The organism is Streptomyces sp. MUM 2J (assembly GCF_022414535.1).
Taxonomy (GTDB): domain Bacteria; phylum Actinomycetota; class Actinomycetes; order Streptomycetales; family Streptomycetaceae; genus Streptomyces.
In genome coordinates, this window is the sequence record NZ_JADWYM010000053.1 from 1 (window position 1) to 41,651 (window position 41,651).

Genomic DNA, 41,651 nt, shown 5'->3' on the forward strand with positions numbered 1-41,651 from the left:
TCGCAGAAACCCTCGGCATCCCACAAGTCGGCACCGACGACAGCTTCTTCGAACTCGGCGGACACTCGCTCCTCGCAGTGAAACTGATCGAACGCATCCGCACCACACTCGGCGAAGAACTCCCCGTACGCACACTGTTCACCTCACCCACACCAGCCTCCCTGGCGGCTCGATCGGCGGTCTCCCCGTCGCAGGACGCCCTGGGCGTCCTGCTGCCGATCCGCACCAGCGGGAGGCGTGCGCCGTTCTTCTTCGTGCATCCCGGTATCGTGGGAGTCGCCTGGGGCTACTCGCCGCTGCTTCGCTTCATGCCGACGGACCAGCCGCTGTACGGACTGCAGGCGCGCGGCCTCGACGGTTCGGCACCACTTCCCGGTTCCGTCCGGGAGATGGCAGCGGACTACGTCGAGCAGATGCGTACGGTCCAGGAGTCTGGCCCCTACCGATTGGCGGGATGGTCTTTCGGAGGCCAGGTGGCTCAGGAGATGGCCGTTCAGTTGCAGGCAGCCGGTGAGGAAGTAGAAGCGCTGGTTCTCCTGGATGCCTACACCCCCGAGGCGCGGAAGGCGGCGGAAGCCGCCTTCGAAGCCGGCCGGGAGGGACCTCAGTACGTGGTTGAGGGTCTGGATTTCCTTTCCGACCTCACTGAGGAGGAGATCGCGCCCCTGCACGACATCGCACAGAACATACAAATGATCAATCCTGCGCACACGCCGGACGTTTTCCACGGTGACGTGTTGTTCCTCGGTGCGGAGCACGGAAACCCGGAGGGGACGGATGTGGCGGGCTCGTGGACGCCTTACACCTCCGGACGGATCGAGGAGGTGAAGATTCCCTGTCGGCACGAGCAGATGTTGCTGCCCGACATGCTCGCCCATGTCTGGGCGGCGATCGCCCGGTGGATCGAACGGGGGACACCCCTGCACGACCCCGCCCTCCCGGCAGTGTCGGCGGGCGACAAGTAGGTCTCGGTGATCGCGGATATTCGCCGAGCTCCTGCGGCAGCCTGTATCCGGCTGCTCTCCACGGACTGGAGAGGTGGATGTGTTGCCCGTGTCCGAACAGAACGGCGGGAGTCACCCTGGAAGCGGTCGGATCGGGCGGCGCGGTACGCCCGCGGGCTGGCACGGGCACTGGACCGATGCTGCTGCCCTGCCCCCTGGTCGCCCCGGTCGGCACCCCGGACCGGGCGACGGAGCGGCCGGTCCGGAACGAATCGAGGTGTGCGCCCGAGAGGTCCGCCGGCCGCTGAACCCGCCACGCCGCAGCACACCCCGTGTCGAGAGAGGGAGCCACGCACATGAGCGAAATCGCCGTCCGGATCGAGAAGGCCGTGAAGCGCTACGGCCCCCTCACCGCGCTCGACGGACTGGATCTGACCGTTAACTCCGGCGTGTTCCTGGGGCTGCTCGGTCCGAACGGAGCGGGCAAGTCCACGACGATGCGGCTGCTCACCGGTCAGACGCGCGCCGATCACGGCACCGTGGAGGTCTTCCGGCACCGGCTGCCCGAAGCCTCCCGCCGGGTGCGAGCGCTGACCGCCGTTGTCCCCCAGCACGACGATCTCGACGCGGAACTGACGGTACGAGAGAATCTCGAGGTCTTCGTCAGGCTGGCGGGGCTTCCCCGCCAGCGCTACCGGCAGGCGGTGGACGCGGCGTTGGCGGCAGTGCACCTCACCGACCGGTCGCGCACCCGCGTGGAACGACTCTCCGGCGGTATGCGCCGACGCCTCTTACTGGCGCGGGGGATCGTGAGCTCCCCCCGGCTGCTCCTGCTGGACGAACCCACCGTTGGTCTCGACCCGCAGATCCGGCAGACTCTCTGGGACGTCATCGGCGAGCTGCGGGCGACCGGCACAACCGTGGTGATGTCCACCCACTACATCGAAGAGGCGGAGCGGCTCGCTGACGAAGTGGCCGTCATGTTCGCGGGCCGTCTGATCGCCCGCGGCACACCTTCGGCACTGCTGCACCGCCACGCCGGCTGCCAGGCCGCCGAGTACCGGGGCGATGTCCGTCGGCAGGCCCAGGTCACCCAGGCAGCGGAACAGGCCGGGCTGCACAGCCGTCGCACTGGACTGTCCGTCTCCGTACTGAGGGCGGAGACGATGCCCTCGGAGGTCCTTGAGGAGCTGGGCCCGCCCGACGTTCTACGTCCCACCACTTTGGAAGACGTCTTCGTGGCCCTGACCGGCGAGTTGTTCAGCTGATACGCCCTCATCACCGCTGCTGAGAGGACCTATTGTGACCAGGGCCATTCCCATACCTTCATCCTCCGCACTTCCCGGGAACGACACCGGGGTGCACGACGGCGAGCAGGACAGCCTGCTGTGGCCGGTCGTGCGCGCGGTGTGGCTTCGCGAGCTGCTGCTTTTCCGACGTTACTGGCCGGCCGTCACCTTCGGCTCGCTGGTGGAACCACTGATCTACATCGCCGGTTTCGGGCTCGGGTTCCGTCAGCTGATCGGCTCCGCGACCGGCCAGCCTTACCTGCAGTTCTTGAGTACCGGCATGATCGCCACCGCAGTCCTGTTCTCCTCGGTGTTCACCGGCATGTTCGAGACATACAACCGGCGCCAAGGCCAGAAGGTGTACGACGCCATACTGAGCAGACCGGTGGACGTGTGGGAACTGGTCAGCGCCGAATCCTCGTGGATCGCTGCCAAGTCAGGTGTATACGGGTCCGCTCCGCTGTTCGTGGCCCTCACGGTGGGCCTGCCCCTGCGACCGCAGCTACTGCTCGTGCCGCCGGTCGCGTTGCTCGCGGGGCTCGGCTTCGCACTGTGTGGGATGTGGGTGTCCTGTATCGTCCCGGCGATCGACTGGCTGCGACTCATCGCCTCCGGTGTCCTCACACCTCTCGTGATGGCGGCAGGAGTGTTCTTTCCGCTCGACGGACTGCCCGGATGGGCGCGAGCTGCGGCCCTGGTCAATCCGATGTACCACTGCACCGAGCTCGTACGGCACTGCTCGTTCGGCACGCTGCACACAAGCGATGCCGGGCATGCCACGTTCCTGCTGGTACTGTGCGCCGTCGCCTGGCGGCTGGCCGTCAGGGCCATGCGTCGCCGGCTTCTGGACTGACGGCCCCGAAGCGCCCAGTACTACCCGGCTCAAGGGAGTGTCTAATATGTGAACGCCACCGTCCCGGGTTCCGCATCATTCGGAGGCCTAGAGAGCCGAAAATGGGGTCTGACCTGCAGGGACATGACTGTGGCCGCCTGGAAGGCGTGTCTCTAGGCGGTGGCGTTCTTGCTGGTCAGCGCGGTGCGGGCTGAAGGTCGAGGATCTGCCGCGGGACGGGGGCGCCGAGCTTGGCGAGCAGATCCTGCTGAGGCTTGGTGGGGGTGGTGACCTGCTGATCTGGGAGACACGTGGCGGACGCCGGGACTTCACGTACTCCCGGTTGATGAGCTGGGTCGCCGTCGAGCGCGCGGTCCGGATCGCCCGCCAGCGGGGCCTGCCCGCCGACCTGCCCCGCTGGATGGCGGTCCGGGACACCATCTACACCCAGATCATGGAGCGCGGCTGGAACCCCGCCCGCCGGGCGTTCGTCCAGCACTACGGCACCGACGTGCTCGATGCCTCCCTCCTGCTCATGCCCCTGTGCAAGTTCGTCGCGCCCACCGACCCGCGCTGGCTCTCCACGCTCGACGCCATCACCGCGGAGCTGGTCTCCGACAGCCTCGTCTACCGCTACAACGCGCAAGCGTCGCCCGACGGGCTCGTCGGCAGGGAGGCGACCTTCTCGATGTGTTCCTTCTGGTGGGTGGAGGCGCTCGCCCGGGGCGGCCGGCTCGACGAGGCGCGGCTGGCCTTCGAGAAGATGCTCACCTACGCGAACCACGTCGGGCTGTACTCGGAGGAGATCGGTCCGACGGGCGAACAACTCGGCAACTTCCCCCAGGCCTTCACGCACCTGGCGCTGATCAGCGCCGCCTACGACCTCGACCGCCGACTCGGGTGAGCGTCCCGGCTCCGGAGGGACGCGTCCCCCAGCCGCTCGGTGAGCCGCGTGCGGCCCACGGACGTACGGTTCCCGAGCCGCACGAACCACTGCCGGAGTGCCGGGCGGCCGAACGCGGCGAAGGCGGTCGTATGCGATGGCTCCGGCATGAACGGATCGGGCCCGCCAGCCGTATCCTTACCCGATCGGGGCGTGCGTTCGGCCGAATCCCTCGGTCTTGATGGGCTTGGTGCACACGGCTGCGCGTACCGCGGCCACGGGGGGACGAGGGGCAACCATGGCGGCGACGAGCAACACGGTGCGCAGCGGCACCGTACTTCCGGTGGACGCGGCGCGCTGGACGATGCGGACGTTCGTCATCGTCAACGTGGTGATCGTGGAGGCGCTGTTCCTCAGCGCCGGTTCGGGCAAGAACGGGGTGCTCACGGTCGCGAAGTTCTTCGGACTGCACGCGGCCCTGCTGATGCTGTTCCAACTGCTGCTGGTGGCCCGGCTGCCGTGGCTGGACCGCCGTATCGGGATGGACCGGCTCACGGTGTGGCACCGCTGGGTCGGCTTCTCCCTGCTGTGGACCGTCCTCGCCCATGCCACGCTGGTGGTGCTCGGCTACGCGACACTCGACGACACGTCCATGGGGAAGACGTTCGTCGCCCTGAGCGGGGTGCCTGCCTCCCTGCTGGGCATGCTTGCCGCGGCCGTCATCCTCGTGGTCGCCGTGATCTCCACCCGTTCCCTGCGGCGGCGGCTGCCGTACGAGGTCTGGCACGGTCTGCACCTGCTGCTCTACGTCGCCCTGGGCCTGGCGTTCGTCCACCAGCTGCAGGAGACCACGACCTTCACGTCCTCCGCGTTCGCCACGGCCTACTGGTGGACCCTGTGGCTGTTCGCCTTCGGCGCCCTGCTGACCGGGCGTGTCGCCCTACCGCTGTGGCGCAACGCCTACCATCAGTTCCGCGTCTCCGCCGTGGTGCCGGAGTCGGACCACGTGGTCTCCGTGTACGTCACCGGTCGCCACCTCGACAGACTTCCCGCCCGTGCGGGCCAGTTCTGCATCTGGCGGTTCCCCGGGCACAACTCCTGGTGGCTGGCCAACCCCTTCTCCCTGTCGGCGGCGCCCGACGGGCGGGGGCTGCGCCTCACGGCGAAGGCCGCCGGCAGCACCAGCGCCGGCCTGGCCAACGTCCCGGTCGGCAACCGCGCCTTCGTCGAGGGGCCGTACGGGGCACTCACCTCGCTGCACCGGACCCGGCCCGGCGTTCTGCTGATCGCCGGCGGCGTGGGGATCACGCCCGTGCGGGCGATGCTGGAGGAGCAGACGACCGGGGATGTCGTCGTGCTGTACCGGGTGCGCAGCGAGGCAGACGCCGTGCTGCTGAACGAGGTGCGCCACCTGGTCGCGCTCCGGGGCGGGCGGCTGCACCTGCTCACCGGCAGGACCGCCGAGGGGGGAGCCCCGCCGTTCGCCCCGGGCAGCCTGCACCGGCTGGTCCCCGACGCCACCGAACGTGACGTGTACGTCTGCGGCCCACCCGCCATGACCGGCGCTGTGCTCTCCGGTCTGCGGGACCTGGGTGTCCCCGCGCGACAGGTGCACACCGAGAGGTTCGACCTGGCCTGACCGGGAAGGGGGGCCCGGCATCCAGTCCCGCGCGTCGAGGCCCGCTGCGGCGAGCAGCGCCCGCTGTGTCCCTACGGACCGGTCACGTACGGCTGAGCCGGAAGCGCTGCCGGCCACGGCGGCGAGGGGACGCGGCGGGGCACGGCGCCGGGGCTTCACGTCCCGACGCGTGGCCTTCCGGAGCCGGGTGCCGTTGTCCGCCTGTCCGCCTGTCCGCCTGTCCGCCTGTCCGCCTGTCCGCCTGTCCGCCTGTCCGACGGATACGCGGTGGTTTCGGTGCGACGCGTACGTCCCGTGCCGCCCGCCGACCTGCGGGTGCGCGCGAGGAGAGATACAAGTGAGGAAGGAGCCGACGCGACGGCCCCGACGTGCCGCCGCTCTGCGGTCTCTGCTGAGTCTGCCCGGGACCCGGGTCCGGGGCGGGATGGGCGATGAATGGACATGGAGAATGCCGGCCCCCTCGGAAGCGGCCCCGATCCGTTTCCGGATCCGGTCACCTCGGTCACGGCAGTCGTCGACGCGCGGGGAACCGTGACGGGGTGGAGTTCCGGCGCACAGCGGCTGCTCGGGTACCCGTGCGAGGACGTCGTAGGGCGTCCCGCGGCACGCCTGCTCGGCGGGAACGCCGACATCGCCGTGGATCTCTCCGCGGTTCTCGGGGGACGAAGCCGGACGGTCCCGCTGCGACACCAGGACGGCCACCACGTGGATGCCGAGTTGCGGGCGTACGCGTCACTCGACCGCGAGGGCGACGCGCAGTGGCTCGTCGTGGCCACGTCGCCGCCGCGGCCGCATCGGGGGCCACCTCCGCAGGAGGACGAGGTGACGACGGAGGAGGCTTTCGCGCAGTGTCACCTGCCCGCGATGATCTACGACGCCGAGTTGCGCGCTCTGCGCGCGAGCGCCGGCGCGGCACGTGAACTGGGCCTCACGGAGGAGCAGATGCGCGGCAGGCGCGTCACCGACATCCTGCCCCCACACATCTGCACCACGGTCGAGGAGGGCATGCGCCGGGTGTTCGAGACGGGTGAGCCGGAGCGGTTCCAGGTTCGGGGCCAGCCGCAGCACGGAACCCGCGAGAGGTACTGGGCCGTATCCGTGTCCCCCCTGAGGAACCCGGCAGGGCAGGTGCGACACGTGCAGCTCATCGCGCTCGACGTCACCGAACAGCACCGTGCCAGGGACCGGCTCGTCCTGCTGAACGACGTCAGCGCTCAGGTGGGCAGCACCCTCGACGTGATGCGCACGGCCCAGGAGATGGCCGACGTGGCGGTGGGGCGGCTCGCCGATTTCATCAGCATCGACCTGCTGGACGGGCTGTTCCGCGGGGTCGAGCCCAGGCCCTCCGCCACGGGCTCCGTCGCGCTGCGCCGCGCAGCGCAGCAGTCCGTCCTCCCCGGCATTCCCGAGGCGCTGATCGAACCGGGGGAGGTGGACTACTACCCGGGAGCGTCGCCCCCTGCCCGCTGCCTGGACACGGGTCGGTCGTCGCTGCACAGGACCCTGGACGAAGCCATCGAGAGCTGGCAGGTCGCCGACCCCGGGCGCGCGGCCAAGGTCCGTGACTTCGGAATGCACTCGATCATGATCATCCCGCTGCGCGCCCGCGGCATCACTCTCGGGGTGGCCGTACTCGTCCGTCACCGCCGCCGGGACTCGTTCGACGAGGACGATCTGCTCCTCGCCGAGGAGATCGCCGCACGCGCTGCCGTGGCCGTGGACAACGCCCGGCGTTTCACGCGCGAGCGGACCACCGCCCTGGCCCTCCAGCGAAGCCTGCTGCCGCAGCGGCTGGCCGCCCAGGAGGCCGTGGAGGTGGCCTACCGCTACCTCCCGGCCCGGTCCCGGGCAGGGCTGGGCGGCGACTGGTTCGACGTGATCCCGCTGTCGGGCGCCCGGGTCGCCCTGGTCGTCGGAGACGTGGTGGGCCACGGCTTGCGCGCCTCCGCAACCATGGGGCGGCTGCGGACCGCGGTACACACGCTGGCGGACGTCGACCTGCCCCCCGAGGAACTCCTCGTACACCTCGACGACCTGATCACCCACCTCAGGGCGGAGGAGGGCCCGGCATCGGATCCCGAGCTCGAGATCGTCACCGACCTCGTCGCCTCATGTCTGTATCTGGTCTACGACCCGGTCTCGCGCCGCTGCGCCGCGGCCGGCGCGGGCCACCCCCCACCCGCCGTGGTCACACCGGACGGCAAGGCCGAGTTCATCGATCTTCCGGTCGGCCCGCCGCTGGGAGTGGGCGGGCTGCCCTTCGAAGCGGTCGAATGGGAGGTTCCCCCGGGCAGCCTCCTCGTGCTGTACACGGACGGCCTTGTCGAGGTTCCCGAACACGACCTCGGCAGGGGCATGGCGCTGCTGCGCCGATGCCTGGAGCGGCCCGCTCCGTCACTGGAGGCCACCTGCGACGATCTGGTCCACAGTCTGCTCCCCGCACAGCCGTCGGACGACGTCGCACTGCTCATCGCCCGCACGCGGGCCCTCGACGCCGCCCAGGTGGCCACCTGGGATCTGCCGTCCGACCCGGCCGCCGTGGCCGACGCCCGTGCCCAGGTCTCCCGTCGCCTCGCGAGCTGGGGACTGCACGAGGTGGCCTTCACCGCCCAGCTGGTGGTGAGTGAACTGGTCACCAACGCGATCCGGTACGGCGCCCCGCCCGTGAACCTGCGCCTGATCCGCGACACCGTGCTCATCTGCGAGGTCTCCGACGGCAGCAGCACCGCCCCGCACATGCGGCGAGCACGGATGCTCGACGAGGGCGGGCGCGGCCTGCTGCTCGTCGCCCAGTTCGCCGAGCGCTGGGGCACACACCACGGGGCCGGAGGAAAGTCGATCTGGGCGGAGATCAGCCTTCAGGACGGGCACCCATGACGGTGCCCGTCAGCCCTGCACGGCCGGGGCCGGCACGCGGGAGCCGATGACGCGCAGGAGCGAGCCGGTGCCGAGCCGGTCCGGCCGTGACCTCAGCCGTCCGGCCACCAGGTGCGGGCGATGTCCTTGCGCACCTCGGGACGTCCCGCGGGGCGCTCGTCGGCCTCCTCGCGGATCCTGCGGCCGGTCGTCTTCTTCAGGGGCTTCTGCACGGTCACACGGAGCATGGCTGCCTCCTTCGGGATCCGCCGGGGTTCCGTGATCTCACGGGGAGGCAGACCCTTTCGGGGAGAGTTCCGCATCGGCCCGGGTCTGTCAGTGGCGCCTGTCACGATTCGATCGTCAGTAGTGGGTGTCACCCTTGGGTGCATGACCGATGCGTGTGACGAGACGACCACGGCGGGTGTCGACTGGGACGCGCAGGCCGCCGCCTTCGACGACGAGCCCGACCACGGGCTGCGCGACGCGCGGGTGCGGGCGGCCTGGACGGAGCGGCTGCGCGGCTGGCTCCCGGAGCGGCCCGGCGACGTCCTCGACCTCGGCTGCGGCACCGGCAGTCTGTCGCTCCTCGCCGTCGGCCTGGGGCACCGGATCACCGGCGTGGACCGCTCCCCGGCCATGCTGGAGCGGGCCCGGGACAAGCTCGCCGGGCACGACGCGGTGTTCCTGCCCGGCGACGCGGCGGCACCTCCGGTGGGGGAGCGGCGCTTCGACGCCGTCCTCGTGCGGCACGTGCTGTGGACCCTGCCGGCGCCGGACCGCGTCCTGCGGCGCTGGCGGGACCTGCTGCGGCCGGGCGGGCGCCTGGTGCTGGTCGAGGGCGTGTGGGGAACACTCAGCCCGGTCGGCATACCGGCGGACCGGTTGACCCGTCTGCTCGCGCCCCTCGCCGGCGATGTGCACCTGGAGCACCTCGCGGGCGATCCACTGCTGTGGGGCGGGCCCGTCGACGACGAGCGGTACGCGGTGGTGGCGACGATCTGACCAGCGCGCGCCGGCTCACTTCAGCAGCGCGGCGAAGGCGCCCCCGCGGGCCAGGGCCTCCAACTCGTCCAGGGCGGCCTCGGCGGCGAGCGCGGCCTCGGGGTCCGACTCCGCCAGGCCGCTCGCGGCGAACTCGTCCTCGTCCAGCCGGCGCACGTCGCCGCCGTCGGCGGAGCGCCACAGGTCCAGGTCGAGGTCCTCGACGACGAGTTCCGCCCCGCGCAGAGCGGCCGGGCGGGTGACGTCGCAGTACCAGCCCTTCAGCCTGCCGTCCGCGGCGCGGACCTCCTTCACCGCGTACCACCGGTCACGCCAGTAGTACTCGGTGAAGACGTCCCCGGTCTCGAAGCGCACGAAGCCGAAGTCGCGCGCCCCCTCACCCGCCCAGGGGGCGCGCACGGTGATGCGGGCGCCGTCGTCCGCGAGCAGCGCCGCCGTGTAGCGGATCTTCGTACGGCCAGCCTTGACCAGCACGACCTCCACCTCACGCGGCGGTTCAGCCGAGTTCGCGGACATGACGCACCTCCATCGCGCCGTCGCCGGGGCGCAGGTCACGCACGACCACTGTCATGGGGCCGCAGGGTACGGGGCGGGGCTGCACGGGTGCCTCCCGTTTTCCGGCGGGTACGGGACAATCGCTGCGTGAGCCTGACGATCGACATCGACGAGAACGCCACCGCCGCGCCCCCCTACGAGCAGGTGCGCGCGCAGATCTCCGAGCAGGCACGGTCGGGCGTGCTGCCGGTGGGGTACCGGCTGCCGACGGTGCGCGGGCTGGCCGGATCACTGGGGCTGGCCGCCAACACCGTCGCCAAGGCCTACCGGGCGCTGGAGGCCGACGGGGTGATCGAGACGCGGGGACGGCACGGCACCTACGTGGCGGCGGCCGGCCAGGCTGCGGAGCGGGAGCTGGCAGCGGCGGCGCAGGCGTACGTGGAGCGGGCCCGGCGGCTCGGGCTCTCGCAGGAGGCCGCGCTGGCGGCCGTCCAGGACGCCCTGCGGGCGGCTCACGGCGCCTAGTGCCGCGACAGGCGGCGTTCCCCCCGTCGCGGCGCCCGGCACGCACTCCCGCCGGACCGGCCGAAAGCCCGAGTACGCCCAGTACGAGGACTTCCGGCCGGCGCCGCCGGGAGCACGCACCGGACGACGCTCCCTGACGGGCGAACGTTGCCTGCCGCGGCACTGGGGAGTGCGGCGAAGGCCCCGCCTGCCCCGCGTGCCCGGCACGCACTCCTCCGCTCTCCGCTTCGCGCGAGCGGGGGACATCCAGGGCCGTTGTCGGGATCGTCCCCGTGGGGCCGGTACGCGGGTGGCCCTCCGCACTGCGATCGCCCGCTCCGGACGCCGCGGGGTCCGCCCTTCGCACGGCCGGCGCCACTCCCACCACCCGTTCTACGGGCCCGGGGCACCGGCCGGCTGCCGGGCCGGGCGCCGCACGGCGCGCGGGACCCGGGTCACGGCCAGCCCCGCCCTCGTCGCCTCCCGTGCGAAGGCCGCCGCGTCCTCCACCGCCGCCGCGTCGGGGTCGTTGTTGAAGTACGCGTACACGTCCTCGCCGTCGGGGAAGGCGGTGGCGACGCGGCCGGCCCACGTCCTGAGCGCCTGCTGGCCGTAGTGCGGCCAGGCCGCTGCCCGGCCCTGGTGGAAGCGGAGGTAGCCCCAGCCGGCGGTCCGCCACAGCGGGGTCGCCGGACGGGACAGCACGTCGGCCCAGCACAGGGCCGCGCCGCGGCGCGCCAGCACCCGGCGCACCCGGTCCGTCCACCACGAGGTGTGCCGCGGTTCGACCGCGACCCGGGTGCCGGCCGGGAAGCAGCCCAGGCACGCGTCCAGCAGCCCGGGGTCGGCACGCAGGGTCGGCGGCAGCTGGAGCAGGACCGGTCCCAGGCGGTCGCCCAGGCCGGCCGCGTGGCTCATCAGGCGCCCCACCGGCTCCTCCGGCTCCCTCAGCCGCCGGATGTGGGTGAGGTAGCGGCTGGCCTTGACGGCGACGACGAAGTCCGGCGGAACCCGGTCGCGCCACGTCTCGAACGTCTCCCGGGCCGGCAGCCGGTAGAAGGCGTTGTTGAGTTCGACCGTCGCGAATCGGGCGGCGTACTCCTCCAGCCAGAGCCGCACGGGCACCCCGGGCGGGTACAGGACCCCTCGCCAGTCCCGGTACTGCCACCCCGACGTGCCCACGAACAGGGTCATACCCCTATCAAAGCACCGCCCACGGGGTGGCACAGGTCACGGCCGGCGGCCCGGTGCCGCGCAGCCCGCGCTCCGGCCGCAGGATGCGCGACGGACGAGCGCCGCCTGCCGCGGCACCAGAGGGTGTGGGGAAAGTCCCGCACAGCACGCACCGGACACCGCGGGCACCGCACCGGACTGCCGAAACACCCCCTAGAGGTACAGCCCCGCATCCGCTCCGCCCCGCGGCTCCGGCAGTGCCGCAGGAGACGTGCCGCGCCGCAGCGCGTACAGCTCCGCCAGCGTCGCCCCGTCCCGGCCGACCCCCTTCTCGACGCCGAGCCAGTCCACCGCCTCGGCCCGGGTGAGCCTGCCGACCTCGATCCGGGCCAGGCAGCGGCCGGGGCGGACCACGGCCGGGTGCAGCCGCTCCAGGTCCTCGTTGGTGGTGACCCCGACCAGGACGTTGCGGCCCTGGCCGAGCAGCCCGTCGGTCAGGTTGAGCAGCCGGGACAGGGCTTGGCCGGCCGTGTGCTTGGCCTCGCCGCGGATCAGCTCGTCGCAGTCCTCCAGCAGCAGCAGCCGCCAGCGGCCCCGGCCCGCCTGGTCCTCCTCGCCGATCGCGATGTCCATCAGGTAGCCGACGTCGGAGAAGAGCCGCTCCGGGTCGAGCACGCAGTCCACCTGGCACCAGTCCCGCCAGGAGCGGGCGAGGGTGCGCAGCGCCGAGGTCTTGCCGGTGCCGGGCGGGCCGTGCAGCAGCAGGAGCCGTCCCGCGATGTCCTCGGGGGTCGTCCGCATCAGCCGGTCCATCGCGTCGGCCACCGGCGCCGTGTAGTTGGGCCGCACCTCCTCCCAGGTGCCGGCCGAGATCTGCCGGGTGGTGCGGTGCGGGCCGCGCCGCGGGGAGACGTACCAGAAGCCCATCGTCACGTTCTCCGGCTGCGGTTCGGGCTCGTCCGCCGCGCCGTCCGTGGCCTGCTCCAGCACCTTCCCGGCCAGCTCGGCGCTGGTCGCGGTCACCGTCACGTCGGCCCCGCGGTTCCAGCGGGACACCAGCAGGGTCCAGCCGTCGCCCTCGGCGAGCGTGGCGCTGCGGTCGTCGTCGCGGGCGGCGCGCAGCACGCGGGCGCCCGGCGGCAGCAGCGTCGCCCCGGAGCGCACGCGCTCGATGTTCGCCGCGTGCGAGTACGGCTGCTCGCCCGTCGCGAAACGGCCGAGGAACAGCGCGTCCACGACGTCGGACGGGGAGTCGGAGTCGTCGACGTTGAGCCGGATCGGCAGGGCGTCGTGCGGGTGCGCAGGCATGCCGCCATGATCGGGCACGCGACGGCCGAGTGCACCCGGTTTCCGCGCTGTGCGCCCCGTGTCGGCCGGCGTCCGTCTTCGGCCTGTCTGTTGCGAGGCTGTGCATCTGCGGCATGCATCGGCATCTGCCCCAAGGGCCCTGTCCGCCGTTACTGTTGCCCTCGATGGGACGTCATGGGTGGGAATCGGTGGCGCGCCGGTGGCGGTTCACCGCGCTGCTCGGCGTGGGTGCGGCCGTACTGGCCCTGGTGGTGACCCTGGTCAACGTGGTTCCCGGCGGCGGAAGCACAGCCGGCACGAGCCCCGAAGGGGACAAGGTGCACGGCACGCCCGTCCTGCCGCCGAAGCGGCCCGGACCGGAGGTGGGCTGGGGGTTCACCCACACCCGGTTCAGTGCCGACGAGGGCAGCACTGCGGCCGTCGGGCGTGTGCAGCGGCTGCTGTCGAAGGACGGGGGCCTGCCGCAGAACCAGGCGATCATGGGCTGGGGCGCCGACAACCCCGAACCGGTCCGGGGCCGTTACGACTTCGGCGCCCTGGACCGCCGCATCGACTTCGTGCGCGCCTCCGGCGGCACGCCGGTGATCACGCTGTGCTGCTCCCCGGACTGGATGAAGAGCGGGAAGGCCGGTGTGGGCAGCACCGACTGGAGCCAGGAGGCCCTGGAGACCGCGCCGCGGCCGGAGCACTACGCCGACTTCGCCGCTCTGGCCGCGACGGTCGCCAAGCGCTACCCGGACGTGCGGCACTTCCTGGTCTGGAACGAGTTCAAGGGCTTCTGGAACGACGCCGGGGCCCGTTGGGACTACGAGGGCTACACCCGGATGTACAACCTGGTCTACCGGGCGCTGAAGAAGGTCGACCCGGGCATCCGGGTCGGCGGGCCCTACCTGGTGATGGACAGTGTCGACCCGCGCGCCGCCGACGCCTCGGCGACCTTCCGGGGCACCTGGGGCGCCATGGACCAGCGTGTCCTGGACGCCTTCACCTACTGGAACAGGAACAAGGCAGGCGCCGACTTCGTCGTCGTGGACGGCTCCAGCTACACCAACGACGACGAGCTGCTGCCGGACGAGTTCGCCGCCACCGACAAGTTCACCGCGGTGGGCCGGTGGGTGCGCCGGCAGACCGGCGGTCTTCCGCTGTGGTGGGCCGAGTACTACGTCGAGCCCGCCGACGGCAACGACGAGCGCCGGGGCTGGTCGCCGGCGCGCCGGGTCGCCGTCCAGGCCGCCGGGCTGATCGCCCTGGCCCGGGGCGGTGCGACCACGGGCTTCTACTGGAACCCGGAGAGGAAGAGCGGCGGAGACTGCCCCGGCTGCCTGTGGACCCCCACCGACGGTCCCGGCGGTGGGCGGGCGCTGCCCATGTACGACCTGCTCGCGCGGTTCGCGCGGGCGTTCGGGCCGGGCAGCCGCCACGAGACGGTGCAGATCGCCGCGGACGACGTGCCCAACGTCCGCGTCCTCGCCGATGCCGAGGACGCCCTGGTGGTCAACACCCTCGACCGGCCGATCAGCGCACAGGTCGACGGCAGGCGGTTCGACATGCAGGCCTACGAGGTGAAGTGGCTCACCCGGACGTCCGGGTGAGCCGCCGCCGCGCACCCCGCCGGCCTACTTCATCGTCAGGAACCGCTGCACCAGCGAGGCGAACACCACCGCCAGCAGCGGCAGCGCGAACCAGAAACCGCCCTGCAGCCGGCGCAGCCCCCGCACACCGGGCGGCGCCGCGACCCGGACCACCTCGCGCGCGGTGAGCAGCAGGATCAGCGCGACCGCGGCCAGCGCACCGATCACCGACCACGGCGTCCACGTCACCTGCGGACCGATCGGGCCCGGGTCCGGCACGGGCACCGGGCCCTCGGGCTGCTGCTTCAGCGCGTACAGGGTCACGTCGTCGTCGGCGAGGACCCGGGCCAGCTCCGGCCGCCCGTCCAGGTTCCGCAGCAGCCGGGGCGCCCAGGTCGCCGAGTAGCCCACGTCCAGACGGAGATAGGCGACCTGGCTGCGGTTGATCATCAGATACGAGTTCGGGCCGGCGTCCTTCAACGCCTTGACCAGTCCGGAGACCAGGACCGGGTCGTCGGGCGCCGGTGTCGGCACGTACTGCACCCTCTCCATGTCCCGGGCGCCCCACGGCATCGCCGGGGTGACGTCGTTCACCGGGTCGCTGCTCAGCCACAGCAGGCGCACGGTCGGATCGTCATGGGCGTACACGTACTCCATGGCGGCGACCTCACCGGGCCGGACCCGCTCGAACGGCTCGTTGCCCCAGCGGGCCACCAGGAAGCCGCCCATCAGCAGCAGACCCGCCATGAGCGCGGCCAGCGGAGCCAGACTGACCCTGTCCTTCTCGCGCTCCTCGGCCGTGACACCGGCACGCGGGAACAGGGCGAGAGCGGCCAGCAGGGCGGCACCCGGCAGCGCGAACATGAACACCCGCAGTGCCATCTCGCCGCCGTAGGACTGCATGCCGAAGCCCAGGAACGGCACGAACGTGAGCACCAGCAGCGACCGTTCGCGGTACTTGTGGTCATGCCGGCGCCACCAGCCCCAACAGGCGAACGCCATCACCCCGCCGGCCAGGGCCACGCGCGCGTACAGCACGAGCTTGTGCGTGGAACTGCCGCCCTCGATCCGGCCGGACACCGACGACGACACGTTGCCGCCGACGCCGCCGACCCCACCGAACAGGTCGTCGAAGTGCCCGGACCAGTACGGCTCGGCCATGAAGCCCACCCACCCGGCGACCAGGACCGCGAACAGCAGTGGCAGCCCGCGCAGTTCCGACCTGCCGACGACGACGAGCACCGCGAGGACGCCGAGCATCATGAACGGGGTGAGCTGGTGGGCGGGCACGCTGGCCGCGTACAGGCCGATCAGCACGCCCAGCAGCACGGCACGTTGCCGGCGGCCCGCCGGTTCGACCTCCGCCTCGCCGGGACGCCACCGGCCCCACAGCATCCGCGGTGCCCGGAACCAGACCAGCAGGACCGCCACGAACACCAGGTACAGCAGGAAGGTGAACCCCTGGGGGGAGAAGTAGTCCTGGCCGACCCAGGCGCTCAGGACGAAGATCCACACGCCGGTCCACCGGGCCCGCCAGCTCGCCCGCATCGACCGCACCAGCAGGAACATCGGCGCCAGGTAGCACAGCTGGATCACTGTGGGCCACCAGCGGATGACGTCCGTGACGTCGGAGACCCCGCACGCCTTCAGCGCGAACGCGGTGACGGCGAAGAAGCCCGGCCAGCTCCAGCGTGCGTCCAGGTCGGGTACGGCCGACCCGGTGCGGTCGATGTAGTCGAGGAAGCCCAGGTGCTGCCAGGCTGTCGCGAACCGCGGCTCGGTCTCGATCACCGCGGGCAGCGCGTGCAGTGACACCACCGTGGCCAGCAGGGTGGCCAGCAGCAGCGCCCGGTGCTCCCGGCCGAGCCAGAGCAGCGAGGCGAAGACCACCACCAGCAGCGCCGCTCCGGCCAGTGTCGGCACCGGCAGCACGGACACCAGTCCGAGCCCGTCCATCCCGTCCAGGCCGGCCTCGCCGAGTCGCAGCGCGGGCACCCAGTACAGCAGCAGCGCGGCCGTCAGCAGGCAACCGAGCACCAGGCCGGGGACGGTGGGCAGCCGCCGCGTGCGGTCCGTGGCCGGGGACGCCGGCTCCGGCGGCTGCCGGGACGCGGCCGGCGGTTCGCCCCGTGCGGAGGAGTGCCCGTCCCGACGCGGCAGCGTCGCCTGAGCCCGTACGAGGGCCCGATCCGCCTCGTGGTCGCCGAACCCGGCGTCGAACGCCGCCCCGAACGGCGCGTCCACCTCCGCGTCGACCTCCGTGTCCACCTCCTCCACCGGCATCCCCGGCCCGGACGTGCCCACCCGTCCGGGGACCGCCGGGGTGCCCGTGGGCGGGGTGCCGGGACCGGGCCGGACGTCGGGCCGGCGTTCCTGGTGGTCGAAGTCGACATGGATGCCGAGGGCGAGGGTGTCGCTGTCCAGGGCCCAGGCGGGCCGGCGCCCCTTCCCGGCGGCCGGCGCATCGTGCGTCCCGAGGTCGGCCAGGTCTCCGTCGGGCGCCGCGCCCTCGGCGGGCCGGGTGGCCGACCCGGTCCTGACGGTCCGGTAGAGCCTGGGGGCGGCGATCGCGACGATCACGGCGAGGGAGGAGACCTCGGCGACGCCCGCCCCGGTGAGGCCCATGCGGGGCAGGAGCAGCAGCGTCAGCCCGAGCACCGAGGCGCACAGCAGGCCCTGGAGCCAGGCCAGTCCAGCGGTCCGGCTCTGGGCCCGCAGGACGGCGAAGTACGTCTCCATCACGACCCGCAGCACCGCGCCGACGGCGAACCAGCGCAGCAGCGGCGTCGCGGCGTCCGCGTACCCGGGGCCGAACACGCCGAGGATCCACGGCGCGCCGACGAACAGCACCCCTGCCACCGGCAGCATGATCCGCGCCATCCGCTTCAGCGCCGCGCGGGTGTTGGCGGCCAGCCGCGCCGGATCGTGCGAGCCCTCGACGGTGAGCGAGGCGCCCATGTTGATGGCGAGCAGGTTGCACGTGCCGCCGATGGTGGTGGTGATGTAGAAGTACGCGTTGTCCTCGGAGCTGACCTGCGCGGCGATGATCACCGGGACCAGGTAGACCACGGCGAGCGAGAAGAGCGAGCCGGTGTAGTCCCCGGCCAGGAACCGCCCGATCTCCCGGAGCGTCGGCGGCTCGGCGCGGCCCGCGGTCCGCCGTGCGTGCCGCGGCACGAGCCGGCGGAACACCAGCCAGCCCAGCGGAAGCACCGAGAAGGCGATCGCGGCGACCCAGGAGACGAACACGCCGGTCGTCGGGATCGCCATGGCGAACGCGACCAGCAGCCCCAGCTTCACCGCCGAGAACACGGTGTTGCCGAACGGCACCCACAGCGCGCTGCGCAGCCCGGTCAGCACACCGTCCTGCAGGGTGAGCACGTTCCAGGCGGCCACGGCGAGGATGAAGCCCAGCCCGTTGAGCGTGCCGTGCAGGAAGCGGTACGACGGCCCCCAGGCGTCGAGGGTCACCAGGAAGACTCCGGCGGCCACCGCCACCAGCAGCGAACTTCCTGCGTAGGTGCGCAGGACGAACCGGCCGGTGGTGCGGCCCGCCACCGGGATGAACCGGGCCAGCGCGCCCGTCAGCGTCACCGCGGTCAGGCCCGCGAGGAGCTTCATCGCGGCGATGGCGGCGGAGCCCTGGCCGACCGCCGACTCGTCGTAGTAGCGGGCCGCGGCCAGCCAGAAGCCGAGGCCGAGCACCGCGGAGATACCGGTGTTGAGCATCAGCGCGTAGGCGTTGCGGAACAGCTGGCTCCCTCCCCCCGGGAAGCCGCCCCGCCCGGGCAGGCGCAGCCGGCGTCCCGGCGTCGGACCCTCCTCGGCCGGGGGTGATGCGTCCTGGGCTGTCGTCCTCGTGTCAGACACGGTCGCGAATGACCTTCCGGCGGATCTGGCGTGCTCTTCGGACCAACGCGTACCCGTGGGTCAGGGCGCGGTCCCGGGCGAAGACGCGGGCGACTGCGCGCCCCTGGACGAGGCGGGCGAACTCGTCGATGCCAGTGCCGCGCCGCACGGTGACGCGCTCCAGGGCGTACGGCCCCTGGCGGCGGCGGGCCAGGGCGTTGCCGACGGCGAGAGCCTGGGCGAAGCCCGCCCGTCGCACCGCCTGCCGTACCCGGCGGCTGGAGTAGCCGTAGGGGTAGGCGAACGACACCGGCAGGGCCCCGAGTTCGTCGGCGACGATGTCCCGGCAGCGGGTCAGCTCGTGACACAGGCGCGCGTCGCCGAGCTGGTCCAGCTGCGGATGGGTGTGGCTGTGCCCGCCGATCTCGACGCCCGAGCCCGCCAGTTCGCGGACCTGGTCCCAGTCGAGCATGGTGTCCAGGGCGCCGCCGGTGCCGCGGGGTCCCCGGATCCAGCCGGTGGACACGAACAGCGTGGCCCGGAACCCGTGCCCGGCCAGCACCGGAAGGGCGTGCCGGTGCACACCCTCGTACCCGTCGTCGAAGGTGATCAGCACCGGCCGTGCGGGCAGGCGCGCCCCGGAGCGCCAGCACGCGGCCAGCGCTGCCGTGGTGACCGGCGTCAGACCGAGGTCGGCGACGAGCGCCATCTGCTCGGCGAACGCCTCCGGCGCCACCGACAGGACGCGGGTGGCGGGGTTCGGATAGGCCGCGACCGCGTGGTACATGAGGATCGGCACGGGTCGGTCACTCATCGGCTTCCCCCAAGGCCCCCTCCTCGATCCGTGCGACGCGGAACGCGGCCCCGCCCCGGCGCGCCCGCACGCTGCCCACGAGGTACCCGCCGGCCGCCGCGCACACCCCGGCGACGATCGCTCCCGCCCGGCCCGCGCCGCCCGGCCGGGCGAGCAGCGCGTCGCGCAGTCCGCGCGCCACCCCGGCCGGCAGGACGCGGGTGGTGTACCGGCGCTCGGACTCCAGGCCCCTGTCCGCGCCGACGCTGCGCGCCACCAGGGCCTTGGACAGGCCCTCGGCGTAGGCGCGGGTGCGGAAGTAGGCGAAGTGCTCCCGCCGCTCCGGCACCCGGTGGTGGATCACCGCCCGGTCGTCGATGAGCAGGAGTGCGTCGGGTCTGGCCCGGGCGAGCCGGATGCACAGTTCCGTCTCCTCGCAGCCCAGCGGGCGCTTGTCGCCGTCGCGGCCGATGCCGGTGGCGAAGCCGCCCGCCGCGTCGAAGGCGGTGCGGCGGAACGAGGCGTTGCCGCCCAGGACGTTGCGCACCCGCACCCGGCCGGCGGGCAGGCCGCGGTAGGTGCAGCCGACCACCCAGTCGAACTCCTCCGGGAACCAGACCGGCCTTCGGCCCGACGCCCAGATCGGCACCGTCCGGCCGCCGACCGCCATCACGCGCGGGTCGGCGTACCCCGACGCGAGGTGCTTCAGCCAGTGCCGCTCGGCGACGGCGTCGTCGTCGAGGAAGGCGACGACGTCGCCGCGGGAGGCCGCGATGCCGGTGTTGCGGCCGGCGGACAGGCCGCGCGGACCGGCGTTGGCGAGGACGCGCACCTCGGCGGCCTCCTTGTACTCCCGGGCCAGACGGTCCTTCAGCGCCGGGTTGTGGTCGACGACCAGCAGTGTCTCCGGGGCCGGGTGGGACTGGGCCCGCACCGAGGAGACCGCGGCGAGGATGTCCTCCCAGCGGTCCTCGGTGTAGACGCAGATCACGACGGAGACGTCGGGACCGTTCAACGCACCTCTCCCCGTGCCGTGCCGAGCGTCGGCGCGCTGTGCTCCTGGCGGCGCAGCTCCCGGCGGTTGGAGCGTTCCCCGAGGATGACCTTCAGCACGCGCAGGCCGTCCCGCACCGCCCGCAGGTTGCTCGTGCCGTGGATGCGGAGGTACTCGTGGCTGGGTATCTCCTGCACCTTCAGGCCCGCCTTGACGACCCGGATGTTCATCAGGGTCTCCACCTCGAAGCCGGTGCAGTCCAGCTCGATCTTGTCCAGGCAGTGCCGCCAGAACGCGTTGTAGCCGTAGCACAGGTCGGTGTAGCGGGCGCCGAACTTCCGGTTGACGGCCGTGCACAGTGCCCAGTTGCCGAGCTTGCGGATGAAGGTCATGTCGTCGGTGCCGCCGCCGTTGGCGAAGCGGGAACCCTTGGCGAAGTCGGCGCCCGAGACGAGAGCGGAGACGTAGGAGACGATCTCGTTGCCGTCGGCCGAGCCGTCCGCGTCGACCATCACGATGATGTCGCCGGTGGCGGCCTCGAACCCGGTGGCCAGGGCATCCCCCTTGCCCTTGCCCTGCTGTTCCACGACCTTGACGCCGGGCCACAGCGCGCGTGCGACCGCGACGGTGCCGTCCGTGGAACTGCCGTCCACCAGGACCACTTCGTGGATCCAGTCGGGCAGCGTCTTGAAGACGTACGGCAGATTCTCCGCCTCGTTCATCGCCGGGATCACCACGCTCACCGGCGGTGTGATGGCCAGGTGCGAGGAGATCGGCCGGTACTGACCGGCGGTCTGCGACGCCTGACTGCTCCGCGAAGGCAGAGCTGAGTTCATGAGTCGGTCCCTCTCGTCCGGTGGACCGCCCGCCCCTGGGCGGCCCGGCTGTGTGTCCGGTTCGAAAGGGGGGTATCCCACTCACGGCACGGCCGAGTGGCGCTCCGTGTCCGTCAACGGGCTGGCAAAGCTGTCCGGTCTGTCGCTGACGGACAGCCGGTCGCGCGGCACGGCCCGGTCACCTGTGCGATCACCGAGCACGGCACCCCCCTACCGCGCCCCGCGCCGGTACGTCGCGGTCCTTGAGCCCTCCCCTTGAGCCGCTCGATGACGGACCGATGCGGGTGAGATGTAAGACGGTATTGACGATTGAACCCGTATGGCAAGACCTGGAACGAGGTCTCATGTTTTTGTTGGTTTCGAACTGATCTGTCCGATCTGTTCGATGCGTTCGACCGCGACGGCCGGGTGACGCCGGGTCACCCGGCCTCCTGTCGCGGTGGGGGCGGCGTGCGGTCGCGCGACCGCCGCACCGCCGTCAGCAGGAGCAGGAGCGCGCTGATCACGGTGACGGTCACGACCCCCCCGTGCACCGACCAGCGGTGCACGGCGAGCATGGCCTGGGCCACCAGCATGTTCACCGCGATCGCGCCCGCCGTCGCGGCGAGGGTCCGACCGAACGGATCCAGTCCGCGCAGTGCGGCGGCGACGGCGGATGCCGGTGCCGCCAGGAGGAAGAACAGGGTGAGTGGGCCGCGCAGTGGTGAGCCCGAGTCGCCGAGCGCGAGGGTCGCGCCGATTCCCCCGACGGCGGTCGCGGCGCCCGCGAGCAGGGCCGGCAGGTCCCGGCGCGGCCCGGATCGCGCCGTACCGGCGTCCTGGTCCGGGCCTGTTGAAGCTGTCTTGATCCGTATGGTCCGCATGGGCGACTTTGCCCCCCGAAGCGCCTGATGCCGGACTTCAATGTCGCGCAGTCCCGCAGGGGCCGTCAAGGCGCGGAGATTGTTACCTGCCGGGTAGTTGAACAACCGTCAGTCGGGATGTCATGGTCGCGTCATCACATGCATGGTGAACGTACGGCCACGATTGTGAAGGCTCCCGGTAATTCTTGGCATGGACACTTCCCATCAACACGCGTAGTTGCTACGACAGTTACGGCAGAGATCCTGCTAAAGGGAGGTTCCATGAGACGTTCCCGACTTGTCGTATTCATCAGTTCACTCCTCCTCGCCGCCGGTGCCGCCCTCACCGGTGCCGCCGCGGCACAGGCCTCCGAAGCCGCCGCGGCCACCGGCTACGTGGCCCTCGGCGACTCCTACTCCTCCGGTGTCGGCGCCGGCAGCTACATCGGTTCGAGCGGCGACTGCAAGCGCAGCACCAAGGCGTACCCGTACCTGTGGAACGCCGCCCACGCCCCTTCCTCGTTCACCTTCGCGGCGTGCTCGGGCGCCGAAACGGGTGACGTCCTGGCCGGCCAGCTCGGTGGGCTCTCCTCCTCCACCGGCCTGGTCTCGATCACCATCGGCGGCAACGACGCCGGATTCGCCGACGTCATGACGACCTGTGTGTTCTCGTCCGACAGCACCTGTCTCTCCCGCATCAACACCGCCAAGGCGTACGTCAGTTCGACGCTGCCGGGGAAGCTCGACACCGTCTACTCGACGATCAGCTCCAAGGCGCCCAACGCGCAGGTCGTGGTGCTCGGCTACCCCCGCTTCTACAAGCTGGGCACCTGGTGCATCGGCCTCTCCGAGACCAAACGCGCCGCGATCAACGACGCCGCCGACTTCCTGGACAGCGCCATCGCCCAGCGCGCCGCCGGCCACGGCTTCGCCTTCGGGGACGTCCGTTCCACCTTCGGCGGCCACGAGATCTGCTCCGGCAGCTCCTGGCTGCACAGCGTCAACTGGCTCAACATCGGTGAGTCGTACCACCCGACCGCGTCCGGGCAGTCGGGCGGCTACCTGCCGGTGCTGACGAACGCGGCCTGATCCCCTGCAGACCGCGCTCGGCATCCCCCGGAGCGCTGCCGCCCCACGGCAGCGCTCCTCGCCCCAAGGGCGTGTTGCGGAAGGGACGCCGGCCGAAAGGCGGGCGGGACCTTCGCACCACCCCTCAGGGGGATGTGCTCGGCGAGGGAGAGGAGGCCCCGTCCGTCGGGGTCTCCTCGACGCACGTCACCGAGAACGGCACCAGGCCGGACCTGGTCCGCACCGGTGAACGCACCTCCACACCGATCGCGTTGTGATAGGTGCCGTTCGCCGCGTACGTCGTCACGATCACCCGGTCCTGCCGGGTCCGCCCGCCGCCCTCCGGGAACGACAGGGTCTTCCAGCCCTGACCGGCGACCTCTCCGTCGCGTGTCACCCACCGGTAGTCCACCTCCGCCGGCAGCCGGCCGACCGTGAACGTCGCCGTGAACGCGGGTGCCTCGGCGTCCGGCGGTGGACAGGCGCCCACCCGGTCGGTGTGCGCGCCCACCACCGTGACCCGGACCGACTGCGGCGGGGGGCTGCTCGTGGTGCTGCTCCGGCCGGGTGTGGAAGGGGGCGTGGGCGCCGGCTGCGCGCCGCTCCCCCGCTCGCTCGGGGACGGCGTGGGCGTGGCCGCCGACGTCCCCTCGACACCGGTGGACGCTCCCGCCGTGCTGCCGCCGTGCGTGTCACCGGTGTTGAGCAGCGCGTACGTCAGCCCGGCGAGCGCCAGCGCCAGCGCGGCCAGGCCCGCGACCAGGACGACACCGGCCCCCCTCCGGCGACGCGGCTGCACCGCCCGGCCACCCGGCGGCGCCGTTGCCGTCTCCGGCATCGGCACCGGTATCGGCGGTGTCGGCCCCGAACCCGCCCGCTCCGGGTGCACCGCGACCGTCTCGGCATACGGCAGTCCCCGTACCGTCTCCGCGCGCGCGGTGCCGCCCGCGCCGATCAGGCGGAGGTCCCGCTCGGCTGCCTCCGCGGGCAGCCGCTCCGCCGGATCCTTCCGCAGCAGCCCCGCGATGACGGGGGCGAGCGGCCCGGCCCGGCGCGGCGGCGGAAGCTCTTCGTCGACGATCGCGCGCAGGGTGCTCAGCGGGGTGTCCTGACGGAAGGGGGAGTGGCCCTCGACCGCCGCGTACAGCAGTACGCCCAGCGACCACAGATCCGACTCCGGACCCGGCCGGCGGCCCAGCGCCCGCTCCGGGGCGAGGAACTCGGGGGAGCCGATGACCTCTCCGGTCATGGTCAGCGCGGAGCTGCCCTCGACCATCGCGATGCCGAAGTCGGTGAGCACCACCCGGCCCTCGTTCGACAGCAGCACGTTGGCCGGCTTCACGTCCCGGTGCAGCACCCCCGCCGCGTGCGCGGCCCGCAGTGCCGCCAGTACCTCGGCGCCGATCTGCGCGGCCCGCTCCGGGCCGACGGGGCCCTCGGCGTCGAGGAGGTCGGCCAGCGAGACGCCGCGCACCAGCTCCATCACGATCCACGGCCGGCCGTCCTGCGCGGCCACGTCGTACACGGTCACCACGTTGCGGTGGGAGACCCGCGCCGCCGCCCAGGCCTCGCGCTCCAGCCTGGCGTACATCCGTTCCACGTCCGGCGCCGGCAGCCCCACCGGGGCCCGCACCTCCTTCACGGCGACCTCGCGGTGCAGGACCTCGTCACGGGCCCGCCACACCGTTCCCATCCCGCCCTCGCCGAGCGGCGACAGGAGACGGTAGCGGCCGGCGATCACCAGTTCACTGCCCGGCTCCTCGGACACGGCGCCCCCCTTCGCATCCGGGCGAATCATCCGATTCTCCATGACGGTAGCTCAGCCGAGTGCCGATGCCGCCCCCCTGAGCACCAATCCGGCACCCAGGGCCAGCACGACGGAGGCCGACCCCAGGGGTACGGCCCGGCGCACCCGGCCCGTCAGGGGGTGCGCGGTCCACCGGGGCCGACGGTCCAGCAGCCGGCTCATCCCGCTGCCCACCCGGACGACGGCGAACCCGGCCGCGGTGAGCGTCAGGGCGAGCCCGGCGCCGTAGGCGACGACCAGCACCAGCCCGAACCAGGCCTTCCCGAGCGCCGCCGCGCCGACCAGCACGACGATCGCGGAGGGACTCGGCACCAGTCCGCCGGCGAAACCGAGCAGGAGGGTGCCGCGCAGGGTGGGGGCGGTGGAGTGGGTGTGGGGGATCCCGCCGTGACGGTGGACGTGGGGGTGCTCCCGGGCCCGGCCGGACCCGCCCCCGTGATCGTGCGCATGGCCGTGCGCGGGTTCGTCGCGGTGGGCGTGCGCCTCGCCGTGGGCGTGGGCGTGGGGATGGCTGTGACTGTGTCCCTGCACGTGGTCGTGGTGGTGGGCGGGACCGCCGCCGTGGTCGTGGGGACGGCCGGCCGCGTCGTGCGTGTGGGGAGCGTGGCCGTGCGTGTGTGTCCGCGTGCGGTTGCGCAGGGCCCGGCGTACGAGGGTGGCGCCGGCCAGCATCACCAGGCAGCCGCTCGCCATGCCCAGCCAGGCGATCACGGAGGGGGCCGCGGCCGAGCCCGCGGTGACGAGCAGGCCGAGGGCGACGACCCCGAGGGTGTGGGTGACCGTCACCGACGCGGCCAGCGGCAGGACGTCCTTCAGCCGGGCCCGGCCCCCGCGGGCGGCTGCCGTCGCGGCCATCAGGGTCTTGCCGTGGCCCGGTGCGAGGGCGTGCAGCGCGCCGAGGCCGACGGCGATGAACAGGGCGAGGGCTGCGAATCCCAGCGTGAGGTCGCGGCGCGCCACGAGGGCGTCCAGCGCGCGCGTGAAGCGGTCGGCGCCGCGGGGCAGGACGGCGGCGGCCCCCTCTGCTGCCCCGCCGGCCAGGGCCGGGCCGCCGGGGCGCACCCGCAGCGAGGCGGTGGCGGTGTCGGCCGGGGAGGAGAGCAACTCCCGCGGGTAGTGCGTCAGCTGCCCGGAGGAGGACCGCTCCGGCACGTCCGAGGCGGTCAGCGTCATCCGGTCGCCGCGCGCGGTGATCTCCCGCCAGCCGGGCCCGGTGTCGCCGCCCGCGCTGTGGAACGCCACGGCGACGGACGCGTCGGGCAGCGGAGCGGTCAGCCGGCACTCCACCCGCAGGGTGTTCAGCCCCGCCTGCCCGGGCCGCACGTGCACCCGGCTGCTGCGGGCGGTGAGCGCGACCGGGCGGCCGTCGACGACGACCCGGCTGCCCTGGGCGGCCTTCCGGCACCGTTGCCGGGCCCACTCGACGGCGCCGAGCCGTTCGAGCTCGGGGCGAGCCTGGGTGGCCGGGATCTCGGCGAGATCCTCGACGTGGTCGACGCGGAGGCTGCCGGGCGCGGTGACGAGGCCGTCGTAGCGGTTGACGGTGAAGTTGCCGAGCGGGTGGGCGCTCGCGGAGGCGGCGGGCAGCAGGGCGAGCCCGGCGGCGGCCGTCAGGACGGCCGCCGCCGAGCCGAGGACGCGACGGGGCGTCACCGGGCCTCCTCCAGTACCGTGCGGGCCGCGCGGGCACCGAGGGGGGAGAAGCCGGGGTTGAGCCCGAGGGCCTCGGTCAGCAGGGCGCGTCCCTCGGCCGGGTGACCGGCGCCGTGTTCGACCATGCCGCGGTGGTAGAGGAAGAGGGCGTTGCGGTAGCCGGTGGCGGTGGCGCGGCGGGCGTAGGGGAGTGCCTCGGCGTCCCGGCCGTTGACGTGCAGTGCCCAGGCCAGCGCATCGGCGGTGTGCACCGTCTGCCGGCGCTTCCACTCGGCGCGCGCCGCCCGCAGGGCCGCGGCGGCGTCGCCGTGGTCGGCGGCCAGCGCGGTGTCGAGGTCGGCGTCGACACCGTTGGCGCGGGCGAGCGCGGTCCAGGCGTCCACCAGCGCGTACTGCTCGCGGGCCTTCGCCAGCTCGCCGTGCTCCTCGTACAGTTCGCCGAGGGCGGTCAGCGGGCCGGGCAGGGGTGCGCGCGAGACGATCCGCTCCAGGTTCCGGACGGCCGCCGCGCGGTCGCCGCTCGCGGCCTGGGCGCGGGCACGGCCCTCCAGAGCGGGCAGGTAGGAGTCGTCCGCCGCGAGGGCGCGGGCGTACTGGCGCAGCGCGCCGGAGTAGTCGCCCTGGTTCCAGGCGAGCTGGCCGAGCTGTGCGGCGACGTACGCGATGTCGCCCCGGCCGGTCGCCGCGCCGAGGGCCCGCTCCAGGATCTCGCGCGCGCCGGCCACGTCGCCGCGCAGCTCGCGGACGTAGGCGTAGCGGGTGAACACCGGGATGCCCGGCCGCCGCCGGTCCGCGGTGTCCGCGGCCCGCGCCGCCTCGTCGTACCGGCCGAGTTCGACGAGGGCGTCGATGCGGCTGCACAGGGCGCGCTCGCTGTACGGGTTCTCCGCCAGGGCCCGGTCGGCGTTGGTGAGGGCGCCGGTGAAGTCGTGCCGTGCGGCGGCGAGGGCGGCCCGGCCGGCGAGGGCCGCGTCGTTGCCGGGGCGCAGGTCGAGCGAGCGTTGCAGTGCCTGTTCCGCCTGCGGGTAGCGGGAGGGGTCGGCCTTGGTACGGGCCTGCTCGACGTAGGCGAACCCGAGGCGCGCCCAGCCGTTGTGGTCGCGGGGCTGGGCGCGCAGATGGGCCTGGAGGGACGCCACCTGGGCGTCGAGGTCCGCGCCCACCCCTACCACCGGGTCCCCGTTCGCGGGCACCGCGGCGACGGCGTCCCCGCCGTCCCGTGCCGCCCCCGTGGCCACGGCCCCGGCGGTGAGCGCCACGGCCAGCAGCAGGGTGCAGCCTGCCAGATACAGGGCCCGGCCGCGCCGCCCCGCCTCGCGCACCCGGCGCACGGCACGCCCGCGGCCCTCGTCCACCGGGGCCCCGGCGGCAGCCGTGACGGGGGCCTCGCCGGAGTTCCCGGCCACCGGCGCGGCACCGGGCGCGCCGGAGTTCGTCCGCGGGGGGAGTGACCCGGTGTCGGGTGACGTGCCACTCGTCCGCGGGGGAGGGGGCACCGTGGCGGATGATGCGGGTTCCCTCCCGTGCTCGTCGTGGTCCGTGTCGTGGTGCTGCCGCGGCGCACGACCGGGGTCGTCGGCCGGTGCGCCCCCGTGCTCCGCACGCGCCCTCCCGGCGTCCCCGCGGTCCGCTCGCCCGGCGCGCCCGGCCGAGGCCGCCGCCACCCGCCGGATCGCGGCGACGTGGTCCCGAGTGCGCTCGCCCTGCGGCGGCCCCCCGGACGGCGACTGCGCCGGGCCGTCGGCCTTCCCCTCGGGAAGGGGTGCGGGCGCAGGGGCCGGCGCCCGCTTCGGGGTGTCGTCGTTCGTGCGCGGGGACATGCCCTCTCCTCGGTCGACGTGCTCGTTCAGGACGTTCGGGAGGCGCGGCCCGTGGCGTGGGGGGACACGAGGACACGGGCCGCGCCGGTCGGTGGGTGCGGTCAGTACGGCCGCTGCATGCGCCGGCGCCACCAGGCCAGACCGGCACCGATCAGCAGGACGCCCGCCGCGCCGGAGGCCGCGGAGGCGGCGATCAGGGTGGTGCTGGGGGAGCCGCCGGAGGAACCGGCCGGCTGGAGCGCGTCGCCGAGCTGGCTGCGTACGTCCGCTCCGCCGCTCGTGCCCTTGGCGAGCGGGCCGCGCGAGCCCTCCGTCGGCAGGGCGACATACGGGAACGTCTTCTCGAACTCCTTGTCGTTCTTGTCGACCGCGTCGCCGAGGTCGTTCTTGGACCCGACCAGTTCTCCCTCGACGACCTGGAGCGAGGCGTCGATCACGTCGTCGGTGAGGCGGCGGCCGTTGGGGAAGCCCGCCTTGTCGCCGTCCAGGACACCGAGCCGCTTCGGATGCATCGTCGGCTTGATCGAGGTGTTCAGGCGCAGTTCCTCCGCGGGGCGGACGTGCGGCGGCTGGTTGAGGCCCTCGACGCCCTTGAGGAAGACGTCGACGAGGTCGTTGCGCGGCTCGGCGGGAGCCTTGATCTTGTATATCGCCTCGATGAGCTTGGGCAGCTCGGGCTCGGTGACGTTCTTCAGGAACCGCCCGTCGTCCTTCGGGACGGACGCGTTGAACCGGTCCTTGTCCTTCTGCGGGTTGACCACCTCGTTGACCAGCGGGTTGCCCAGGCGGGAGACCTGGGTCCAGTAGCCGTGGGCGTTCTTGCGCTGCGTGGTGGACCAGATGCCGACGACCGGCTGGTGCGCCGACTCGGTGATCATGTGCGTCGGGATCTGCAGGGCGATGGTGTTGACGTTGTAGCCCTTGAGGGTGTCGTTGCCGACCTCGGAGAGGTTCCCGCCGTACAGCAGGTCGAAGACCCGGAGGTCGAGGAAGAACGGGTCGTCGGCCTGGCCGGCGAAGGTCGTGGCGCCGTCGTGGGTCCGGTACACCGCCTGGTGGCGCAGTTTGGCGTAGTCCGGCATGGACGCCTTGCCGACGTTCGACGGCGCCACGGGCACGTCCTTGGCGATCCTCTTCCGCGACATCACGCGCCGGTGCTTCATCTTGAGCAGTTCGATGTCGTAGGTCTGCGTCACGTTCAGGTCCGGATCGTCGAGGCTGTGGACCGTGCCCGTGTTGTACAGGAAGGTGTTCTTGTTCTTGACGTGGGTCTTGAACGTGTAGCGGAAGACCAGGTCGTCCTGCGCGTCGCCGTTGTTGTCGACGTGCAGGTCGTACTGGGCGTCCTCGGCGAACGTGTAGAAGTTCGGGCCGCCGGCCGGGTCCTCGAAGGGGATCCAGTTGGCCACGATCGTCGTGGTGTCCGGTTTGTCCGGGCTGACGAAGGCGTACAGGTCCGTGTTGTCGTACTGCGGCGTCCCCGAGATCAGCGGTGCCTCCCGGTGGCTGGAGGCGGACGCCTCCCCCGGTGCCAGTGCGGCCACGCCGGCGGCCGCGAGCCCCCCGGCGGCCAGCGCGCCACAGACGAGGGCCGCGACGCTCCTGCGTGCCGCCCCGCTCCTGGAGTTGAGTGTCATGCCGTCCGTCCTCTGTTGCCGACTTGCCTTGGTGACCCGACATTCGAAGCGGTCGGCCGGGCGGATTGGTCGGTCGGGAAAATTCTTTCCCGCCGTCATTTCCCGCGGCCCGACCCGCGTTTTCGGCCCGCTGATCCGTAACACCGACCGGAGGTGCGTTCGGTGCGAATGCCTGGTGTGACGGGACGGGGCCGGTGCGGCCGTCGGGAGGGGGATCGCGTGGAGGCGGACGAGCTGCTGGTGCTCGTTGCGGGAGGCGACCATCGAGCGTTCGAGCAGTTGTACGGACTGGTGTCCGGGCCGGTGTTCGGACTGGTCCGGCGAGTGGTGCGGGACACCGCCCAGGCGGAGGAGGTGGCGCAGGAGGTGCTGCTGGAACTCTGGCGCTCGGCGCCGCGGTTCGACCCCGGCCGTGGCAGTGCCCTGTCCTGGGTGCTCACCCTCGCCCACCGCCGCGCCGTGGACCGGGTGCGCAGCGCCCGCGCGGCCGGCGAGCGGGAGCAGCGTGAGGCCCTGCGCTCCGGGGCCACCCCCTTCGACCAGGTGTCCGAGGAGGTGGAGGCGGGCCTGGAGCGCGAATGGGTGCGCCGCTGCCTGGGACGCCTGACCGCACTGCAACGTCAGTCCGTCACCCTCGCGTACTACGACGGCTACACCTACCGGGAGGTGGCCGAGCGGCTCTCCCTGCCGCTGGGCACGGTCAAGACGCGGATGCGCGACGGGCTGACCCGGCTGCGCGAGTGCCTGGGGGGTGCCGCATGAGCCTCCTGCGCCGCCTGCTGCGCCGCGAGGACCCGCACTCGCTCGCCGCGCCCTACGCCCTGGACGCCCTGGAGCCCGCCGAGCGGGTCCGCTTCGAGCGGCACCTCGCCCGCTGCGAACGGTGCGCGGCCGAGGTGCGGGCGTTGGGCGAGGACGCCGTCCGGCTCGCCTGGTCCGCTGCCGCCGCGCCCCCGGCCGCCCTGCGCGAGCGGGTCCTGGCCGCCGTGCGTGCCACCCCGCAGGAGCAGCCGGCGCGCGAGCACACCCCGCAACTCCCCCCGCACGTCTGGGGCGTCCAGCCTCCCCCGCGGCGCAACCGCGCGCCCCGGCCGCGCCCCCTTCTGGTGCCGTTCGCGACGGCCACCGCCGCCGCGGCCCTCGTCGTCGCCTCCCTCTTCGCCGTGCAGGCGGACCGCACCCAGGACCGGCTGACCGCGGAACGCGACCGGTCGCGTGAGATCGCACACGTTCTCGCCGCCCCTGACGCGCAGGCGGCGACCGGCCTCGACGCCCGTGGCCGGAGTATCGGAGTGATTGCTTCCGTCTCCGAGGGGCGCGCGGTGGTGACGTTGCGCGGGTACGGCGCGCTGCCGGGCGGGCGCGTGCATCAGTTGTGGCTCATGCGCCCCGGCGCACAGCCGCGCTCCCTCGGGCTTTTCAGCGGCGACACGCCCTTGGTCGCCTCGGGTCTCGACCGGTCCGCGACGTCACTCGCCGTAACCGTCGAACCGGGCGGGGGGTCACCTCGGCCCACCAGCCAGCCGGTTGTCCAACTCGCCCTGGAATCGGTCGGATTCGGAGAGTAATCGGCGGGAGAGCGTCAACCCCCTTGCAGGGAAGGTGAATCCTCGGAGTGCGATACCGGAGTGCCCCAAGGGGGCGATAAGGTTACTCTGCCCGGGCCGGGCGGACTCGTACGGGTGGGGAGTGACATGGAGCAGATAACGGTGCGCAGCAGGGCCAGAGTCCCTGCGATCACCTGCGGGAGCAGCGCGACCAGTTCCCGCCTCGACCGCCACCTCTCGGTGCTCGGCGGGCCCGCCATACCGCAGCGTGAGACGGTCGAGGCGACCTCGCTCATGCGTGAACTGACCACGCGCGACACCGTGCACAAGGGCACCGGCAGTCGTGCCCGCGTCAGCCGGGTCTCGCTCTTCGCGCCGCTGCGCCGGCTGCGCCGTTCCCTGTTCGGCGGCCACCGGCACTAGGGGCGCCTTCCGGGCGCATGCCGACGTCGCGGGGCCCGGCACCCCTCCACTGCGGCGTCGAAGTCACCAACCCACCCGTCCCAGGCCTTCCCCGGCTCTCCCCGGCCGGGAGGCGCCCGCCCCGCGCCTGCTCCCACGGCGCCGCAGCCGCCCGCACCGGACCGCCCCGGCTCGGCCGCATCCGCCACCGTCCCCGGAACCGGCTCGAATCAATCGGGGAGACGCCCGGCCCCGACTCAGGCGACCACGCCGTCGCGGCGCAGCGCCGCGATCTCGTCCTCCGTCATGCCCGCGGCCCGCAGCACCGTCCCGGTGTGCTGCCCGAGCGCGGGCACGTCCCCCATCCGTGCCTCCTTCCCGCCCGGCAGTGTGATCGGGGGCAGCAGCGCCCGCAACGGCCCGGACGGCGACCCCGTCTCCCGCCAGCGATCCCGCGCCGCCAGCTGCGGATGGGCGGCCAGTTCGTGCACGTCGCGCAGGCGGGCGCAGGCGATACCCGCGGTCTGGAGGCGCTCCATCGCCTCGTCGGCGTCCAGCGCGCCCAGCGCCCTCGCGACCAGCGCGTCCGTGCGCTCACGGCGCGCCACCCGTGCCGCGTTCGTGGCGAACTCGGGGTCCGTGCCCAGGTCCGGGCGGCCGAGGACCCGATCCGCGAGCCGCTGCCACTCCCGGTCGTTCTGCACCGACAGCAGAACCTGCCCGCCGTCCGCCGTCGGGTAGGCGTCATAGGGCGCGATCACGGCGTGCGCGAGGCCCGTGCGGGCCGGGGAGGCGCCCCCGTGCAGGGCGTGGTGCAGCGGATGCCCCATCCACTCGGCGAGCGCCTCCAGCATCGACACCTCGACCGGCCCGCCCCGCCCTGTCGTGCCGCGCCGCACCAGAGCGGCCAGCACACCCGAGAAGGCGTACATCCCGGCCGCGATGTCGGCCGCCGGGATGCCCGCCTTGACCGGCTGCTCCGGGGTGCCCGTCACCGACACCAGGCCCGCCTCGCACTGCACGAGCATGTCGTACGCCCGTTTGTCCGCGTACGGGCCCCCCGCGCCGTACCCCGAGACGTCCACGGCGATCAGCCGCGGATGCGCCGCGCACAGGCCGGCCGCGTCCAGGCCGAGCCGGGCCGCGGCCCCCTGCGCGAGGTTCTGCACGAACACGTCCGCCCCGGACACCAGCCGGCGTACCACGGCCAGCCCGCGCGGATCCTTCAGGTCCACGGCGATCGACTCCTTGCCGCGGTTGCACCACACGAAGTGCGAGGCGAGTCCCCGGGCGGCGGTGTCGTACCCGCGGGCGAAGTCGCCGCCGTCGATCCGTTCCACCTTGATCACCCGGGCGCCCAGGTCGGCGAGCTGCCGGGTGGCGAACGGGGCGGCGACGGCCTGTTCGACGGCGACGACGGTGACGCCCTCCAGGGGCAGGGGCAACTGGTCCATGCCGGGATCATGTCCCGCGCACGGTGGTTCTGTCATGACCCGTCGGTCACGGACCCCGTCGCGGGCCGGCCGTAACGGCGGACGGCGAGTGGTGCGCACACGCCGGTCAGCAGCGCGCACCGGGCCAGCGACCCGGCGACGTTCGCCCCGTCGCGGCGCCCGTTGCGGCACTAGATGAGCAGCAGCTGGCCCTCCGGGCCCTCCTCCCGGGTGTCGAGCACCGAGGCGGGGCGGCGGGCCGCCGCCGGCACCGGCAGGACGCCCGCCGTGTCCAGGTCGGACGCCGTGATCGGGGCGGTGGTCTCCAGGTCGGCCTGGTGCGGGCGCAGCTCCGCCAGCAGGGTCAGCACGGTGACGAGCTCCAGCAGTTCCGAGGTCCACGCCTGCGGCCAGGCGCGCGGCCGGATCCCGGCCAGGGTGCCGGACCCGGCCGGTGCGGCGCGCGCCGCGAACCACTGCTCCAGGACCCGCACGCCCCCCACCTCGAACTCCCAGGCCTCCGGCGGCACCGGGGAGATGCGGCCCCCGTCGAGATGCAGGGCTTCCTCGTCCCGGTCGTAGTACAGGGTCAGCGGGCGGGCCGGCAGCGGGGCGCGAACGTACGGGCGGCGCCCGCCGGGCAGCTTGGGGCGGTCCCCGTCGCGGAGCATCAGCCACAGCACCCTGCGGCCCAGCTCCACCCCGCGCAGCCACACCTCGCGGTCCTCCGTCAGCGGCACTGTCCCGTCGGGGCGCACTGCCGCCAGTGTCCAGGCCAGCACGTCCGGTGCCGTCACCGCGCAACCCAGCCGGGCGGTCAGGTGGTCCGGCAGACCGGGGGCCAGGTTCGGTTCCGTGCCGCCCGGGCGGCGGTACAGCGGGCGCACCCGTCCGCCGCGCGGCACCGGGACCAGCGACGTGGCCAGCAGGACGTCCGGCGTCTGCACCAGGAAGACCTGCCGCTCGTCCGCCACCCGCCACAGCTCCGGCCGGGCCGCGTCGATCAGCCGGTGGTCGGGGATCAGCCACTGCTCGTCGAACGGCGCCCGGAGCACGCGCACCGGTTCCGGGCAGGGACCGGAGGCGCGGACCAGTTTCTGCGTGTCGCCCGCCCGGCCCGGCAACTGCCCGACCGCCGAGTGCGCCGTCCTGGCCCGCGTCGGCTCGAACAGGGTCTCCCGGTCCGGTCCGTCCGCCCTCAGCAGGGCGGCCCAGCGGTCCCTGAGCGTGGCCGGGTCGGGTGCCACGGGCCAGTCGCGGCCGAGTCGCGGCGGTGCGACGGACCACGGCATGAGGTCCGCCAGCGGCGGAGCGTCGTCGTGCGTCACGCCGGGCATCGTACGACGGGCCCCCGGGCGCGGGTCACGTGGCGTCGAGTGTCACGGTGAAGGAGAAGCGGTCGCCCCGGTAGTGGATGACCGCCACGTCCAGCACCCGGCCGGCGGGGTCGTACGTCACGCCCGTGTAGTGCAGGATCGGGCTGAGCAGCGGCACCTGGAGCAGCCGGGCCGTCTCCGGGTCGGCGATCCGCGCCTCCACGGTGTCCGTGATCCTGCTGATGTCCGCGCCCACGACGTCCCGCAGCACCTTGGTCATCGGCCAGCGCACCAGGTCCTCGGGGTCGACGTGGGCGGCCAGGTCGGGACGGACCCAGTTGCGGGCGTGGTTGGTCGGCTCGCCGGTCTTCTCGTCGCAGCGCAGCCGGTGGTACGCGGTGACCTCGGCGAGGTCCGGGAAGTACTCGGCGAGTTCGGCGGGCACGGGCTGGCCGCCGTGGTCGAGGAGTTCGGTCGTCATGCCGGACTGCTGGGCCACGATGGCGTCCACGGAGCCGAGCAGCCGCACGGGGGCGCCGCGCTGGACGTCCGGTTCGATGAACGTCCCGCGGCGCCGGTGCCGGGTGATGAGCCCCTCGTCCTCCAGCTCCTTCAGCGCCTGCCGCATCGTCAGCACGCTCACGCCGTAGTGCCCCGCCAGCTGCTCCTCCGTGGGCAGGCGCAGCGGGTCGTGCGGCGAGCGGCCCAGTATGGAGGCGCGCAGCGACTGCGACACCTGGTACCACAGGGGCAGCTTGCGGTTCAGGACGACGGAGTCCGGGGCGAAGGAGGTCACGGTGCCCATCCGTACCGGTCGGGGATCGTTCAGTGCAAGGGCGAGCCTGAGGGCACGGCCGTCACACCGCCCTGAAGTGCCGTTGCAGGCCCTGCCACACGTCGTCGTAGCGCTGCTGCAGGTGCTCGGCGTCCGCCGCCTGCGGGGTCAGGTTCAGCGGCCAGCGCGTCTCGAACATGAAGGCAAGGCCGTCGTCGACCTTCTGCGGTTTCAGGTCCGCGGCGCTCGCCCGGTCGAACGTCTCGCGGTCCGGACCGTGCGCCGACATCATGTTGTGCAGCGAGCCGCCGCCCGGCACGAAGCCCTCGGCCTTCGCGTCGTAGGCGCCCTCGACCAGACCCATGTACTCGCTCATCACGTTCCGGTGGAAGTACGGCGGCCGGAAGGTGTCCTCGCCGACGAGCCAGCGCGGCGCGAACACCACGAAGTCCACGCTCGCCAGGCCCGGGGTGTCGGACGGCGACGTCAGCACCGTGAAGATCGACGGGTCGGGGTGGTCGTAGGAGATGGAGCCGATGACGTTGAAGCGGCGCAGGTCGTAGACGTACGGCAGGAAGTTGCCGTGCCAGGCGACCACGTCCAGCGGCGAGTGGCCGTAGGTGGCCGTCCAGAGGTTGCCGCAGTACTTGTTCACCACCTCCACCGGGCCCGCCACGTCCTCGTAGGCGGCGACCGGGGCGCGGAAGTCGCGCGCGTTGGCCAGGCCGTTGGCGCCGATCGGGCCGAGGTCGGGCAGGCGGAAGGGGGCACCGTAGTTCTCGCAGACGTAGCCGCGCGCGGTCTCGTCCAGCAGCTCCACCCGGAAGCGCACACCGCGCGGGATCAGCGCCACGTCGCCCGGCCCGGCGTGCAGCAGACCGAACTCGGTGCGCAGCAGCAGCCCGCCGTGCTCCGGGACGATCAGCAGCTCGCCGTCCGCGTCACTGAAGACGCGCTCCATGGAGGTGTCCGCGTGGTAGAGGTGCACGGCCATGCCCGCGCGCTGGGCGGGGTCGCCGTTGCCGCCCAGTGTCCACAGGCCCGCGAGGAAGTCCGTGCCCTGCTCCGGCCGGGGCAGCGGGTCCCAGCGCAGTCGGTTCGGGTCCGGCGTCGCCTCGGTGAAGGGGGCCGTGCGCAGGGCGCCGTTGCCGGTGCGGGTGAACGCGGGGTGGGCGGCCGAGGGGCGGATGCGGTACAGCCAGGAGCGGCGGTTGTGGGCCCGCGGCTCGGTGAACGCCGAACCGCTCAGCTGCTCCGCGTACAGCCCGAGCGGCGCGCGCTGTGGTGAGTTGCGGCCCTCGGGCAGGGCGCCCGGAACCGCCTCGGAGCTGTGCTCGTTGCCGAAGCCGGAGAGATAGGACAGTCCCTCGGCGGTCTTCCGCGCGTCCCCGCTCATGTTCGCTCGCTCCCTTGTGGCGCTGATTCCTATGTAACACCGTAGGATTGCGATCGCCGTCGGCGCAAGAGGCGTGCCGATCCGTTCCGCGAAGAACGGCCGGAACCCGATCTCCATGTGTTCGGGGGCGCCGCGGCCGCGCGTCAGGGCGCTGCATGTCGTGGACACGTCGAGTGTGTGCCTGCGCTCGCGATCGGCGGTCCGGTGTTGGCCGGATCGCGCGCTGCGAGGCGGTGGCGGGTGGGGGCGGAGGGCGGACACCGCAGGGGCCCCGTGTTCTCGGGTGAGGGCGGCGATGCGCCTGGGGCGGAGGGCGGGCGCCCGGATTCCGCACCGGCGGGCCGCGGGCTCCTCCCCGCCGACGAGCGCCTGCGCCACCGTCGTGAGGTGGCGCTTCGCACCGGCCACGGATCCGTCCGGCGCGGTGAGTGCGAAGGGCGTCGGAGCCCGTACACAGGGCCGAGGTTCACCGGACTCCGGCGGGGAGGCATCATGAAGCCCGTGCCCCACGCGACATCGCTACGCCGAGCGCCCGTGCAACGGCGCAGTGCCGAGCGGCTTGGCAGGATCCTGGACGCCTGCGCCGACCTACTCGACGAGGTCGGATACGAAGCCCTGAGCACGCGCGCCGTCGCGCTGCGCGCGGGCGTCCCCATCGGCTCCCTCTACCGCTTCTTCGGCAACAAGGGGCAGATGGTCGACGCCCTCGCCCAGCGCAACCTGGAGCGATGGTCCGAGCGGGTCGTCCAGCGGCTGGCAGAGGGTGGGCTGCGGGACTGGCGCGCCGCCCTGGACGCCGTCCTCGACGAGTACCTCGCCATGAAGCGCACCGCTCCCGGCTTCGCCCTCGTCGACTTCGGCAACCAGATCCCGGTCGGCACCCGCGACGGCGAGCCCAACCACCGGGTGGCCGACCGTCTCACCGGGCTGGCCGCTGACTACCTCGGGCGCCTGCCCGACGAGGATCTGCGCCGTGCCCTCCTCGTCGCGGTGGAAGCCGCGGACACCCTCGTCCAACTGGCCTTCCGGGTGGACCCGGAGGGCGACGAGAAGATCATCGCGGAGACGCGCCTGCTGCTGCGGGCGTACCTCGGACGCGCGCTGGGCTGAAGGTGGGGTTGCCGGAGGCCCGAGGGGAAGGCCGCCCCGTGGGGCCGGAGCACGTTCCGTGCGGACGCGGGCGCGAATGTGCGGACGGCGCCGGACGGAGGGTGCGCGAAGGCGGCGGGGTGGGGCCGGCGGGCGCCCGGGGGGGTGCAGGGGTTCGGGCGCCCGGGCGGGGCCGGGGCGGGGGTGGCCGCAGGTGGCCGGGGCGCCGGTCCGGCCGACGCCCGCCGGGTGCGGGAGTGCGGTGGGCGCCGCCGGGTGAAGGGCTCCGGTGGGCGCTGCCCGGGAAGAACCCTGGGCAGGATGCATACCGGTCGGTATGCTCGGCCGCGAGCCGTGTGCCACCGCCGCCGTCCCCGGGAGGACCCGTGTCCCGCTCCGCCCTGCGAATCTGCCCCCTGTGCGAGGCCACCTGCGGGTTGACCCTGACCGTCGACGGCACCCGGGTGACCGGGGCCCGCGGCGACCGCGACGACGTGTTCAGCAAGGGGTTCATCTGCCCGAAGGGCGCCGCCTTCGGCGCCGTCGACGGCGATCCCGACCGGCTGCGCACGCCCCTGGTCCGCAGCGGGGGCGAGCTGCGCGAGGCCACCTGGGAGGAGGCCTTCGACACCGTCGCCGCCGGGATCCGCCCGGTCGTCGAGCGGTACGGGCCGCACGCCGTGGGCGTCGTCCTCGGCAACCCGAACGTGCACACCATGGCCGGGGCCCTCTACCCGCCGGTCCTGCTCGCCGGGCTCGGCACCCGCAGCCTGTTCACCGCCTCCACCGTCGACCAGATGCCCAAGCACGTCTCCAGCGGGCTCCTCTACGGCGACGCCAACGCCATCCCCGTGCCCGACCTGGACCGCACCGGCCACCTGCTCCTGATCGGTGCCAATCCCCTGGAGTCCAACGGCAGTCTGTGCACCGCCCCCGACTTCCCCGGCCGGCTCAAGGCCCTCCGGGCGCGCGGCGGGACCCTGACGGTGGTCGACCCGCGCCGCACCCGCACCGCGAAGCTCGCCGACCGCCACATCGCGATCCGGCCCGGCACCGACGCCCTGCTGCTGGCCGCCCTGGCCCACGTCCTCTTCGAGGAGGACCTCGTCGCCCTGGGCGACCTCGCCCCGCACGTCCGGGGGCTCGACGACCTGAGGGCCGCGACGGAGGAGTTCACACCGGAGGGGGTGGCCGCCGCCTGCGACGTCGAGCCCGCCCTCATCCGCACCCTCGCCCGCGAGCTGGCCGCCGCCGACCCGGCCGCCGTCTACGGCCGCATCGGCAGCTGCACCGTCCCGCACGGCACGCTGGCGAGCTGGCTCGTGGACATCCTCAACATCCTCACCGGAAACCTCGACCGGCCCGGTGGGGTGCTCTTCCCGCAGGCCGCCACCGACCGGACGCCGCGCCCGGCAGGCCCCGGCCACGGCTTCCGGCTGGGCCGCTGGCACTCCCGGGTGGGCCGGCACCCCGAGGCCAAGGGCGAGCTGCCGATCTCCGCGCTCGCCGAGGAGATCGACACCGCCACCGAGGAGGGCGAGCCGGTCCGCGCGGTCATCGCCGTCGCCGCCAACCCCGTGCTCTCCGCCCCCGACGGAGACCGCCTCGACAAGGCCCTGGCGTCCCTGGACTTCATGGTCAGTGTCGACCCCTACCTCAACGAGACCTCCCGCCACGCCGACGTCGTCCTGCCCCCGCCGCCGCCCTCCCAGAGCCCGCACCACGACTTCGCCTTCAACACCCTCGCCGTGCGCAACCAGGTCCGCTACACCCGCCCCGCCGTCCCGCTGGAGCCCGGCCGGATGGCGGAGACGGAGATCATGGCGCGGCTGATCCTCGCCGTGACGGGCCTGCACGGATCCGAGCCCTCCGCGGTCGACGACCTGGTGATCGGCCAGACGCTGGGCAAGGCGGTCCGCGAGGAGCACTCGCCGGTGCACGGCCGTGACCCGCGGGAGCTGGCGGAGCAGCTCACCGGGGAGAGCGGCCCCGAGAAGCGGCTGGACATGATGCTGCGCCTGGGCCCCTACGGCGACGGCTTCGGCGCACGGCCGGACGGCCTGAGCCTGACCGTGCTGCTCGCGCATCCCCACGGCATCGACCTCGGCCCGCTGGAGTCGCGTCTGCCGCAACCGCTGAAGACCCCCAGCGGCGCGGTGGAGCTGCTGCCGCAGCCCATCGCCGAGGATCTGCCCCGGCTGCGGCGGGCCATGGCAGAGCGGCCGGACGGCCTCGTCCTCGTCGGACGCCGCCACCTGCGCTCCAACAACAGCTGGATGCACAACGTCCCCGCCCTGACCGGCGGCACCAACCGCTGCACCCTGCACCTGAACCCCACCGACGCCGCCCGCCTCGACGTCCGCGACGGAGCGGACGTGCGCGTCAAGGGCGCCGGGGGAGAGGTCGTGGCCCGCGCCGAGGTCACCGAGGACGTCCGGCCGGGCGTGGTGAGCCTGCCGCACGGCTGGGGCCACGACCGCCCCGGCACCCGGCTCGGCCACGCCTCCACCACCCCGGGCGTCAACGTCAACCAGCTGCTGGACGGCAGCCTGCTCGACCCGCTGTCCGGCAACGCGGTGCTCAACGGCATCCCCGTCGAACTCACCGCCCTTGGCCGAGCCGGCTGACCGCGGCGGGGCGGCGGCACCTGCCGGCCGGCAGGTCCACGGCGACCGTGGTCGCGCCGAGCTGCGGCTGGCCACCTGCGGCGGCACCCGTCACCGCCCGACCGGCTGGTGGGCGACACCGTCGTCCTCGCCCGCCTCCCCGGGGTCCGCGCCTCGCACGGACCGGCTTCCACGGCGTCCCGGGGTCCGCCGGCCCGAGTCGCGGACGGGAGAACGCGATGCCTCCCGGCTCTTCCCCCCGGCGCGTGCATTCCGTTAACTTCCGTGGCCCAAACGCCCCTTGCGTTCCGCGAGGAGCGTCCGACCGCTGAGCACCAGCGCCCAGTGGCAGCCCCTGGGGACGACTCATGACACGCGCCATCTCCCTGCACGACGTGAGCAAGGTCTACACGAAAGGCACCCGCGTGGTGGACCGGCTCTCGCTGGACATCACGCCCGGCGAGTTCCTGGTCCTGCTCGGCCCCTCGGGCTGCGGCAAGTCCACCGTGCTGCGCATGATCGCGGGGCTGGAGGACATCACCGACGGCACCCTGCTGCTCGACGGCGAGCGGTCCAACGACCTGCCCCCGTCCGGCCGGGACATGGCCATGGTGTTCCAGAGCTTCGCCCTCTACCCGAGCATGACCAGCGCCGACAACATCGGATTCCCGCTGCGCATCGAGAACCCCGGTGGGGACCCGCGCCCGCGCGTGGACGCCACCGCCCGCATGCTCGGCATCGAGGACCTCCTCGACCGCTATCCCGCCCAGCTCTCCGGCGGCGAACGCCAGCGTGTCGCCATGGGCCGGGCCATCGCCCGCCACCCCTCCGCCTTCCTGATGGACGAGCCGCTGTCCAACCTCGACGCCAAGCTCCGCAACCACCTGCGGGCCGAGATATCCAAGCTGACCCGGGAACTCGGGGCGACCACCGTCTACGTCACCCACGACCAGTCGGAGGCCATGTCGCTGGGCGACCGGGTGGCCGTGATGCGCAGCGGGGTGCTCCAGCAGGTCGGCACCCCGCGCGAGGTCTACGCGCTGCCCCGCAACGTCTTCGTCGCCGCGTTCGTCGGCACCCCGCGCATCAACCTGCTGCGTGGCCTGGTCCGTGCCCCGCTCGACGGCGCCATGACCATCAGCCTCGGCGAGCAGTTCCTGCGTCTGCCCGAACCCCTCTCCCTGGACCACCAGCTGCTGCGCGTGCAGCAGGGTCGCGAGGTTGGCTTTATCGAGCAGTAGCGGCGTCGCTTGTCGATGGGTTTGGGAGGCGCCCTGTTCCACGGATGG

Annotated in this window: 31 protein-coding genes and 2 pseudogenes; 16 read left to right on the forward strand and 17 right to left on the reverse strand. The window is 73.0% G+C overall.

Translation table 11 applies throughout. The annotated features are described in order from the left end of the window. The 6 genes and pseudogenes from I3F54_RS28795 to I3F54_RS28820 all read left to right on the forward strand — a co-directional run. On the forward strand, positions 1–965 hold a 965-nt coding region (locus I3F54_RS28795), incomplete at its 5' end, for a thioesterase domain-containing protein (RefSeq protein ID WP_240121854.1). 335 nt (positions 966–1,300) lie between these two features. Beyond that, the gene (locus I3F54_RS28800; RefSeq protein ID WP_240121855.1) at positions 1,301–2,212 is read left to right on the forward strand and encodes an ABC transporter ATP-binding protein; all 912 of its coding nucleotides are present in this window, start codon (positions 1,301–1,303) and stop codon (positions 2,210–2,212) included. A 91-nt stretch (positions 2,213–2,303) separates the two neighbouring features. Next, entirely contained in the window at positions 2,304–3,086 is a 783-nt protein-coding gene (locus I3F54_RS28805) for an ABC transporter permease (RefSeq protein ID WP_240121856.1), read from the forward strand. Positions 3,087–3,363: 277 nt separating this feature from the next. After that, positions 3,364–3,969, forward strand: a pseudogene (locus I3F54_RS28810) (glycoside hydrolase family 15 protein); the annotation flags it as partial. A 277-nt stretch (positions 3,970–4,246) separates the two neighbouring features. After that, a complete protein-coding gene (locus I3F54_RS28815) occupies positions 4,247–5,587 on the forward strand; it encodes a ferric reductase-like transmembrane domain-containing protein (protein ID WP_240121857.1) in 1,341 nt (446 codons plus the stop codon). A gap of 435 nt (positions 5,588–6,022) precedes the next feature. Beyond that, positions 6,023–8,464, forward strand: a complete 2,442-nt coding sequence (locus I3F54_RS28820) for a SpoIIE family protein phosphatase (RefSeq protein ID WP_374205980.1) — start codon at positions 6,023–6,025, stop codon at positions 8,462–8,464. 92 nt (positions 8,465–8,556) lie between these two features. Here the strand turns inward: I3F54_RS28820 and I3F54_RS32225 are convergent, their stop codons facing one another. After that, a complete protein-coding gene (locus I3F54_RS32225; RefSeq protein WP_275676988.1) occupies positions 8,557–8,691 on the reverse strand; it encodes a hypothetical protein in 135 nt (44 codons plus the stop codon). A gap of 142 nt (positions 8,692–8,833) precedes the next feature. Here I3F54_RS32225 and I3F54_RS28825 point away from each other — a divergent pair, with 142 nt between their 5' ends. Continuing rightward, on the forward strand, positions 8,834–9,448 hold the full coding sequence (locus tag I3F54_RS28825; protein ID WP_240121859.1) for a class I SAM-dependent methyltransferase: 615 nt from the start codon (positions 8,834–8,836) through the stop codon (positions 9,446–9,448). A gap of 15 nt (positions 9,449–9,463) precedes the next feature. On the opposite strand, the gene I3F54_RS28830 is transcribed toward I3F54_RS28825, so the two are convergent. Beyond that, entirely contained in the window at positions 9,464–9,964 is a 501-nt protein-coding gene (locus I3F54_RS28830) for a DUF402 domain-containing protein (protein WP_240121860.1), read from the reverse strand. A gap of 126 nt (positions 9,965–10,090) precedes the next feature. Between I3F54_RS28830 and I3F54_RS28835 the strand changes: the two genes are divergently transcribed. Next, the gene (locus tag I3F54_RS28835) at positions 10,091–10,468 is read left to right on the forward strand and encodes a GntR family transcriptional regulator (protein WP_240121861.1); all 378 of its coding nucleotides are present in this window, start codon (positions 10,091–10,093) and stop codon (positions 10,466–10,468) included. A 372-nt stretch (positions 10,469–10,840) separates the two neighbouring features. Here the strand turns inward: I3F54_RS28835 and I3F54_RS28840 are convergent, their stop codons facing one another. Both I3F54_RS28840 and I3F54_RS28845 read right to left on the reverse strand, forming a co-directional pair. Beyond that, positions 10,841–11,641 carry a DUF72 domain-containing protein gene (locus I3F54_RS28840; RefSeq protein ID WP_240121862.1) on the reverse strand — a complete coding sequence of 267 codons (801 nt, stop codon included), beginning with the start codon at positions 11,639–11,641 and terminating at the stop codon, positions 10,841–10,843. 192 nt (positions 11,642–11,833) lie between these two features. Beyond that, positions 11,834–12,928, reverse strand: a complete 1,095-nt coding sequence (locus tag I3F54_RS28845) for a DUF5925 domain-containing protein (RefSeq protein WP_240121863.1) — start codon at positions 12,926–12,928, stop codon at positions 11,834–11,836. A gap of 164 nt (positions 12,929–13,092) precedes the next feature. On the opposite strand from I3F54_RS28845, the gene I3F54_RS28850 reads away from it, so the two are divergent. After that, positions 13,093–14,520 carry a xylan 1,4-beta-xylosidase gene (locus tag I3F54_RS28850; protein ID WP_240121864.1) on the forward strand — a complete coding sequence of 476 codons (1,428 nt, stop codon included), beginning with the start codon at positions 13,093–13,095 and terminating at the stop codon, positions 14,518–14,520. Between the two features lie 24 nt (positions 14,521–14,544). Here I3F54_RS28850 and I3F54_RS28855 read toward each other — a convergent pair whose 3' ends face one another. The 5 genes from I3F54_RS28855 to I3F54_RS28875 all read right to left on the reverse strand — a co-directional run bounded on the left by I3F54_RS28855 (position 14,545) and on the right by I3F54_RS28875 (position 21,834). Further along, the gene (locus tag I3F54_RS28855; protein WP_240121865.1) at positions 14,545–18,369 is read right to left on the reverse strand and encodes a lipopolysaccharide biosynthesis protein; all 3,825 of its coding nucleotides are present in this window, start codon (positions 18,367–18,369) and stop codon (positions 14,545–14,547) included. Continuing rightward, positions 18,362–19,162: a polysaccharide deacetylase family protein gene (locus I3F54_RS28860; RefSeq protein WP_240121866.1), complete on the reverse strand. Its 801-nt coding sequence runs from the start codon at positions 19,160–19,162 to the stop codon at positions 18,362–18,364. Before I3F54_RS28860 ends, I3F54_RS28855 begins: the two co-directional genes overlap by 8 nt. Next, positions 19,155–20,156 (reverse strand): glycosyltransferase family 2 protein, encoded by a 1,002-nt coding sequence (locus I3F54_RS28865; protein ID WP_240121867.1) that lies wholly within the window; start codon positions 20,154–20,156, stop codon positions 19,155–19,157. The genes I3F54_RS28860 and I3F54_RS28865 overlap by 8 nt, the downstream gene beginning before the upstream one ends. Continuing rightward, entirely contained in the window at positions 20,153–20,971 is an 819-nt protein-coding gene (locus I3F54_RS28870; protein WP_240121868.1) for a glycosyltransferase family 2 protein, read from the reverse strand. Before I3F54_RS28870 ends, I3F54_RS28865 begins: the two co-directional genes overlap by 4 nt. A 419-nt stretch (positions 20,972–21,390) precedes the next feature. Continuing rightward, complete coding sequence (locus I3F54_RS28875; protein ID WP_240121869.1) at positions 21,391–21,834, reverse strand: hypothetical protein; 444 nt, start codon at positions 21,832–21,834, stop codon at positions 21,391–21,393. A gap of 261 nt (positions 21,835–22,095) precedes the next feature. Between I3F54_RS28875 and I3F54_RS28880 the strand changes: the two genes are divergently transcribed. Next, positions 22,096–22,902, forward strand: coding sequence for an SGNH/GDSL hydrolase family protein (locus I3F54_RS28880; protein WP_240121870.1), 807 nt, complete (start codon positions 22,096–22,098; stop codon positions 22,900–22,902). A 124-nt stretch (positions 22,903–23,026) separates the two neighbouring features. On the opposite strand, the gene I3F54_RS28885 is transcribed toward I3F54_RS28880, so the two are convergent. The 4 genes from I3F54_RS28885 to I3F54_RS28900 all read right to left on the reverse strand — a co-directional run bounded on the left by I3F54_RS28885 (position 23,027) and on the right by I3F54_RS28900 (position 29,798). Further along, positions 23,027–24,649, reverse strand: a complete 1,623-nt coding sequence (locus I3F54_RS28885; protein ID WP_240121871.1) for a serine/threonine-protein kinase — start codon at positions 24,647–24,649, stop codon at positions 23,027–23,029. Between the two features lie 51 nt (positions 24,650–24,700). Further along, complete coding sequence (locus I3F54_RS28890) at positions 24,701–26,341, reverse strand: nickel/cobalt transporter (protein ID WP_240121872.1); 1,641 nt, start codon at positions 26,339–26,341, stop codon at positions 24,701–24,703. Next, on the reverse strand, positions 26,338–28,161 hold the full coding sequence (locus I3F54_RS28895) for a hypothetical protein (protein WP_240121873.1): 1,824 nt from the start codon (positions 28,159–28,161) through the stop codon (positions 26,338–26,340). Before I3F54_RS28895 ends, I3F54_RS28890 begins: the two co-directional genes overlap by 4 nt. A gap of 101 nt (positions 28,162–28,262) precedes the next feature. Further along, a complete protein-coding gene (locus tag I3F54_RS28900) occupies positions 28,263–29,798 on the reverse strand; it encodes a DUF4331 domain-containing protein (RefSeq protein WP_240121874.1) in 1,536 nt (511 codons plus the stop codon). Between the two features lie 219 nt (positions 29,799–30,017). On the opposite strand from I3F54_RS28900, the gene I3F54_RS28905 reads away from it, so the two are divergent. The 3 genes from I3F54_RS28905 to I3F54_RS28915 all read left to right on the forward strand — a co-directional run bounded on the left by I3F54_RS28905 (position 30,018) and on the right by I3F54_RS28915 (position 31,768). Next, positions 30,018–30,560, forward strand: a complete 543-nt coding sequence (locus tag I3F54_RS28905) for a sigma-70 family RNA polymerase sigma factor (RefSeq protein WP_240121875.1) — start codon at positions 30,018–30,020, stop codon at positions 30,558–30,560. Further along, positions 30,557–31,366: an anti-sigma factor domain-containing protein gene (locus I3F54_RS28910; RefSeq protein WP_240121876.1), complete on the forward strand. Its 810-nt coding sequence runs from the start codon at positions 30,557–30,559 to the stop codon at positions 31,364–31,366. The genes I3F54_RS28905 and I3F54_RS28910 overlap by 4 nt, the downstream gene beginning before the upstream one ends. A gap of 126 nt (positions 31,367–31,492) precedes the next feature. Continuing rightward, on the forward strand, positions 31,493–31,768 hold the full coding sequence (locus I3F54_RS28915; RefSeq protein ID WP_240121877.1) for a hypothetical protein: 276 nt from the start codon (positions 31,493–31,495) through the stop codon (positions 31,766–31,768). Between the two features lie 236 nt (positions 31,769–32,004). On the opposite strand, the gene I3F54_RS28920 is transcribed toward I3F54_RS28915, so the two are convergent. From I3F54_RS28920 to hmgA, 4 genes are all read right to left on the reverse strand, one after another. Next, positions 32,005–33,201 (reverse strand): CaiB/BaiF CoA-transferase family protein, encoded by a 1,197-nt coding sequence (locus tag I3F54_RS28920; RefSeq protein WP_240121878.1) that lies wholly within the window; start codon positions 33,199–33,201, stop codon positions 32,005–32,007. Between the two features lie 170 nt (positions 33,202–33,371). Then, positions 33,372–34,517 carry a type ISP restriction/modification enzyme gene (locus tag I3F54_RS28925; RefSeq protein WP_240121879.1) on the reverse strand — a complete coding sequence of 382 codons (1,146 nt, stop codon included), beginning with the start codon at positions 34,515–34,517 and terminating at the stop codon, positions 33,372–33,374. A gap of 25 nt (positions 34,518–34,542) precedes the next feature. Beyond that, entirely contained in the window at positions 34,543–35,292 is a 750-nt protein-coding gene (locus I3F54_RS28930; protein ID WP_240121880.1) for a GntR family transcriptional regulator, read from the reverse strand. A 61-nt stretch (positions 35,293–35,353) separates the two neighbouring features. Beyond that, complete coding sequence (gene hmgA / locus I3F54_RS28935) at positions 35,354–36,667, reverse strand: homogentisate 1,2-dioxygenase (protein ID WP_240121881.1); 1,314 nt, start codon at positions 36,665–36,667, stop codon at positions 35,354–35,356. Between the two features lie 492 nt (positions 36,668–37,159). Between hmgA and I3F54_RS28940 the strand changes: the two genes are divergently transcribed. The 3 genes and pseudogenes from I3F54_RS28940 to I3F54_RS28950 all read left to right on the forward strand — a co-directional run. After that, positions 37,160–37,777, forward strand: a complete 618-nt coding sequence (locus I3F54_RS28940; RefSeq protein WP_240121882.1) for a TetR/AcrR family transcriptional regulator — start codon at positions 37,160–37,162, stop codon at positions 37,775–37,777. A gap of 365 nt (positions 37,778–38,142) precedes the next feature. Continuing rightward, complete coding sequence (locus tag I3F54_RS28945) at positions 38,143–40,383, forward strand: molybdopterin-dependent oxidoreductase (protein WP_240121883.1); 2,241 nt, start codon at positions 38,143–38,145, stop codon at positions 40,381–40,383. A 347-nt stretch (positions 40,384–40,730) separates the two neighbouring features. Next, positions 40,731–41,585: pseudogene (locus I3F54_RS28950) on the forward strand (ABC transporter ATP-binding protein); the annotation flags it as partial. Between the last annotated feature and the right edge of the window lie 66 nt (positions 41,586–41,651).

What these genes read in the sequence shown, in the direction of transcription:
- I3F54_RS28850 (WP_240121864.1), top strand. Translation starts at nt 13,093, where the DNA reads ATGGGACGTCATGGGTGGGAATCGGTGGCGCGCCGGTGGCGGTTCACC.
- I3F54_RS28925 (WP_240121879.1), bottom strand. Translation starts at nt 34,517, where the DNA reads ATGCCCGGCGTGACGCACGACGACGCTCCGCCGCTGGCGGACCTCATG.
- I3F54_RS28845 (WP_240121863.1), bottom strand. Translation starts at nt 12,928, where the DNA reads ATGCCTGCGCACCCGCACGACGCCCTGCCGATCCGGCTCAACGTCGAC.
- I3F54_RS28910 (WP_240121876.1), top strand. Translation starts at nt 30,557, where the DNA reads ATGAGCCTCCTGCGCCGCCTGCTGCGCCGCGAGGACCCGCACTCGCTC.
- I3F54_RS28860 (WP_240121866.1), bottom strand. Translation starts at nt 19,162, where the DNA reads ATGAGTGACCGACCCGTGCCGATCCTCATGTACCACGCGGTCGCGGCC.
- I3F54_RS28875 (WP_240121869.1), bottom strand. Translation starts at nt 21,834, where the DNA reads ATGCGGACCATACGGATCAAGACAGCTTCAACAGGCCCGGACCAGGAC.
- I3F54_RS28895 (WP_240121873.1), bottom strand. Translation starts at nt 28,161, where the DNA reads ATGTCCCCGCGCACGAACGACGACACCCCGAAGCGGGCGCCGGCCCCT.
- I3F54_RS28915 (WP_240121877.1), top strand. Translation starts at nt 31,493, where the DNA reads ATGGAGCAGATAACGGTGCGCAGCAGGGCCAGAGTCCCTGCGATCACC.
- I3F54_RS28820 (WP_374205980.1), top strand. Translation starts at nt 6,023, where the DNA reads ATGGACATGGAGAATGCCGGCCCCCTCGGAAGCGGCCCCGATCCGTTT.
- I3F54_RS28840 (WP_240121862.1), bottom strand. Translation starts at nt 11,641, where the DNA reads ATGACCCTGTTCGTGGGCACGTCGGGGTGGCAGTACCGGGACTGGCGA.
- I3F54_RS28870 (WP_240121868.1), bottom strand. Translation starts at nt 20,971, where the DNA reads ATGAACTCAGCTCTGCCTTCGCGGAGCAGTCAGGCGTCGCAGACCGCC.
- I3F54_RS28880 (WP_240121870.1), top strand. Translation starts at nt 22,096, where the DNA reads ATGAGACGTTCCCGACTTGTCGTATTCATCAGTTCACTCCTCCTCGCC.
- I3F54_RS28815 (WP_240121857.1), top strand. Translation starts at nt 4,247, where the DNA reads ATGGCGGCGACGAGCAACACGGTGCGCAGCGGCACCGTACTTCCGGTG.
- I3F54_RS28800 (WP_240121855.1), top strand. Translation starts at nt 1,301, where the DNA reads ATGAGCGAAATCGCCGTCCGGATCGAGAAGGCCGTGAAGCGCTACGGC.
- hmgA (WP_240121881.1), bottom strand. Translation starts at nt 36,667, where the DNA reads ATGAGCGGGGACGCGCGGAAGACCGCCGAGGGACTGTCCTATCTCTCC.
- I3F54_RS32225 (WP_275676988.1), bottom strand. Translation starts at nt 8,691, where the DNA reads ATGCTCCGTGTGACCGTGCAGAAGCCCCTGAAGAAGACGACCGGCCGC.
- I3F54_RS28900 (WP_240121874.1), bottom strand. Translation starts at nt 29,798, where the DNA reads ATGACACTCAACTCCAGGAGCGGGGCGGCACGCAGGAGCGTCGCGGCC.
- I3F54_RS28830 (WP_240121860.1), bottom strand. Translation starts at nt 9,964, where the DNA reads ATGTCCGCGAACTCGGCTGAACCGCCGCGTGAGGTGGAGGTCGTGCTG.
- I3F54_RS28825 (WP_240121859.1), top strand. Translation starts at nt 8,834, where the DNA reads ATGACCGATGCGTGTGACGAGACGACCACGGCGGGTGTCGACTGGGAC.
- I3F54_RS28920 (WP_240121878.1), bottom strand. Translation starts at nt 33,201, where the DNA reads ATGGACCAGTTGCCCCTGCCCCTGGAGGGCGTCACCGTCGTCGCCGTC.
- I3F54_RS28940 (WP_240121882.1), top strand. Translation starts at nt 37,160, where the DNA reads ATGAAGCCCGTGCCCCACGCGACATCGCTACGCCGAGCGCCCGTGCAA.